46 protein-coding genes and 4 pseudogenes are annotated in these 47,466 nt (G+C 69.2%); 25 read left to right on the top strand and 25 right to left on the bottom strand.

The window, feature by feature from the left end:
- Positions 1–290: 290 nt before the first annotated feature.
- Positions 291–722: a hypothetical protein gene (locus tag IG05_RS0138715; protein WP_030348812.1), complete on the bottom strand. Its 432-nt coding sequence runs from the start codon at positions 720–722 to the stop codon at positions 291–293.
- 322 nt (positions 723–1,044) lie between these two features.
- Here IG05_RS0138715 and IG05_RS0138705 point away from each other — a divergent pair, with 322 nt between their 5' ends.
- Positions 1,045–3,603 (top strand): DEAD/DEAH box helicase, encoded by a 2,559-nt coding sequence (locus IG05_RS0138705; RefSeq protein ID WP_078894826.1) that lies wholly within the window; start codon positions 1,045–1,047, stop codon positions 3,601–3,603.
- A 1,090-nt stretch (positions 3,604–4,693) separates the two neighbouring features.
- On the opposite strand, the gene IG05_RS0138695 is transcribed toward IG05_RS0138705, so the two are convergent.
- The 4 genes from IG05_RS0138695 to IG05_RS0138680 all read right to left on the bottom strand — a co-directional run bounded on the left by IG05_RS0138695 (position 4,694) and on the right by IG05_RS0138680 (position 9,214).
- Complete coding sequence (locus IG05_RS0138695) at positions 4,694–5,554, bottom strand: hypothetical protein (RefSeq protein ID WP_234336224.1); 861 nt, start codon at positions 5,552–5,554, stop codon at positions 4,694–4,696.
- Positions 5,555–5,565: 11 nt separating this feature from the next.
- A complete protein-coding gene (locus IG05_RS0138690; RefSeq protein ID WP_030348809.1) occupies positions 5,566–6,309 on the bottom strand; it encodes an ATP-binding protein in 744 nt (247 codons plus the stop codon).
- Positions 6,306–7,922, bottom strand: a complete 1,617-nt coding sequence (locus tag IG05_RS0138685) for a Mu transposase C-terminal domain-containing protein (protein WP_078894828.1) — start codon at positions 7,920–7,922, stop codon at positions 6,306–6,308. The genes IG05_RS0138690 and IG05_RS0138685 overlap by 4 nt, the downstream gene beginning before the upstream one ends.
- 113 nt (positions 7,923–8,035) lie before the next feature.
- Positions 8,036–9,214 (bottom strand): ATP-binding protein, encoded by a 1,179-nt coding sequence (locus IG05_RS0138680; RefSeq protein ID WP_158839116.1) that lies wholly within the window; start codon positions 9,212–9,214, stop codon positions 8,036–8,038.
- Positions 9,215–9,566: 352 nt separating this feature from the next.
- Between IG05_RS0138680 and IG05_RS48125 the strand changes: the two genes are divergently transcribed.
- Positions 9,567–9,908, top strand: coding sequence for a hypothetical protein (locus tag IG05_RS48125; protein ID WP_030348806.1), 342 nt, complete (start codon positions 9,567–9,569; stop codon positions 9,906–9,908).
- A gap of 123 nt (positions 9,909–10,031) precedes the next feature.
- Here IG05_RS48125 and IG05_RS0138670 read toward each other — a convergent pair whose 3' ends face one another.
- Together IG05_RS0138670 and IG05_RS0138665 are read right to left on the bottom strand one after the other, a co-directional pair.
- Positions 10,032–11,012, bottom strand: coding sequence for a zinc-binding dehydrogenase (locus IG05_RS0138670; RefSeq protein ID WP_030348805.1), 981 nt, complete (start codon positions 11,010–11,012; stop codon positions 10,032–10,034).
- A gap of 82 nt (positions 11,013–11,094) precedes the next feature.
- Entirely contained in the window at positions 11,095–11,679 is a 585-nt protein-coding gene (locus IG05_RS0138665) for a TetR/AcrR family transcriptional regulator (protein ID WP_030348804.1), read from the bottom strand.
- A gap of 169 nt (positions 11,680–11,848) precedes the next feature.
- Here IG05_RS0138665 and IG05_RS49700 point away from each other — a divergent pair, with 169 nt between their 5' ends.
- Positions 11,849–12,166, top strand: coding sequence for a hypothetical protein (locus IG05_RS49700; protein ID WP_030348803.1), 318 nt, complete (start codon positions 11,849–11,851; stop codon positions 12,164–12,166).
- A gap of 198 nt (positions 12,167–12,364) precedes the next feature.
- Positions 12,365–13,787 (top strand): annotated as a pseudogene (locus IG05_RS42880) (M1 family metallopeptidase).
- A 609-nt stretch (positions 13,788–14,396) separates the two neighbouring features.
- Here IG05_RS42880 and IG05_RS0138645 read toward each other — a convergent pair.
- Positions 14,397–14,783 carry a GntR family transcriptional regulator gene (locus tag IG05_RS0138645; protein WP_030348802.1) on the bottom strand — a complete coding sequence of 129 codons (387 nt, stop codon included), beginning with the start codon at positions 14,781–14,783 and terminating at the stop codon, positions 14,397–14,399.
- Positions 14,780–15,559, bottom strand: coding sequence for a hypothetical protein (locus tag IG05_RS0138640; RefSeq protein ID WP_051790722.1), 780 nt, complete (start codon positions 15,557–15,559; stop codon positions 14,780–14,782). Before IG05_RS0138640 ends, IG05_RS0138645 begins: the two co-directional genes overlap by 4 nt.
- 530 nt (positions 15,560–16,089) lie before the next feature.
- On the opposite strand from IG05_RS0138640, the gene IG05_RS0138630 reads away from it, so the two are divergent.
- From IG05_RS0138630 to IG05_RS47325, 7 genes and pseudogenes are all read left to right on the top strand, one after another.
- Positions 16,090–16,590, top strand: coding sequence for a hypothetical protein (locus IG05_RS0138630; protein WP_158839113.1), 501 nt, complete (start codon positions 16,090–16,092; stop codon positions 16,588–16,590).
- 372 nt (positions 16,591–16,962) lie between these two features.
- Positions 16,963–17,928: a hypothetical protein gene (locus tag IG05_RS48655; RefSeq protein WP_199808466.1), complete on the top strand. Its 966-nt coding sequence runs from the start codon at positions 16,963–16,965 to the stop codon at positions 17,926–17,928.
- Positions 17,816–18,334 (top strand): hypothetical protein, encoded by a 519-nt coding sequence (locus IG05_RS0138625; protein WP_030348798.1) that lies wholly within the window; start codon positions 17,816–17,818, stop codon positions 18,332–18,334. The genes IG05_RS48655 and IG05_RS0138625 overlap by 113 nt, the downstream gene beginning before the upstream one ends.
- A gap of 1,308 nt (positions 18,335–19,642) precedes the next feature.
- Positions 19,643–19,726 (top strand): annotated as a pseudogene (locus tag IG05_RS50365) (AAA family ATPase); the annotation flags it as partial.
- A gap of 51 nt (positions 19,727–19,777) precedes the next feature.
- Positions 19,778–20,281: a hypothetical protein gene (locus IG05_RS48650; protein ID WP_199808468.1), complete on the top strand. Its 504-nt coding sequence runs from the start codon at positions 19,778–19,780 to the stop codon at positions 20,279–20,281.
- Between the two features lie 89 nt (positions 20,282–20,370).
- Positions 20,371–20,760 (top strand): hypothetical protein, encoded by a 390-nt coding sequence (locus IG05_RS0138610; protein ID WP_234336220.1) that lies wholly within the window; start codon positions 20,371–20,373, stop codon positions 20,758–20,760.
- 39 nt (positions 20,761–20,799) lie between these two features.
- Positions 20,800–21,620 (top strand): IS5 family transposase gene (locus tag IG05_RS47325; RefSeq protein WP_107051501.1). Its coding sequence is split into 2 segments (ribosomal slippage): positions 20,800–21,144 and positions 21,147–21,620, totalling 819 coding nucleotides; the frame shifts between segments, so codons are not numbered across the junction.
- Here the strand turns inward: IG05_RS47325 and IG05_RS0138595 are convergent.
- The 4 genes from IG05_RS0138595 to IG05_RS0138580 all read right to left on the bottom strand — a co-directional run bounded on the left by IG05_RS0138595 (position 21,610) and on the right by IG05_RS0138580 (position 26,151).
- Positions 21,610–21,966, bottom strand: a complete 357-nt coding sequence (locus IG05_RS0138595; protein ID WP_030348793.1) for a hypothetical protein — start codon at positions 21,964–21,966, stop codon at positions 21,610–21,612. The genes IG05_RS47325 and IG05_RS0138595 overlap by 11 nt on opposite strands.
- Positions 21,967–22,498: 532 nt before the next feature.
- Entirely contained in the window at positions 22,499–22,717 is a 219-nt protein-coding gene (locus tag IG05_RS0138590; RefSeq protein ID WP_030348792.1) for a hypothetical protein, read from the bottom strand.
- 247 nt (positions 22,718–22,964) lie between these two features.
- Positions 22,965–23,477 (bottom strand): Mu transposase C-terminal domain-containing protein, encoded by a 513-nt coding sequence (locus IG05_RS49695; protein ID WP_234336218.1) that lies wholly within the window; start codon positions 23,475–23,477, stop codon positions 22,965–22,967.
- An 862-nt stretch (positions 23,478–24,339) separates the two neighbouring features.
- Positions 24,340–26,151 carry a Na+/H+ antiporter NhaA gene (locus IG05_RS0138580; protein WP_234336216.1) on the bottom strand — a complete coding sequence of 604 codons (1,812 nt, stop codon included), beginning with the start codon at positions 26,149–26,151 and terminating at the stop codon, positions 24,340–24,342.
- Positions 26,152–26,632: 481 nt separating this feature from the next.
- Here IG05_RS0138580 and IG05_RS0138575 point away from each other — a divergent pair, with 481 nt between their 5' ends.
- The 5 genes and pseudogenes from IG05_RS0138575 (at position 26,633) to IG05_RS50775 (ending at position 29,031) form a co-directional block, all read left to right on the top strand.
- Positions 26,633–27,397 carry an enoyl-CoA hydratase/isomerase family protein gene (locus IG05_RS0138575; protein WP_030348790.1) on the top strand — a complete coding sequence of 255 codons (765 nt, stop codon included), beginning with the start codon at positions 26,633–26,635 and terminating at the stop codon, positions 27,395–27,397.
- 28 nt (positions 27,398–27,425) lie between these two features.
- Positions 27,426–28,217, top strand: a complete 792-nt coding sequence (locus IG05_RS0138570) for a maleylpyruvate isomerase family mycothiol-dependent enzyme (protein ID WP_030348789.1) — start codon at positions 27,426–27,428, stop codon at positions 28,215–28,217.
- 71 nt (positions 28,218–28,288) lie between these two features.
- Positions 28,289–28,687 (top strand): annotated as a pseudogene (locus IG05_RS50785) (SDR family NAD(P)-dependent oxidoreductase); the annotation flags it as partial.
- A gap of 73 nt (positions 28,688–28,760) precedes the next feature.
- Positions 28,761–28,859, top strand: coding sequence for a hypothetical protein (locus IG05_RS50780; protein ID WP_107051504.1), 99 nt, complete (start codon positions 28,761–28,763; stop codon positions 28,857–28,859).
- Positions 28,825–29,031 (top strand): SDR family oxidoreductase, encoded by a 207-nt coding sequence (locus IG05_RS50775; RefSeq protein WP_199808467.1) that lies wholly within the window; start codon positions 28,825–28,827, stop codon positions 29,029–29,031. The genes IG05_RS50780 and IG05_RS50775 overlap by 35 nt, the downstream gene beginning before the upstream one ends.
- A gap of 63 nt (positions 29,032–29,094) precedes the next feature.
- On the opposite strand, the gene IG05_RS0138560 is transcribed toward IG05_RS50775, so the two are convergent.
- Complete coding sequence (locus IG05_RS0138560) at positions 29,095–29,853, bottom strand: SDR family NAD(P)-dependent oxidoreductase (protein WP_199808465.1); 759 nt, start codon at positions 29,851–29,853, stop codon at positions 29,095–29,097.
- Between the two features lie 455 nt (positions 29,854–30,308).
- Here IG05_RS0138560 and IG05_RS0138555 point away from each other — a divergent pair, with 455 nt between their 5' ends.
- Complete coding sequence (locus IG05_RS0138555; protein ID WP_234336214.1) at positions 30,309–31,064, top strand: SDR family NAD(P)-dependent oxidoreductase; 756 nt, start codon at positions 30,309–30,311, stop codon at positions 31,062–31,064.
- A gap of 38 nt (positions 31,065–31,102) precedes the next feature.
- Here the strand turns inward: IG05_RS0138555 and IG05_RS0138550 are convergent, their stop codons facing one another.
- The gene (locus IG05_RS0138550) at positions 31,103–32,002 is read right to left on the bottom strand and encodes a LysR family transcriptional regulator (RefSeq protein WP_030348786.1); all 900 of its coding nucleotides are present in this window, start codon (positions 32,000–32,002) and stop codon (positions 31,103–31,105) included.
- Between the two features lie 243 nt (positions 32,003–32,245).
- A complete protein-coding gene (locus IG05_RS0138545) occupies positions 32,246–32,995 on the bottom strand; it encodes an SDR family NAD(P)-dependent oxidoreductase (protein WP_030348785.1) in 750 nt (249 codons plus the stop codon).
- Positions 32,996–33,582: 587 nt separating this feature from the next.
- On the opposite strand from IG05_RS0138545, the gene IG05_RS0138540 reads away from it, so the two are divergent.
- A complete protein-coding gene (locus IG05_RS0138540) occupies positions 33,583–34,131 on the top strand; it encodes a carboxymuconolactone decarboxylase family protein (RefSeq protein WP_030348784.1) in 549 nt (182 codons plus the stop codon).
- Between the two features lie 500 nt (positions 34,132–34,631).
- Here the strand turns inward: IG05_RS0138540 and IG05_RS44175 are convergent.
- The 3 genes and pseudogenes from IG05_RS44175 to IG05_RS43990 form a co-directional block, all read right to left on the bottom strand.
- Positions 34,632–35,504 (bottom strand): annotated as a pseudogene (locus tag IG05_RS44175) (DMT family transporter); the annotation flags it as partial.
- Positions 35,505–35,760: 256 nt separating this feature from the next.
- Positions 35,761–35,907 carry an HAD hydrolase-like protein gene (locus IG05_RS50770; protein WP_158839112.1) on the bottom strand — a complete coding sequence of 49 codons (147 nt, stop codon included), beginning with the start codon at positions 35,905–35,907 and terminating at the stop codon, positions 35,761–35,763.
- 245 nt (positions 35,908–36,152) lie between these two features.
- Positions 36,153–36,353 carry a hypothetical protein gene (locus IG05_RS43990; protein ID WP_051790717.1) on the bottom strand — a complete coding sequence of 67 codons (201 nt, stop codon included), beginning with the start codon at positions 36,351–36,353 and terminating at the stop codon, positions 36,153–36,155.
- Between the two features lie 205 nt (positions 36,354–36,558).
- Here IG05_RS43990 and IG05_RS0138525 point away from each other — a divergent pair, with 205 nt between their 5' ends.
- From IG05_RS0138525 to IG05_RS0138515, 3 genes are read left to right on the top strand one after another with little or no spacing between them, the layout of a single operon-like run.
- Positions 36,559–37,947 carry a mercuric reductase gene (locus tag IG05_RS0138525; protein WP_030348783.1) on the top strand — a complete coding sequence of 463 codons (1,389 nt, stop codon included), beginning with the start codon at positions 36,559–36,561 and terminating at the stop codon, positions 37,945–37,947.
- A 49-nt stretch (positions 37,948–37,996) separates the two neighbouring features.
- Positions 37,997–38,275, top strand: coding sequence for a hypothetical protein (locus IG05_RS0138520; RefSeq protein WP_030348782.1), 279 nt, complete (start codon positions 37,997–37,999; stop codon positions 38,273–38,275).
- The gene (locus IG05_RS0138515; protein WP_030348781.1) at positions 38,275–38,670 is read left to right on the top strand and encodes a hypothetical protein; all 396 of its coding nucleotides are present in this window, start codon (positions 38,275–38,277) and stop codon (positions 38,668–38,670) included. The genes IG05_RS0138520 and IG05_RS0138515 overlap by 1 nt, the downstream gene beginning before the upstream one ends.
- 37 nt (positions 38,671–38,707) lie before the next feature.
- Here IG05_RS0138515 and IG05_RS0138510 read toward each other — a convergent pair whose 3' ends face one another.
- The gene (locus tag IG05_RS0138510) at positions 38,708–40,786 is read right to left on the bottom strand and encodes a hypothetical protein (RefSeq protein ID WP_030348780.1); all 2,079 of its coding nucleotides are present in this window, start codon (positions 40,784–40,786) and stop codon (positions 38,708–38,710) included.
- 37 nt (positions 40,787–40,823) lie between these two features.
- Positions 40,824–42,182 carry a hypothetical protein gene (locus IG05_RS0138505; protein ID WP_030348779.1) on the bottom strand — a complete coding sequence of 453 codons (1,359 nt, stop codon included), beginning with the start codon at positions 42,180–42,182 and terminating at the stop codon, positions 40,824–40,826.
- Positions 42,183–42,184: 2 nt separating this feature from the next.
- On the opposite strand from IG05_RS0138505, the gene tpg reads away from it, so the two are divergent.
- The 3 genes from tpg to IG05_RS48115 all read left to right on the top strand — a co-directional run bounded on the left by tpg (position 42,185) and on the right by IG05_RS48115 (position 43,318).
- A complete protein-coding gene (gene tpg, locus IG05_RS0138500; protein ID WP_234336213.1) occupies positions 42,185–42,661 on the top strand; it encodes a telomere-protecting terminal protein Tpg in 477 nt (158 codons plus the stop codon).
- Between the two features lie 202 nt (positions 42,662–42,863).
- Positions 42,864–43,130 carry a hypothetical protein gene (locus tag IG05_RS43985; RefSeq protein WP_051790712.1) on the top strand — a complete coding sequence of 89 codons (267 nt, stop codon included), beginning with the start codon at positions 42,864–42,866 and terminating at the stop codon, positions 43,128–43,130.
- A 47-nt stretch (positions 43,131–43,177) separates the two neighbouring features.
- Positions 43,178–43,318 (top strand): hypothetical protein, encoded by a 141-nt coding sequence (locus IG05_RS48115; RefSeq protein WP_158839111.1) that lies wholly within the window; start codon positions 43,178–43,180, stop codon positions 43,316–43,318.
- 52 nt (positions 43,319–43,370) lie between these two features.
- On the opposite strand, the gene IG05_RS0138490 is transcribed toward IG05_RS48115, so the two are convergent.
- Together IG05_RS0138490 and IG05_RS0138485 are read right to left on the bottom strand one after the other, a co-directional pair.
- A complete protein-coding gene (locus IG05_RS0138490; protein ID WP_037815590.1) occupies positions 43,371–44,726 on the bottom strand; it encodes an FG-GAP and VCBS repeat-containing protein in 1,356 nt (451 codons plus the stop codon).
- A 353-nt stretch (positions 44,727–45,079) separates the two neighbouring features.
- The gene (locus tag IG05_RS0138485; protein ID WP_030348776.1) at positions 45,080–45,421 is read right to left on the bottom strand and encodes an ankyrin repeat domain-containing protein; all 342 of its coding nucleotides are present in this window, start codon (positions 45,419–45,421) and stop codon (positions 45,080–45,082) included.
- 294 nt (positions 45,422–45,715) lie between these two features.
- Here IG05_RS0138485 and IG05_RS0138480 point away from each other — a divergent pair, with 294 nt between their 5' ends.
- Entirely contained in the window at positions 45,716–46,021 is a 306-nt protein-coding gene (locus IG05_RS0138480) for a MazG-like family protein (protein ID WP_030348775.1), read from the top strand.
- 358 nt (positions 46,022–46,379) lie between these two features.
- Here the strand turns inward: IG05_RS0138480 and IG05_RS49685 are convergent, their stop codons facing one another.
- Positions 46,380–46,889, bottom strand: a complete 510-nt coding sequence (locus IG05_RS49685) for a hypothetical protein (RefSeq protein WP_078894816.1) — start codon at positions 46,887–46,889, stop codon at positions 46,380–46,382.
- Positions 46,886–47,466, bottom strand: a 581-nt coding sequence (locus IG05_RS49680) for an effector-associated constant component EACC1 (RefSeq protein ID WP_234336211.1), incomplete at its 5' end; no start/stop codon positions are given. The genes IG05_RS49680 and IG05_RS49685, both read right to left, overlap by 4 nt.

The raw sequence follows: 47,466 nt of genomic DNA, 5'->3' as shown, positions 1-47,466 counted from the left end.
GCCCGGAGCAAGCGAACACCCGCGCTGCGCGCGGGTGTTGCGCTCCCGCTCCGCGGGAGCGCTGGCGGGTGGCTACGCCACCCGCACAACCGTGGTGCTTCGCACCACGGTTGACGGTCCGTTCGCTGCGCTACCTGACAGCGGGACTCCGTCCCGCTGTCAGGCTTTCGCTTCGCTCCGCCTGGCCGGCGGGTCCGCTGCGCTCCCCCGCCTGACGGTCCTTCCGGCTGCGCCTCCAGGACCATGGGCCCGCTCGCGCGGGCCTGGCTGGCTGCGAGGGGGTGGTCGGTTCAGCTCTGCCCGCGTTGCTTTGGTGGTGTCCAGGGCTTCAGGGATGGTGGTGGCCCCTCCAAGGTGTTGCGGAATTTTTCCTTCAGGCTTTTCGGTGGTGCTTCCTTGTCTTCCTGCGAGTGCATGAGCCGGGCCGTGGTCACCCGTATATGACACTCACGGTGCCGCTGCCTCAGGAGCACCACCCACGCACCGTCTTGAGCGAGGAACGCATGCCGGGCTGGCTCATCTCCCGGCCGCGCATGCCGGGCCAGCACCCCCGGCATGTAATTCAGGGCCGCATCCTCGGCCGCCGCCACCGCGTCCGCCTCGTCCTGGCCGATGCGGTAGGTACCCACCAGCATCCACCGGTGCAGCCTGAGTTCCACACCGTCAGGGCGCTCCGTCGTCCGGGTGTCCTCCTCGATGAGGACGTACCACTCGGCAGTCACAGCCGGCACCCACCTGTCTTTCCGGGGCCCGCGGGCCAATCTTGTTCGATGCGGGCACAGACAGCAGAAGGCCCCCGCGCTGGAAACTATCATGCTGCATGCTGTCTTTCTCTTGCTGTGCTTCATTTTTAGTCCGCGATAGACTCTGGACTGGTGAGGCACCACCAGCGGAGGTGTCCGAGGCCGTGATCATCGTCAGCTATCGGGCCTGCACCCCGCGGCGGTCCGTGGCCTTGCACAACCGCATGAGGTCAATGCCCAGCTTCAGCAGGGAACTTGACGAGATCGCGTCGTGCTCCGACAGACAGCAGAAAGCCGGTCGATGGCAGTGAAAGAACTCCGCCCCCACCAGCGAGAAGCCGTAGACGCGGTACTTCGTGGCCTAGAATTGCCTGCAAGATCCACTGTGTCCGAGCGGGGGCTGCGGACGCAGGTGGTCATGGCGACCGGATCGGGTAAGACCCTCGTCGCCGTGCGCAGCGCCGAGGAGCTCCGGGCAGGACGCGTACTCATCCTCGTTCCCTCCCTCGATCTGCTCGCCCAGACCCAGGCCGCGTGGCGCGAGGGAGGCCGGACGGGCCCGATGATCGGGGTGTCCTCCCTGCGGGGTGAGGAAGCGTCCTTCCCCAACACCACGGACGTGCAGGAGCTCGTCGACTGGGTGCGGCCGCTCGACAAGGTCACCGTGTTCGCCACCTACGCCTCCCTCGGGCTCGGCACCCTGGAGCGGGCCCACAAGGCCGGCCTTCCGGGCTGGGACCTCATCGTGGTCGATGAGGCACACCGGACCTCGGGCCGGATCGGCAAGCCGTGGGCGGTCGTCCACGACAACACCCGCATCCCCGCCCTGCGCCGCCTCTACATGACGGCCACGCCCCGCCTGTGGCAGCTGGACGAGGATGCCGAGGGCGCGCCTGGCGAGCTGGTGGCGAGCATGGAAGACGCCCCGGACAGCCCGTTCGGGGCGCGCTGCTACACGCTGACGCTGTCCGAGGCCATCGACCGGGGAATCTGCGCGCCCTACCAGGTGGTGTGCGTAGACATCACCGACACTCAACTCCAAGCCGCCCAGCTCCTGGGCCAGGACGCACGATCCGAGCAGGTGCGCGGGGCCCGACTCGCCGCGCTCCAGACCGCGCTGGTGAAGGCCTCAGCCGAGGAGGGTTTCAAAAGGACGCTGGTCTTTCACCATCAGGTGAAGGAGGCCGAGGCGTTCGCGGCCGGCCTCCCCCAGGTCGCCGACCGGCTGCATGCGGCCGACGCTGAGTTGTACCCGCGCACCGTGTGGGCGAACTGGCTGTGCGGCGACCACAAGCCAGGCCACCGGCGTCGAGTGCTCGGCGAGTTCGAGGCAGGGATCGCCAGGGACGGCACGGTCGTGGAGAAGAGCTTCCTGGGCTCGGTGCGAGTGCTCGGCGAGGGCGTCGACACCAGGAACTGTGACTCCGTCTACTTCGCCGACGTCCGCGGCTCCATGCCCGACCTCGTCCAGGCCGTGGGCCGGGCACTGCGGATGCAGCCCGGTGAGGGGAAGGTCGCCTCGCTGGTGGTGCCGGTCCTGCTCGGGCCCGGGGAGACGGTCGAGAACATGCTCACCTCGCGGGCCTTCGGCGGCCTGGCCCAGCTGCTGGAAGCGCTCAGGGCACACGACGCCCGCGTCGTGGAAGCTCTGGCCCAGCCCCAGGCGCCAAGCCGTGTCAGGGGCGTACAGACCCGCAGCGGGCAGGGTGAGGAGGGAGCAGACAGCGACCGAAGCGACCGGCTCTCGGTACCGGCCCGGGAACTACTGAAGTTCTCCACCCCCCGGGACCCGGCGCAGCTGGCCGCGTTCATCAACCTGCGCGTCCTCGACCCCGAACACGCCCACTGGCGACGCGGCATCGAGGCCGCCGCCATCTACCACCGGCTGCACGGCGACCTGCGCGTGCCCTTCACCTACCGCGTCCCCACCGCGGGCAGCGACGACCAGGAGCAAGAGGCGAAGAACGGCGAGGGGTGGCCGGCCACGCTCGCCGCGTTCCCGCTGGGGCAATGGGTGGCCGACGCTCGAAGGATCTACGCCCGGGGCACCATGGGCCCCGACCGTGTGGCGCAGCTGGAACGGTTGGGCATGGTCTGGTCGCACTACGACGTCGCATGGGAGGAAGGCCTGGCCGCCGCCCGTGGGTGGGCAGCCGAAGCGGGCCACCTCCTGGCACCGACAGACGCCACCTACCAGGGCTACCGGGTAGGGCTATTTCTCAAGAACGCGCGGGCCGCCGCCCGGAAAGCTGTCTACATCGAGCAGCGGCGCGCCGAAGGCCTGCCGGTCGGCTCGGCGGCCGGCGCCCTTTCACAGGAGCGGCGCGAGCAACTGGACGACATCGACCCCGCCTGGTGCCCCACCTGGCCCGTGGAATGGCAGCGCGCCTTCCACCTCCTCCGGCAGCACCTACAGGGCGGCGGCCAGCTGCCCACGTCGCCGGGCGTGGTCGTGCACCAGGGCGAGGACCTGGGGCGGTGGGTACGAGCACAGCAGCTCGGCTGGGACAACCTCACCGGTGTGCAGCAGTGGATGCTAGAGCACGTCATCGGCATCCAACCCGCAGGCGACCATGAAAAGCCCAAGCCGCGGCGCAGCCAAGCCGACAAATGGGCGCTGAACTACGCGGCCGCCCAGCAGTTCTTCGAGCGTGAGGGGCATCTTCGCGTACCCCGCAAACACACCGAGACCATCGTCATCGGCGTCCGCGACTGCGGCGAGGGCAGCGGCACCGGCCAGGACCAGGAGGAACACCTTGTGCGACTAGGGGCATGGGTCAGCAACCAGCGGAGCAGGGCCGGGGCGCTCTCGCCAGAGCGGGTGGAACAGCTCTCCGCCATCGGCATGCGATGGACCTGACAGTCGCCAGGGGCCTGACAGTCGCCAGGGGCCGACCGCCCAAGCGCAGCTACGGTGACCGCAGAGTAGCCGATAAAGCGTACATTTAGCGTACGCAGCGCGTACGGATGCCATTCCAGGGGCGGGCCGGTGCGCGTTGGTGACTCCCGCCTGATGTCCGCCTTGGTTCGCCGAGCAGCCATCCCCGCACCCAACGCGAGCGGGGAGTCGAGGCCGTCTGCTTCGCCGACACCCGCGGCTCGCAGGTGGAGATCGGGGTGGCCAGGACATCGTGCCGGTGTTCTGGAGCCGGGTGAGGACCCGACGGACATGGTCGCCAGCGCCTCGTTCCGCCCCCTTGTAAACGGTCCGGGGTGACAGTGAGGGCCAGGAGGACGACACGCAGGCCGCTGCCGAAGCGGCGCCTGCTGCACTTCTCCACCCGAGGCCAGGATGGTGTGGCGCCAGGGACACGATGATCGACGCCCTGGCTGCCCATGAGTTCGCCGGGCGCCTTCGCCAGGTACTGCAGCACGTCGTACCCGTGCGTACGGGCGGTTGCTCCCGGTGCTGATCGCCGGGGACGTGCTCGCGGCGCCCTGGGTGAGGGCGAGGACGGACACAACGGCCTGCAATGGGAACGTGAAAAGTGCGGAACTCTGCACTGACACCGGTGCCCGGGGGTGCCGCGTGCAGCCCCAACATCCGGCGGTTGCACCACCGATGTTGCGGTTACCGGCCGGTTCTCCTGCGCGGCAGGTCAGGCATGGCGTTGTGTGGAGTACGTGATCATCGACAGCAGCCAGGAGGCCGCCTCGTCCGCGGTCCCCGGGGCCGGGTGCAGCATCCTCGAGCCGCACAGTACGGGTGATGCTGTTCGACGCGAAGAAGCTGCGGCTGTAGATGCCAGCCTGATCGATGTGCGCTTCCGGGACCCTCTGGGGTGCTCGCGTCAGGTCCCGTGGCTTGAGGCTGCGCAGGACGTCCCCGTCGAGGAGAGTCCTGCGGTACGGCCTTTCCCTGTCCGGCCCGGGCGGCGCGTTGCTCCGGGCTGGTGGTGGTCGTCGACGACCGGGCGGCTGGTGGCGTACGGGTCCGGTGTCATGCGGACTCAGCTGATGCTGCTGGACCGGGATCCGGCGGTGGTGGCGCTGGCCTGCCGGCCGGTGGAACTGGTGTGGCGTGAGAAAGCAGGGTTGTCGCGGGGGCGTGCGGTGGCGAGTTGCTGGAGGGAGGCGCCGGTGAACAGTGCGGCGGCGAGGGCTGCGGCCAGGCGGGGGTGTGCGGTCGCCGTGTGCAGCCGTTGGGCGACGCGCTGGGCGGTGGGCGCGGTGAGAGGAACGGGCGGTGGGCGGTGCCGCCAGGCGATCGGGGGCGGCGTGCACGGGTCGGTGCAGGGGCGGGGGCTGTCGTAGGAGACGATGCGGTCAAGTACCGGCAGGGTGAGCCACCGGCTGGCCGGCGCGGCGGGCTCATCTGCGGGCGGGGGTTCGGCGACAGGCGTGCCGTAGTAGTGGCGGCGGGCAGCCTCGAAGTCCGCGGTGACGATGTAGTCGGTCGTCCGCAGGGCCTGGTGCACAGCGGCGGGAAGGTGAGGGCGATGGCAGACCAGGGTCAGGTGGATACCGGTGCGGGCCTGTAGCTGCAGCAGGCGCATCGTGCGGCGGGCGGTGAGCCGGTGGGCGCGCAGGACGGTCAGCCGGGTCACGGGCAGGGCGGTCATCCAGGCCGTGGCGGCTTCCCAGGCGGGCTGACGGCCGCCGGGAAAGCGGCCCGGGAGCAGGGGCGGCTTGCCCAGGGCGACGAGAAGGTCGTGGGCGAGGCCGGCCACGCTGGTGGTGCCCGGGCCGGGGTGCAGGGTGATCCGGCCGGACAGCGGATGGTGGGCGGCCAGAGCGGTGTGCGTGTGCAGCGTGTCGTCGTGGCGGTCGAGAACCACGATGACGGACGGCAGCGGCGGGGCAGGAGGCATGGGCGGGGTGGTCAGGCGAGGCGGCTGAAGGCCCAGCGCAGCAGCTCCTGGTCGACGCGCGGGCGGCCGGTGCGTGCCAGGGCGGTACGGGCGTGGGCGGTCAGCTGGGCCCAGGCGCGGAAGTTGCCGTGCGCGGCGTGGCTGTCGGCGAACGTGAGGTCCTCGGGGTCGGCGTCAGCCCAGAGTGGGTGGAACAGCGGGATCACCTCGAGGACCTCGTCGGGTGTGAGGCGGGTGAACTGCTGCCAGATGAAGACACGGGAGGACAGCATCGGTTCACGGCGCAGCACGGTGTGACAGCCCGCGCCACCGACGAAAATGATCGCGAGCTGGGTGGAAGGCTCGTCCCACAGGTAGCGGAAGTACTCGAACGCCTCACCGTTCAGCCACTGGGCCTCGTCAACAAGGAACGTGCGAGGGCGTTCGGCCAGAGCCGTCTTCAGCAGACGGTCGAACTCGCTGGGGTGGCGCGGTGGCTCGCCGGCCAGGTCGAGCGCGGTGAACAGCTCATAGCGCACCGCGCGGGCCGTGGGCCGGGCCCGGAAAGTGATCTTTCGGACGTCCTCGCCGGGTTCCAGTGCGCGCAGGCAGGTGTTGACGGCGAGGGTCTTGCCGAAGCCGGCACCGCCGTGGATGCACATCATCGCGCGGGCAGCGACCGTGTCGCTGATGTTCTCCCGGGCGGTGAGCAGGGCGCGGGTGGTGACCACGGAGGCATCGGGCAGGTCGACGTACTGGTAGGTGGCCGCGGTCACGAGGCGTCTGCGTCTTCATCGGTGGTGGGAGGTGCGGCCCGCCCGCCCGGGCCGTCGGGGGCGCAAGCGCCGTCACGGCCGTACGGGGACCGGACGGGCGGGCCTGGCGTGGTCAGCGCGGCCAGGGAAGCCGGGGTGCGCCAGTCGGCCGGGGGCGCGGCGTGCGGGATGAGGTCTGGCATCGCGAGCTGCGCGAGGTCCAAGTCAGCCCTCTGGGTGAGTTCGGCATCAGCCTGCGCACCCGTCAGCGCGCCGAGCCGCCGAGGCGCCTCGGGCTGGTTCACGGCGGCGTAGCGCTCGCGCTGGGCAGCTTCGAGATCCTTCTTCAGGCGGCGGCTGCGAGCGGCCCGCGCCCGCCGTACCGCGCTGACCTGTTCCTCAGTGGCCTGGTCGGCCAGGTCCGCGGGACCGAGGTAGCGGCCGGTGGCAGCGTGGTAGACCTCGATGCGGTGGTCGTGGTGGGGCATGAAACGGACCCGCACCTGGATCCCAGCCTGCCCGGTCATCCAGGGCCCCACGTAGTCGCGTTTCCTGAAGCGGATGCCGCGGGTGGTCAGCGTGCGGGTACCGGCGTCCTCCAGGGTGAACGTCCACAGATCCGCGGCCGGCACGTCCCGCAGCGGGGTGGGATCGTCCTGCCACGCTTGAAGCGGCGTCCTGCCCCCAAGCGGCGCCGGGCGGTGCTCGGTGTTCCACCACAGCGTCCAGGCCAGCAGCCGGGCGGTGAAGTCTTCGAAGGTGAGCAGCACTTCGTCCTTCGGACGGGAGCAGCGTCTGCCGGGGCGCGGCTGGCGGGCGTAGCCGGGCAACGCAGCCAGGAACATGGCCTCCACCGCCCGGTTCAGGCCCTCCACGGTGCCCTTGAGGTGGGGGGTGTAGGCGGGCAGGTCCTCCACCGTCACGTCCAACAGATCGAACGCGGCGGTCACCGTCCTAGACAGGAAGTCCTTACCGCGGTCCACCCGTACCTTCTCGGGCACGCCGCCGAACGGGCCGTAGGGGTCCTCACGCAGGACCGCCGAGCGCAGCGCAGCGAGTACCGACTCCCGCGACGGATCCCCCGGCGTGACCGCGACGCCGGTGATCGCGTTCGTCGCGCAGTCGGTGAACCAGGTGATCCACGGCCTGCGGGCCTTGCCATCGACATCGACATCGACCAGCACCGGAACCTGCATGTGGTCGGTCTCCCACACCTGGTTACGCCAGGAGCGTGGCCGGGCCAGGAACACATCATGCTTACGAGCCGCCCGCTCCCCTCCCGCAAGCCCTGCCCGCTCCCCCGGCGTCAGATCACGGCGCATCGCCCGGTGCAGCGTCGGAATCGACGGAGGCGGATCCCCCTCGCCCCTGGCCGCGCGAGCGATCAGCTCACGATGCACCGCCGCGACGTTGCCCTTCCACAAGGCCAGCAGGCGGCGCACTTCGGGGGTGACGGAGAAGCGGTCTTTGCTCTGGGCCCGCGCCCCGGGCTCCGCGGCCGCGGACTCGTCACGCTCGGCAGCGGCAAGCCACCGCCACACCGTGCGCTCGGTCACTTCCAACGAATGGGCCATCAGCCGTACGTGTCGGGTCGTCAGTTTCTGTTCCTGCCGCAGGGCGAGCAGCCTGCGCACGGCAGTGCCGCGCAGCGCCGACAGGGAGGAAGAAGGCAGGCCTCCCCGCACACCTCTGTCCTCCCCGTGGATGCCGGAGCGGGAAGCGCCCTCTGTCGGCCCGGCGGCGCCGGTCACAACGGCCCCATGAGCCGTGCGCAGGCCCGCTCCAGCATCCGGCGGTCCACTACCGCCCGGCTCTTGCCATAGGTCTCGGCGGTAAGGTGCGAGGTCAGCTTCGCCCAGGTCCGGAAGTTGCCGTGTCCCACATGCTCGTCCACCCACGCGACATCGGCCTCGGTCACGTCCTCCCACAGCGGGTGGAAGGCAGTCATCACGGTGGCCACCTCCCGCTGACTGAGGCGCGGCACCAGCTCCCAGGTCAGCACCCGAGAGGCCAATGCGGGCACGCGGCGCAGCGCCCGCTCGCTGCCCGCACCAGCGAGCACGAGGGCCGTGTCCGTGTCCGGGTGGTCCCACAGCCCGCGCAGAAACTCTAGCGCCGGCCCCGGAAGACGCTGTGCCTCGTCCAGTACCAGCACACGAGGCTGCCGTAGCGCGTTCACCAGCATCAGGTCGGCCTCCCCCGCCCCGCGCGGCAGACGCCTGCCCAGCTCAAGAGCGTCCGCGAGCACCCGGCGCAACTCGGGAACCGTCGGATGCACACCAACGTGAACCCGACGGACCGGGGCAGGATGCGGCAGCTGGGACAAGGCGTACTGCAACGCGACGGTCTTGCCCTGGCCGGCGTCGCCGTACAAACACACCACCGCCCCCACCGCGGCCGCGTGCGCGACCGTCCGCAGCACCGACCGCACAGCAGGCGTGTGCACCACCTGCGCGCCCGGCACCAGGACCGGAACCTGCGCCAGGTGCTTCTGCTCCCGCAGAAACACCTGCCCACCTGCACCTTGACCGGCCACGACGTTCAAGCCCAGCTCGCTGAGCGGATCGGGCCTGCTCGGCCCGGCCACCACAGGCTCCCGCTCGACCAGCAAAGCCCGCCCCGCCCGACGGTCCCTGCGGATCACCCGGTGCAGTGTCGACGCCGACGGCACCGAGGCCCCGCCGCCAGCCGCGGCCAGCCGGCGCCTCAGCTCAGCGACATTCCCTCCCACGTCGCCCAGCAGCGCCCACACCTCGTCCGACACCGCATACCCCTGCCGGACCGGCGCCTCCACCTGCCCAGTCGTCTTGGCCTGCTCCAGCCAGCGCCACACCGTACGCTCCGAGACACCCACCGTCTCAGCGACCGCACGCACATGCCTCGTGGCCAGTTCCCCCGCCTGCTGCCGCTCCAGCAGACGACGCACCACCAACCCCCTGGGCAGCACAGCCCCACGACCGGCCCTTACCTCTTGATCCACCCCACGATCACACCGACCGGGCCAACCTCAGCGCATAAGAACTCTCGAACCTGAGACAGCTTCAGCTCCCATGCGATAAAGCCCCACGACAGCGATCCCACCCATCAATCTCTCACCTCATGACAGCGGCCCACCCACCCACAAACAGCCACTGACCAGCCCCGTAACACCCACCCCTGGACCAGCGCGACCGACTCTCACCACCACCGACACCAAAACGAGAAATCGCATCCGGCCGGACGGCGGGTGGTGGGCGGCCAGGGCTGTGTGCGTGTGGATGACGTCGTCGCCCGGGTCGATGACCACGGTGACGGACGGCGGTGGCACGGCGCGCGGCATGGCGGCGTGGTGGTCAGGCGAGGCGGCTGAAGGTCCAGCGCAGCAGCTCCTGATCCACGCGGGGGCGGCCGGTGCGGCACGACGCCAGGCGCGGCGCTTCCACACGGCACTGGCCGAACTCGTCCGCCGCCACGACCGTGCCCTCACCCAGGTGCGCATCACCGGGGAGTACGACGCCGTCACCGCCTCGCTGCGCGCGGGCGTACTCACCCTCGTGGCCGGCGTCGGCCGCAGGTCCTGTCCGTCACAAGTGATCAGATCCGGTTCCGCCCAGCCTGACACCCCACCGGGGCTCGGCTAGGTCGCCCAGGACCCGAGGCCGTGGCTGGGCTCCGCAGTCCTGTCTGCGGTTTCAAGCCGCGGGCGGGATGACCTGGTCCTGACGGCTTGCCGCCCGCTGGCTGTGGTGAAGCCGGGCGAGGTCTCAGCCCACGGTGACGGTCATTTTGCCCAGCGCACTGCCCGCTTCCATGACCCGGTGGGCTTCGACGATCTCATGGAAACGGAAGACCTGTGCCGGCCTTGCCGGGTAGGTCCCTGCCTCGACCTTGGCGTAGATCGCTTCCAGGGGAACGTCGGCGAGCGGGAACTCGGGGCTGCCGAGGACGAAAGCGCTGCCGAAGAAGCTGAGTTGCACTCCGGTGGGCAGGTCGACGATGGGATCGAAGTCGCGCACCGGCTCGAAGCCCCCGAGGAAGCCGAGTTGGCAGACTCGTCCGCGGAGGCGGACCGTGGCCAGGGAGTCGCGCAGGACGTTGTTGCCGACAAGATCGAACACCGCGTCGATCGGGGTCGTGCCCTTGTCGACCTGTGCGGCCAGGTGGCCGTCGTCGATGAGGACGTCCTCGGCGCCGAGTTCCTTCAGGAGCGGTGCGTGGGCCGGATTCCGGGTGGTCGCGAGCACCCTCGCACCGTGGTCGACGGCGAGGTTGACCGCGGCCTGGCCGAGGGAAGAGGTTGCCCCGCGCACCAGGACCCGCTCGCCGGGCCTAAGGTCCAGGTTGCCGAACAGCCCGTACCACGCCGTCGCATAGACCTCGGGAACGGCCGCCAACTCTGCCCATCCCAGTGAGGAGTTCACCACGGCCACGTTGGTGGCCGGTACCGTGACCAGTTCGGCATAGCTGCCGTTGCGGGTGCGGCCCATGCCACCGAGGATCGCCACGACCGGGGTTCCGGGGGCGAGTCGCCCGGAAGGATCAGCCTCGACCACGCCGGCGCACTCGATGCCGGGGACGGCCGCGACCTCGCCCCAGGCACCCGCGCGCATGTATGCCTCCGCATGGTTGAGGCCGAATGCCCTGACCCGGATCAACACCTCCCCCTGCGCCGGCACGGGGTCGGGCAGGTCGGTGATGTGCAGGACCTCGGGAGCGCCGTAGGTGGAGATGACGATGGCCTTCATGAGCGGATCCATTCTTGAGTAGTGGTTCAACTATTGGTCGGAAAAAAGAGCCACCGCATGCGGTGGCCCCACAGGTCGAGCGTCAGACGAGTACGGCGAAAGCGTTGTCGACGATGGCGCGCAGCACCGTCGCGTCGGGGTTCGCCTTCCCCACGACCATCAGCCCCTGGCACGTCGCGACCAGCACCTTGGCGCTACCGGCCGGGTCCACCGAGGCGCGCACCTCGTCCGCGTCGCGGGCGTTGCGCAGGGCCGTGGTCATGCACTGCTCGAGGCGGGCGAGGTGTCCGCGGACGACGGCGGCGGCCTCGTCGTCCTCGGCGGCGTTCTCGATCGCCGTGTTCACCAGCAGGCATCCCTGTCGGCCTTCCGGGCTGAGCAGGTCGTGCACGAGGCCGTCGAAGTACCCGCGGAGCGCGGCCAGTGAGGCGCCGGGCGCAGCCAGCTCACCCAGCTTCTGGGGAACGATCAGCTTGGAGTACCGCTCCAGCGACTTCAGGAACAGGGTGTGCTTGCCGCCGGGGAACGCGCTGTAGAGGCTGCCGGGCTTCACCCCTGTCGCCTTGACGAGATCGTCGACAGAGGTGGCCCGGTAACCCCGCCACCAGAAGCGAAGCATGGCCTGGTCCACCACGGCATCGGGCTCGAACTCTCGGGGTCTGGGCATGACACGAAGATACATGAGCGACCGTTCAAGAACAAGCGCGGGCGTGTCACCCTCCACCGAGCGTTCTTTCGGGCCGTGGGCCCGACTGCGACCAAGGCCTTCGAAGAGGCACCCACCCCGCCGCAGCCACCGGATTCGGGCCCTACGGCGCACACGAGGAAGCCGACAAGTGGTGAACACCCGCCCCCACCCCGCAGCGCACCAACCGCCCAACGCACCCGCCGACGCGGGCAGCGGCAACACGGCCGAAGGTTCCTGGCCCCTGACCACCTGGCAGCGTTTCGCCACCACCGACCCGCCTGCACCGCCCCAGCCCGACGACCCGCCCCGCAACCGCGAGGAACGCCGCGCCTACCACTCCGCGTTCGTCACCATCCGCACCCCCGCCATCAGCGCCCTCGCCACCCAGGTCCGCACCCTGATGATCCTCGACCACCACCAGCACACCACCGCGTCGCGGGGCGTTCGGGGGTGCCGGTGGTGGTGATGGTCAGGAACATGTGGCCAGGCCTCATGGAAGGGGATGAACTGCGGATGGGTTGAACCGGGATCCGTTACTGTGCGCCAACGTACAGCGAACATCCCCTGCGTACCCTGGCATTTTCGCCACCCAAGCGGAGCCGACCTCCCCTCTTCGCGCGGGCCTGTGTCGGCCGTGGGGAACCCTGTGACAAGATCCGCTGGCATGTCGTCTGCCATGCCTTCGTCGCCCACGGGCCCCTCAAGAACCGGTCCCCGTCTCCTGGTCGCCTTGCTCGCGCTGCTCGCGACTGCAGGCTCCACCGTGGCCGAGGCCGGCACGCCGTCCGGCCCGGCGCCCGGCGCCGCGGTGAGAGCGGCCGAAGTCGCGACGCCCGACCGCCCCAGCTACGACGTGAAGCTGCGCGCCGATGCCGACGGCTCCCACTGGGCGGGCCGGCAGACGGTGTCCTTCCGCAACGCCTCCAGCCGGCCCCTGCGTGAGGTGTACATACGCCTGTGGGGCAATGGCGAGGACGGCTGCGGGACATCCGGAAGACCGTCCCCCCTCCGCGTCTCCCACGTGAGCGGCGGCACTCCGGGCCGCCCCGGCGTGAAGTGCACGGCACTGCGCATCACTCTGCCGAGGCCGCTCGCACGCGGTGAGCGGACGGCCGTCTCCTTCGACGTGGCCCTCACCGTGCCCGCACGCAACAACCGCTTCGGCCGCGAAGGCGCGTTCCGCTTCCTGGGCAACGCGCTGCCGGTCCTCGCCGTGCGCGACGCAAGGGGGTGGCACCTCGATCCGTATGTGTCGTACGGCGAGCTTCTACACCCTGGCGAGCGACTTCCGGGTGCGCCTCGACCACCCGTCCGCCCTCAAGGTCCCGGCGACCGGCAGCACGTGGACCCGCCCCGGCGGTACCGGACGTACGGTCACCCACAGCGTCGCCAAGCGGGTGCGGGACTTCGCATGGGCGGCGGGCCCGTTCCGCACCGCGACCCAGACCTCGCCCGACGGCGTGCGCGTGAAGTCGTATTGGTCGCCGAACACGCCCGCCGCCGGTGTCCGCCTCAACCGCAAGGACGGCGTCGCCGCCATCGACCGGTTCGGCAGGGAGTTCGGCCGCTACCCGTACGGCGAGATAGACCTCGTGATGACCCCCGGGTTCGCCGGCGGCATGGAGTACCCCGGCCTGGTCATCCTCGGCACCGATGAGGAGGGCGGCGCCACCGTCCATGAGATCGCCCACCAGTGGTGGTACGGCGTCGTGGGCAACGACCAGTACAACTCACCCTGGCTGGACGAGAGTTTCGCTCAGTACGCCAACGCGCGCTACTACCGCTGGGACGGGTTCGAGTGCTCGCCGGACGACTCCTGGCCGAGCGCCACCGCCGCGCTCACCAACTCGATGGCCTACTGGTCTACACACCGTGGCGAGTACTTCCAGGTCGTGTACGGGATCGGCCCCTGCGTCCTGGCCGACCTGGAGCACGTCCTCGGGGCCGGCACCATGGCGCGCCTGATCAAGAAGTACGCCCACGACCACTGGTACGGCGTCTCCACCACCGCCGGCTTCAAGAAGGCCGCACAGTCGATGACGCACAGGGACCTCGGCCCCTTCTGGCGGAAGCACCGCATCCGCTGAAGTCACACTCCGCTCGCGGGTGACGGGCATACCCCGTCGGCGCCACGAAGACGGTGACCGACGGGGTACGCGGGCAGGGCGGCGTCGTTCCCGCGGTGCATCCGCGTTGATGGAGCCTCAGGAGCTGCGGCAGGACTGCGGGGTGGTCGGCGGGGGCTGACGCGGAGGCAGGCACGACTTTTGGTGAGCGGCCCAGGCGGGCCAATGTCTCCTCCCAGTGCTTCCCCGAGTGCGGTCGTCATCAGGGCCGTTGTGTCATGCAGCGGGACGTGAATCGAATTTCCCGCGACCGTCTTGCACTCACAGCCAGCCGGCGAGCGGCTCGGCCCTCTGCTGGTGGTCGACGAGCCCACGCCGGAGACGGACCGCCTCGTCGACCTCGTGCTCGGCGCCTGCCCGCCCGAGCGCTAGTGCACGACGAGCACGAGGGCTGATCCCTGGTCCCGCCAGTACGGCACGGACGAAGTACGTGCGAATCCTCTCGTCCACAAAGCCACCTGCCTTTGACCCCGACGTCTGCCCCGGCCGATGGTGGATAACCAATGGTTCGTCCCATCGCTTGAACGATGTGCATGTCATCGCGGGCACGAGGTGGCATCAAGGCAGCTGTCACGACTGGCGGTCTCGGAAGGCGCGTCGTACGGCTTCCAGCACGGTGTCCTCCCCGAAGTCCAGGGCCGCCGCCCACGCGACGAAGTCCCGTGTCGCCTCGGTGAGTTCGGGTGCCTCACCGCGGTGGGTGCCGGGTGGGGGCGGGGCCACCCGGGTGCCCGCGCCGCGTCGGGTGCGGATGAGGCAGGCCGTCTCCAGTTCCCGGTAGGCGCGGGCCACGGTGCCCGCCGCGAGGCCGAGGTCCGCGGCGAGTTGCCGCACCGTCGGCAGGCGCTCGCCCTCGGCCAGTCGGCCGCTGTTGATCAGGTCGGCGAGCTGTGCGCGGATCTGCTCGTAGGGCGGGACGGCGCTGGTGGTGTCGACGCGGACGGCGGCGCCGCTCACCGGCTCTCTCCCCCTTCCGCCCGGCTTCGCCCGGTCGCGCGGGGCGAGCAGACGGTCAGGAGTGTCCCTCCCGCGGTCACCAGGGAGACCAGCGCCAGCGGCAGCAGGACGGCGGTGGCGGCGGTGCCGGGCGTGCCGTCGCACGTCATGGCGGCCAGGGTGCCGCACGCCGTCACGGTCACGCCCACGAGGGAGCCGGAGACGACGAAGCCCCAGGCGGCCACGACGGCCAGTGAGCGGTCGCGGCGGGAGCGGTCGTCGCCGGGGCGGGTGGCGATGCGCCGCAGGGACCAGCCGCAGACGGCGGTGGCGGCGGTGAGCGAGCCCAGCACGGGCAGGCCGTAGAAGAAGCCCGGCCAGGGGCTGTGCCTCTCGGTCGTGCCGTGGCAGGTGAGGGTGAGGGCGCGGCCCGCCCGTCCGAGGTCGTCCGGCGTGGCCAGGGCGCCGGCGAGGACCAGCAGGAGGACCAGGGCGAGGGCGAGGACGAGCAGCAGCGCGGTCATGCGGGGCGGGACGTAGGCGCGGATGCGGCGCGGTGCGAGGCCGGCGGTGCGGACGGCGCCGCGGGAGGGCGCGGTCAGCAGGTCGGCCACCAGGACGCCGCCGACGGCGCACAGGCCGGCCGCCGGGATGGCGTAGAGCACGCCGGCGCCGTGGTCGAGCGGGGCCAGCAGGGCGGCGGCCAGGGCGCCTGCGGCCAGGCCCGTCCAGCGGGCGAAGCGGTCGACCGGGCCGCGGGAGGCGGCCGGTGCGGTGGCCGGGTCGAGATCGGTCATGGACTACCCCCGTGGAAACGATGACGATGACGTGCCCCACCACTTGTATCAAGCGGTGAGTACAAGATGTCCGACCCGGCCCCTTTGTGTCAACCACTTGATACAAGGGGGTCGGGGAATCGGCCGGGGGCAGGGGCGCATCCGTCGGTCGGGGGCAAAGGGGGCCACCCGTCGGGGTCGTCCACGCTCGCCAGTGCCTGCTCCCACGAAGGTGCGGGGTGGCGGCTTGGCGGGTGGAGGTGTCGGGGGCGAAGACCGCGGTGAGGGCGAGGGTGACGAGTACGGCGGTGAGGAAGGACAGGAGGTTCGTCAGGTGGCCGGCGTGGTGGAGGGCGAGGGTGATGAGGGTGGTGAGCAGTCCGGTGGTGAGGGTGGCGGCGGTTCTGGTTCGGGTGTTGGTTCGGTGCTCTGGAGTTCATGGTCGGGCTGGCTCCTTGGAGTGGCTCGGGTACCGGGGTGGTGTCGAAGGCCAGTGAGCCAGATGCGGTATTCCGCAGAAAATGTCACTTCCCGGGGTTGTAATGGAAGGCATGGCACGAGGAGCGCCGAGCCCGACTGACCAGCAGGTGATCCGTGAACTCAGCGGCCGCGAAGTGGTGGTGACGGCCAGCCAGTCGGAGGGCTGGCGGCGGGCCGGGCTGCTGCCGCGGCACCGGCGCCGGGGGCTCGGACGGGGCCGGGGGTCGGTGGTGGACACCGTGGACCCGGTAGCGGTCGAGAGCGCGGCGGCGCTCGCGCGGCACCTTCGGCAAGGGCGGGATAGGCGGCCGGCCGAGCTGGAGTGGTTCGCCGAGGCCGGCCTACCGGTGCGCCCCGGAGCGGCCCCGGGGCCGGAGCCCCCGATCGGGGCCGTCCGGGAGGCCCTTGTGCGGGTGCTGGAGCGGTCGGTGTCGCAGCGCCTGGTGGCGTTCGCGCGCAGCGTGGCCGGGACCGGCGAGGAGGGGCAGGACGCGCTGCACGAGGTCGCCGGCCGGCTCATGAAGCCCTACCACGGGGCGGCGAACCGGACGGAAGGGTCTTGGCGGTGCTGAAGGCGAAGACCAGCATGGCCGCCGGCCGAGGAAGCGGATGGGGAACGGATCGGCGACACCTCGGTCCTCGCGGAGCAGGTCGGCTTTCGCGCCGAGATGGGTCGGTGGCCACATTGCTGCGAACTACCTTGCGCGCAGCACTCTGAGGGAACCGGCGCGCGTCTCACTCCACGCCACGCGGCACCGTACTTCGTCGAGACGGACGCCCCCCCCGGCACAGCGCTGTGCGTCACGACGGCGACCCGGTTCCGGCAGGTGCAGCGGCAGCAGCTCTGACTTCACATCCGGAAGATCGTCCCCCAGGCGGGACTCCCCGGCGAGTGTGACATCACCCAGTACAAAGCCCCTGGCCAGTAGGGCGATGACGTAGTCGTGACCTATGGTTTCACCGCATCGGCAAACGACGAGGCGGCCATGCAGGGTACTTGCTTTGATGATGAAACCGAACTCCTCACCAGTGAAGGGTGGAAACCTTTCCCCGAGGTCCGCGGCGACGAGCAAGTCCTCACTCTCAACGGCGACACCGCCGAGTGGGGATCGATCACCAAGGTGATCCGCGCCCCCTTCGATGGGGAGTTGAACCTCCACGACGGGGATCGGGTGAACTTCTGCATCACCCATACTCATCGGCTGCTTGCTTCGCCGATGCACTACCGCAAGCCTGACCAGACCCTGTGCCGCTACTGCGACCGGTCCGTAGGTGCTAAGGGCATCGCACGCCACGAAGGAACCCACCAACGCCGCGGCGACGAGATGATCCGCCCCGAGCGGCAACCCGCCGGCGAACCGGTACGTCGTTGGCACCTAGCCCAATACCAAGCCCTCCCCCAAGAGTTCTTCATCCGCCGCACCAACACCTGGCGCGGCCACAGCCCGGACACCGTCACCTTCGACGCTCCCGCGCCCGCCCGGAATCAGAAACCCCACCACCAAGTCGCGCGTACCTTCGCCTTCAAAGACTGGGCAGCCTTCCTCGGCTGGTTCGTCGCCGAGGGGTGGACCACCGGAGACGGCCGAAACAACCGCATAGGCATCGCGCAGAACCCCGGTGATAAGTACGAGGAGATAGCCGCACTCCTGGACCGCATGGGCCTGCCCTACAGTCGGCACGCCAAGAGCCTCATCTTCTTCTCTGCGCCGATAGCCGCCTGGCTCCGCGAACACTGCGGCGTCGGTTCCGAGAACAAGCGCATTCCCCACAGCATCCGCGAAGCCACCCCCCGAGATGATCGAGGCCTTCCTCGACGCCTTCGGCAAGGGCGACGGCGCGCAGCACACTCACGCCGACAGCCGCCGCTACACCACCTCCAGCCGCCAGCTCGCCGACGACCTGCATGAAGTACTGTGCAAGCTCGGCCGCGCCCGAAAGCTGCGCATCATGCACGCAGAGGGCAGCGAAGGCACTGGCCCGCAGGGCAGGATCTTCCAGCGACGCCGTGCCACCTGGATGATCAATGAGGCCGGACGCCCCGCGGACAGCAACGTCCACAAGAAGAACGTCGTCAAACACCGGTACACCGGCACCGTCTACTGCGCGTTCACCCCGCACGAGACCATCATGGTTCGCCGCAAGGGCTGCCCCATGTGGAGCGGCAACAGCTCCAATCTGCTCCTGGCCGCCGACGAGGCTGGCGCCGATGCTGGCCATTGGCATCCCTCGCCTGCCGAACTCACTGACACATGGCCGCTGCTTAGCGCCGACGCATTCGGCGGCGAGCTCCCCCGCGCCCAGGACACTCCCTAGCACCGTTACAGCGGGCGTTCTCCCCGCATCTGCGGCAGTCGCGGCAGTCTCACGCAACCTTTAGGACCGCAGGTCAATCAGCTCGTGCGCGTCCTGACCCGTCGCAATCAACTTGCAGCGCCGCAGGTCAACGGAGTGCAGTCGCTGCAACAACGGTGAGACCTCACACCCGGAACGGATCGAGCAGCTCTCCAAGATCGGCATGCGTTGGACGTAACCCAGCTCTGCGGAGGTCCGCTCCCGGTGGCGTCGCACCGCGTCAGTCCTAGCGACGACGCGTTCTGATGCAGGCCGCCCCCGATCCTGCTGGGGCCGGCGGCCGGCTGTGTCGTGCCGTTCGCCCGATCCGCACACTCAGGGGCGGGTCCCGTACGTGATACGTACGCTTTCACGGGCGCTGTGGGTACGCGGCAGATCTCACTGCCCAAGCCATCGGCGCCATCACCCATCTGCGTACCAGGGCTCGTAGCCTGCATCATCCGGTGCTGTCCCGAGGATGCAGAAACTGGCAGGCAGGGGCGGGCGATGCGTGCCGGCTGATCGCTTGGGGAGGCGGACGTGGGACAGATCGAGCAGGGGCTGCAGCGTGCATTACGCACCCGGCCCATTCCCTCAAGCAAAAGCACCGAGGCCCGGCCCGCCTGCGGTTGCTACTGGTGGCGCACCAGGGTTCTACCAGGAGGGTGGCCACGGCGCTGGGGGTGTCGCAGCGCACTGTGCAGCTTCGTCCTGCCACGCCAAGCGGCGCCGGGCGGTGCTCGGTGTTCCACGAGAGCGTCCAGGCCAGAAGCTGGGAAGTGAAGTCCTCGAAGCTCAGCAGCACTTCGTCCTTTGGGGCCGGGAAGGGCGTTTGCCGGGGCGCGGCTGGCGGCCGTAGCCGGGCAGCGCGGCCAGGAACCTCACGCCCAGGACGGTGGCCCCACGGCCTCGAAACCGCCACCGACCAGCAACAACACCCCAGACCTCACTGTCTCTCACCCCACTGTCCCAAAACATGGCTGCGGCGAGCGTACTCTCGCTGTCGCTGTGGGGCAGGCCGATCAGTGATCCGATGGGCTGGTGCAATTCCTTGACCGCCAGCGACAGGATTTTGGGTGTTGGCAGCTGGCCTTTCGAGGGCGGGAGCTGCGCGGCGAGTACCGCGCGTGCGGTGCTGTCGCCAGTCGCGGGCTGGCGTCGCGTCGACCGGGGGCAGCGCGGTCAGGAACTTTCCCGCCCGGCGGCGCATGGTGGCCTGGGAGATGCCGTGGACTGCCAGGCTGTCGGCCAGGGTCTCTTCGGTGTCAGGGTGCCAGTAGTTGTCGATCAAACGGCACCATCATCGAGACCGGCACCGACTCCTACCGCCCCGCCAGCACCCGAGCCCGAACCGAACAAGCCGTAGCTGGCTGACCCCCTGAAACCGCTGGACTGCTGGTCAGGGCACCTGCCAGGCTCCGTCTCGTGGAAATTCTCGATGTCCTGACCAGTATGGCGAAGACAGGTCGACTGGGCCCGGTATTCAGCGGAGCCGACTGGAACGATGTGACCGCAGCACTCGGTGAGCCGTGGGACATCGGAACAATGAGCCGGAACAGAAAGTGGCCGCGGCTCTTCGCCTACGGAGACCTTGAGCTGAGTGTCTGCCGCTGCCGCAAGGTTTCCCTCATCTGCATCCAGACCTGGCGTGACGTCGTCGAACTCCCTCCGTCGGTTGGCGGTGGGCCGGGCACGCTCCCGGCACGGCTCAAGCACCCGGACGTCGTGTCCGCCTTGGACACAGCCGGCTGTTCCTGGGAGCCCTATGCACCGTTGACCTTTGGCGACCAGTGCTCGCTCGTGGCGATCGCGTCAGGAGCGAACTTCACCTTCGAGATCCCCGAGGGCGAGGAACCCGTGCTGAACGTCATGGCCCTGCCCGGCGACGGACACGACTGCTCCGCACGGACCGCAGACCAAGATCACTGACGCGAAGCGCCATCAAAACTCGTGACGACTCATCGCCCCAGAGATCGCTAACCGCCGCTCAAACTGGTCGACAAACGCTGTCACTGAAGGTGAACGAAGCCAGCGCCTTCAACTACCTCCGGGCCGTCCAGGCCGACGACGTCGGCGCCGCCCGCGAGCTCGCCGACGTCGAACCGCGGATGCCCGAGCTGCTCGTCGACGCAGCGACGCGGATCGTCGTCCCGGTCACCGCGCTGCCCGGCCCGGACGCGGGCGAGCCGTACGCGGACACCTTCGCCATGGAAGGACTCGGACGCGTCTTCGTGACCTCGCTGCAGACCTGGGCGCAGGCCGGACCGCACGCGACGGAGGGCATCGCCCGCGCGGTCATCGCGGGTGTGCGCATGATCCGTGGGCGGAAAAGCCGGTCCGGGGCAGGATGCGGACCCCATGTTGGTCCTCACCGAGGCGTGCGAGCGTCCGGGACTGATCGTTCTTAGACATCGTTTCTTATGGTGTGATCGTTCGTTGAGCCGCGCATGACGGATCTGGTTGAGCGGTTGGTGCCGGACGCCTTGTGGGTGCTGTTCAGACGGGTGGTGCCGCCGACGGAGGTGATACGTCCGCAGGGCGGTGGCCGGCGTCGGACGGGTGACCGTGAGGCTCTGGCAGCGATCATATTCGTGGCGACGTCGGGTTGCACCTGGCGGCAGCTGCCGCCGGTGTTCGGCCCTGCCTGGCCCACGGTCTACCGCCGGTTCGCCCAGTGGAGCCGGGACCGGGTCTGGGCGAAGCTCTACCGTGTGATCCTTGACGAACTCGGAGCACGGGGTGAGCTGGACTGGTCGCGGTGCGCGATCGACTCGGTCAGTCTGCGGGCGGCAAGAGGGGGCCACTGACCGGACCGAATCCGACCGACCGCGGCAAGCTGGGATCGAAGATCCACCTGATTACCGACCGGAACGGACTGTCTCTGTCCCTGGGCATCTCCGGTGCGAACATGCACGACAGTCAGGGCTTGGAGCCGCTCGTGTGCGGCATCCCACCCATCCGCTCCCGCCGCGGGCCCCGGCGCCGTAAGCCGGCGAAACTGCACGCGGACAAGGGCTACGACTACGACCACCTGCGCCGATGGCTCCGCGCGCGGGGAATTCGCCAACGCATCGCCCGCAAGGGTATCGAGTCCGCACAGCGGTTGGGCCGACATCGCTGGGCGGTCGAGAGAACCGTGTCCTGGCTGGCCGGCTGCCGTCGCCTCCATCGCCGCTACGAGCGCAAGGCCGAGCACTTCCTTGCCTTCGTCGGCATAGCCGCAAGCCTCATCGCCTACCGCCGGCTGGCGGCTCTCCTCATGGCCTGAACCGGTTCTGCTGCACGTCGAAACAGACCAGCCCCATGGACTCCGCCACGGTTGCCGCGTAGGCCGATGCCTCCTCGGCCATGCTCCACCGCATGGGGAAGTAGATCAACGGGCCACGGGCCTCGCCGATCAACGGCCCGGTTGACCAGGGCGAGGTGTCCTCCTCGTCCTCTGTGAGGTCACACCACCGCTCAAGCAGCGCGGCAACGTAGGCCGCTATGCGTTCGGAAGGACGCTCTTCCACCTCGCCGTCGATGTAGCGGGCGTACATGTCGTTGAAGACCCGGGCGGCGGTCTTGTCATCCGCCGGCCTCTCGCCCTCCCAGACAGCCAGGTCGTAACTCATGCCCGGAGATTCTCACACCGCACTGACACCCACCTGCCCGTCACCGGCACAACCCTGAGCCAAAGGAAACAAGCACTTAAGCCGCTCGATCTCCCCCGCGGGGCTGCCGTCCGGCAGACACGACTGCGGAGGGAGTCGCTGCGCATTATGGGAGGACATAGCCAGTCCTACACGACTAGGTCAGGCCTGTCGTTCTCCCTGCCCGTTCCAGTCTTCCCGTAGACCCACCACCGCTCAGTCCGTGAAGGTCACACGCGACCACCGGCCTCGACTCAAACGGGCGGTGCCACGGCTCATCTCCGAACCGCAGCACCTCGCGGCCGGTCCCGCAGAAGCGGCCGCTTGCCCACGAAGTTCCCAAAAGCCTGTAAGCAACGCCCACGCGTCCAGCGCTTCCCGCAACTGCCTCGCAGCGGCACTCGGCACATCGTGCGGGCGTTCCCAACCGCAGTGACCTGCGTCCACGCCGCTTAAGCGGCAGCGGCGCCGGCTGTATCGGCAGGAGCGGCGACCAGCAGGTCATAAGCGCCGGTCAGGCGCAGTACCTGGGCGGGCTGGTCCTGCAGGCCCACGACGACCACAGGCAGGTGTTGACAGCGAGGGTCTTGCCGAAGCCGGCGCCGCCATGGATACACATCATCGCGCGGGCAGCGACGGTGTCACCAATGTTCTCGCGGGCGGTGAGCAGGGCGCGGGCGGTGACCACGGAGGCGTCGGGCAGGTCGACGTACTGGTAGGTGGCCGCGGTCACGAGGCGTCTCCGTCTTCATCAGTGTCTGCGGCCCGTGCGGACGGGCCGTCGCGGCCGTCCGGGGCGGAGGTGCCGTCAGGGCCGTACGGGTACCGGATGGGCGGGCCTGGCGTGGTCAGCGCGGCCACGGAAGCCGGGGTGCGCCAGTCGGCCGGGGGCGCGACGGGCGGGATGAGGTCCGGCAGCGCCAGCTGCGCGAAGTCGGAGTCGGTAGTCTGGGCGAGTTCGGCCTCGGCCTGCGCACCGGTCAGCGCGCCGAGCCGCCGAGCCGCCGGGGTGCTTCGGGCTGGTTCGCAGCGGCGTAGCGCTCGCGCTGGGAAGCTTCGAGGTCCTTCTTCAGACGGCGTGCGCGGGCGGCCCGTGCCCGCCGTACCGCGCTGAGCTGCTCTTCGGTTGCTTGATCGGCCAGGTCCGCGGGGCCGAGGTAGCGGCCGGTGGCCGCGTGGTAGACCTCGATGCGATGGTCGTGGTGGGGCATGAAACGGATACGGACCTGCATCCCGGTTTGGCCGGTCATCCACGCGCCCACATAGTCGCGTCTGGGGAAGCGGACGCCGCGGGTGGTCAGTGTGCGGGTGCCGGCATCCTCCAAGGTGAACGTCCACAAATCCGCCGCGGCCACGTCCCGCAGCGGGGTGGGATCGTCCTGCCACGCCTCAAGCGGAGTCCTGCCCCCAAGCGGCGCCGGGCGGTGCTCGGTGTTCCACGAGAGCGTCCAGGCCAGAAGCTGGGAAGTGAAGTCCTCGAAGCTCAGCAGCACTTCGTCCTTTGGCCGGGAAGGGCGTTTGCCGGGGCGCGGCTGGGGTTACGCCAGCCCCGCGGCCGGGCCAGAAACACATCGTGCTTGCGCGCCGCCCGCTCCCCTCCCGCAAGCCCCGCCCGCTCCCCCGGCGTCAGATCACGGCGGATCGCCCGGTGCAGCGTCGGAATCGACGGAGGCGGCTGCCCCTCGCCCCTGGCCGCGCGAGCAGTCAGCTCACGATGCACCGCCGCGACGTTCCTCTTCCACAACCCCAGCAGAGCCCGGACCTCCCGGGATACACGGCCCGCTCCCCCGGTGCCCGGGCCGCAGCCTCGTCCCGCTCGGCGGCCGCCAGCCACCGCCACACCGCACGCTCCCGCACCCTCAGCACGTCCGCCGCCGACCTCACCTGCCCAGTGGTGAGCTTCCCCTCCCGCCGCAGAGCCAGCAGACGACGCACCGCCGGCCCCCGCAACGCAGGCCGGACGCAGCTCTCCCTGATCCACACCCCCAAGCACACCAACACCCACCGGCCAGCGGATCAGAACTCACGAAACTGAGAAAGCGTCACCCTCATGCAATAACGCCCCAGGACAGCGATGCCCCACGGTTCCCTCACGCCCAGGACGGTGGCCCCACCCCTCGCAACCGCCACCGACCAGCAACAACACCCCCAAACCCCACTTCTCTCACCCCACCGCCCCAGAACCGAGAGATCGCATCTGCGCCATCGAATTGTGGCTTTTCACGTTAATTGGCGGGTGCGGTGGGTGGTTTCTGCAGGTCGTCGTGATCCAGTTGGTGAGTCTTGTTCATGTTGGATGGCGGCTTGTGATCTGTGTCAGCCCGAGTTGCGGCGAGGTCCTTCTGCCGTGGTCCTTCAGGCGGTGACGGAGGCGCGTTCGCGGGCGGCGCGGACTGCGGCGGTGAGACTGGTGAGGTCGTAGGCGCCGTGGTGTCTGCGGCCATTGATGAAGAAGGTGGGGGTTCCGGCCACGCTGCTGAGGTCGGCTGAATCAACGTGCTCGGCGATGCGGACTGCACCGGTGTGGGCGCGCATGTCTCGTTCGAAGCGCTCGGTGTCCAGGCCGACGGCAGCCGCGTGGGCGTGCAGGTCCTCGATGCGGAGGGCTTCTTGATGGCTGAGCAGCAGGTCGTGCATGTCCCAGAAGCGGCCCTGCCGTGCTGCTGCTTCGGAGGCCTCGGCAGCGAGTTGAGCATGGATGTGCACGTCGGTGAGGGGGAGGTGGCGCCACACATAGCGCACGTCTCCGAAGTCGGCGAGGAGTTCACGAACGACGGGCTCGGCCTGCCCGCAGTAGGGACATTCGTAGTCGCCGTACTCCACGACGGTCACGGGGGCCTGGTGCGGCCCCCGGATGTGATCGCGGTCGGGGTCGACGGGCACGGCCAGGTCGACGATCGTCTCCGCCTTCCCGAACAGGACCCGGAGCCGCAGGGGAGGCGGCAGAAGGTCGATCGCCGCGGTGACGAGCCGGGCTGTCAGGAAGGAGCAGACCAGTGTGGCGAGGATGCCGAGCTTGGCCTCGGCGAGGCGTGCACCGTGGAAGGCGAGGGTCGCGATGAGCAGGGAAACGGTGAACCCGATCCCGCACAGTGCGCCGCCAGCGGTTGCCGCTCCCCAGCCGACCGGGAGGCGCAGCCGCCCGCGAGAGGCGAGCGTGGCAAGTGCACAGGCTCCGACGATGCCCAGTGGCTTGCCCACGACGTAGGCGATGAGGATGCCCAGGGTGACGGGCGAGGTGAAGGCTCGTGCCAGTTGGCCTCCGGTGATCTCGATGCCGGAGTTGGCCAGGGCGAACAGCGGGACCACCGTGTAGCTGGTCCAAGGGTGGTAGATCCGTTGCAGGCGGTCGTTGGGGGAGATAGTCGAGGCGATGCCGGCGCGGACGGACCGCTCCAGTTCCGGTGTGGGCTGCTCGCGGAACAGCCGGAACAGGCCGCTCGCGTGTTCCAGGTCGGCGCGCGAGGCAGGGTAGGCGTAGGTGAGCAGCCCCAGGGCGAGACCGATCACGACCGGGTCCACGCCCGACTCAAGCAGGGCGACCCAGGCGACGACGCCCAGCAGCGCGTACACGCTGCCGTGGCGCACGCCGAGCCGTCCGAGCAGGACGAGTGCGAGAGCGCCGATGGCGACGATGAGTGGGGGCACGGTGATGCGGCCGCTGTAGACGGAGGCGATGACGCCGAGGGCGAGAAGGTCATCGACCACGCTCAGCAAGAGGATGAAGACCCGCAGTCCGGGCGGCATGCCGCGGCCCACGACGGCCAGCACGCCCAGGGCGAACGCGGTGTCGGTGGACATGGCCGCACCCCAGCCCTGCTCGCTGCCGTGGCCGGCGTTGATGGCGAGGTAGAGCGCGATGGGCACGAGCATGCCGCTGAGCCCCGCGACGAGGGGCAGCGCGAGCCGCTTGCGCTCGCGTAGTTCCCCCATGTCGAACTCACGGCGGGCCTCGAGACCGACGACGAAGAAGAAGAGCGTCATCAGGCCGCTGACCCACGCGCGCAGGCCGAGGGAGATTCCGTACGTTCCGAAGCGGACAGACAGGCGGGTGTCCCAGACCGACGTGTATACCGAGGGTGCCGCGTTGGCCCAGACGAGTGCGGCATACGCCGCGGCGACCAGGGCGGCGGCGCCGCCGGTCTCGGTGCGCAAGAAAGCGCGCAACGGGGAACGCGATCCGCTGCCGCGCACCGTCTGGCCTGTATAAGCGTCTGACGGGCCAGATTCTCATTCCAGGCGTGGCTACGGGCCTGCGGACGAAGAGCCGGTGTGTCGGCTGGCGCGTGTAGCAGTCAGGCAGGCTCTCATCCCTGGCCGCGGCAACGGCCGGGTTCGCCGGGGCATCACCGGCTCGGCCCAGGCACTGGACGGGCGGCCCGGCGTACCCCGCGCGCAGCACTCGTCCGGTGCATTCGCCACGAGGTGCCGACTGGAACGAGGGAAGATCGCTCGCGGTGGTCACCCAGTCGACCACCGTGCAGGAGCAAGCGTCGCCTGATCGAAGTCCGGCCCGGCCAGAAAAGTCACTTATGGCCGTCCTCGGTAGAGGGTCTGACCGCCGGGTACAGATCGGGCAGGCAGGGAGGTTGTCTGGGCGCAAGGACGCGACGCCCACCGGACGCGTCCACGGACCAAGGAGTAGACCGTGACGCCCGGAACCCCTGCCTATTTCACTGCCTTCCCCGACCTGGCGATGAGCCGGACCCCCTCCGGGGTGCTCACCCTGCGGTTCCATACCGATCAGGGCCCCGCGACCTTCACCGGCCGGCTGCACACCGACTTCCCCCGCGCGCTGTACGAAATCGGTGAGGACCGGGAGAACCGGGTGCTGGTGCTCACCGGTACCGGGGACCGCTTCATGACCGACATCGACGGCGCGAGCCTGGGTGACATCACCAAGCCCGCCCAGTGGGACCGCACCCTCAGTGAGGGCCGCCGCGTCATGCAGCGGCTGGCCGACCTGGAGATGCCGATCGTCGCCGCCGTGAACGGCCCGGCCTCGGTACACAGCGAGTACGCCCTGCTCGCCGACATCGTCGTGGCCGCCGACACCACCGTCTTCAGCGATTTCCCGCACCTGACCTTCGGGATCGTTCCCGGCGACGGCATCCACATCGTCTGGGAGGAGGCGGTGGGTCTGAACCGCGCCCGCCATCTCGCCCTCACCCAGGGCTCCTTCACCGCCGAACAGGCCGAACGCTGGGGCGCGGTGGCCGAGGTGCTGCCTTTGGGTAAAGTTCTTCCCCGCGCCCAGGAGCTGGCCGAGGCCCTGGCCGCCAGGCCGCAGCTGCTGACTCGCTACCTGGCTGTCACCCTGCGTCAGCGCATCAGCCGCCGGATCGCGGAAGGCACCCAGCTCGGCATGGCCCTGGAGGGTCTGACCGCGGCCGATCTCGCCCACCAGGGCTGAGAGGCCGGCCATGACGACGGGAGCGACCATGCAGCACACGACTCCCTTGGAACACTGGCTGGCGGCACTGCACGCCAGCTCGGACCGGCTCAACACCGCTGTCGGGAACCTGTCCGACGAGGACCTGTCCCGACCGTCCTTCGCCGACGGATGGAGCATCGCCCAGGTCCTGTCCCACCTGGGCAGCGCTGCCGAGATCTGCACCACCCTGGTGGAACGCGGCCTTGAGGGCGACACGAGGGGCCCGCAGCGCGAAGACCTCCTGCCCGTGTGGGAACGCTGGGACGCCCTGCCCGGGCCGGCCCAGCGTGCCGCCTGGCAGGAAGCCGACGCGTGCCATCTGCACCTGCTGGACGGGCTCACCACCGACCAACGCGAAAGTCTTCGTGTGCCGTACTTCAGGGGACTGCTCGGCCTCGCCGACTACACCGGATACCGGCTCTCCGAACAGTCCGTGCATGCCTGGGACGTCACGGTGGCCCTGGATCCGACCTCGACGATTCCCGCACAGGAGGTGGAACTCCTGTGGCCGCGCCTCGACCTGGTGGCCACCCGCTTCCGGGACGCGGAAAGCCTGTCCCGGCTCGGCCCCCGCCAGTTCGCGGTGGAACTCACCGACCCGCAGCGCATGTTGCTGCTCGATCTGGACACTGAACTGCACATCTACCCGTGCGAGCCCGCCGAACCGGCCGGAACCGTGTCGGGCACCGCCGAGGCGGTGCTGCGGCTGGTCTACGGCCGCAACAGGCCACAAGACGGTGTCACGGTTACCGGCACCGCCACGCTCGACGATCTCCGATCGCTGTTCCCCGGCTACTGAACCCACCCGCACAGCCCCGCCAAGGCGCCGCCGGGAAGCAGATCCCCGGCGGCGCCGTCCGGCGCGAAGCCATGCGGCCCGCACACGCCTCGAGGAGACCCGAAGCCGTGATTTCCAGAGGAGTGCTGATCTCCGGCGCTTCACGAGGCATCGGCCGCGCGCTGGCTGACCGCCTGGATGCCGCCGGCCACCGCCCCGTCGGGCTGGTCCGCTCGGCCCCACCGGAGTTCCCCGGCGAGTTCTACACCGTCGACCTCGCCGACCGCGCCGCCACCGCGCACACCCTCGACGCCGTCCTGCGCGGTGGGGCCGTCGATACCGTGGTCAACAACGTCGGAATCGTCCGCCCCTCCCCACTGCCCGCCGTCGACCTGGACGACCTGCAGGCCGTCTGCGACCTGACGGTCCGCACCGCCGTACAGCTGACCCAGGCAGTGCCGCCCGGCATGACCGCGCAACGCTGGGGACGCATCGTCAACGTCACCAGCCTGGTCACCGTCGGCCTGCCCGAGCGCGCCTCGTACGGCGCCCGCCAAGGCCGCACTGGACTTCTGCCCGCGTGCCTGGGCGGGCGAGCTCGCCGATGCGGGGATCGCCGTCAATTCGGTTGCTCCCGGGCCGACCGAGCGAGCTGTTCCGTGAGAACAACCCGCCCGGATCGCCCGGTGAGGCTCGCTACCTCGCCGGTGTCCCGGCCGGTCGGCTGGCCCAGCCCTGGGAACTCGCCGCCGCCGTCTTCTTCCTGCTCTCCGAGGACGCCGGGTTCATCACCGGCCAGACCCTGCGCGTCGACGGCGGCGCGTGCGTGGGATGACTGATCCGACGGCAAAGCGCTCCGTGTCCTGGTCGTCCAGGACACGGAGCGCTTTGCCTCGGATCAGTTGACGCTCTGTCCGCCGTCCACCATGACCGACTGTCCGGTGACGAAGGAGGCCCGGTCGGACAGGAGGAAGAGAACCACCTGGGCGACCTCGTGCGCCTCGCCGACGCGGCCGAGGGGGATGTTCTCTCCGTGTGGGTGGTACTCGGAGCCGTCCTCCTTCTTCGTGATGCCGCCCTCGGTCAGCGGTGTGCGGATGACGGTCGGATTCACGGTGTTGACCCGGATCGCGTCGGGCCCGAGCTCCACCGCCGCCGCGCGGGCGAGTGCGGCGACGCCGCCCTTGCTGGCGCTGTAGATGGAGATGCCCGGGGTGCCGAGTTCGGCGAACACCGATCCGTTGACGACGATCGCCCCGCCCTCGCCCTGGCGCTTCATCTGATCGGCCTCGGCCTGCAGATAGAAGAACGTGCCCTTCAGATTGCCGTCCATCAGGTGGTCCCAAGCCTTCTCGTCCAGCTCGGTCAACGGGCCGACCGCGGCGGTGCCGGCGTTGTTGAAGGCCACGTCGAGGCGGCCGAAGTAGTCGACGACCTGCTGCACCACTGCGCGCGCGCCGCCGAAGTCCGTGGAATCAGCCTTGACGAACAGCGCCTCGCCACCGTCCCTCGTGATCTCATCGACCACGTCCCGGCCTGCATCCTCCCGGCGCCCGGTGATCGCCACCTTCGCCCCCTCCTGTGCGAACAGGCGCGCGCTGACCCGGCCGATCCCGGACGTTCCCCCGGTAATCAGAGCAACCTTGCCGTCCAACATTCCCATGGTTCTGTTCCACTCCGTCTAGGAATTCGCTACTTGCCAGATGTGGACCCGGCTTCGACACCGCTGCCGACTTTTCCGGCCAGGTGCCAGGCCCGGTATTGGGTGCCGAGCGGTTACAGCGTTCGCTTCTCCGGAGGGATTCCATGAAGGCCATAGGCTCTCGCGATAACCGGTATAAGCTCGCCGTCTGCCGTCTGGAGAATCCGTCGGCAGATATTCCATTCGGCTGACTGCACGACAGCCCCAGCGTTCCCGGCCGGTGCCCTGGCGCCCGGAGCGGTTGCGGGGCCCCGTTGCTGGTGATGCTGTGGATGTGCGGCGGCCGTACCCGCTGCGCCGTTCTGAGCGGGCGGTGCGTTCCCGAGGGCGTGGCGTGATTCCCGACGCAGCGGCCGTGATCCTGTCCGTACGCCGATCACGTATGTCGTCATCAACGGAAGGAATCGGCCATGACGTCTGCATCCATGCGGGGGAAGGTCGCGCTCGTGACCGGGGCGACCAGCGGCATCGGCGCTGCCACAGCGCAGGCGCTGGCCGAGCGCGGGGCGCACGTGCTGGTGGCCGGCCGTGATCCCGCCCGCGGCGAGAGCGTGGTCGGCGCGATCCGGGAGCACGGTGGGAAGGCGGACTTCGTGAGTGCCGATCTGCGCGACGCTCAGGCGGTGCGACGGCTGGCGCACGACGCCCTGGGGCTGGGCGCCGGCCGGGTCGACGTCCTGGTCAACAACGCGGGCATCTACCCCTTTGGCCCGACCAAGGACACGGAGGAAACCCTCTTCGACGCGGTGTACGCACTCAACGTCAAGGTCCCGTTCTACCTCGTGGCCGAACTCGCCCCGGCCATGGCAGACCGGGGCGGCGGAGCGATCGTCAACGTCAGCACCATCGCGGCCGCGCTCGGTTTCTCGGGCATGGCGTTGTACGGGTCGAGCAAGGCAGCTGTGAACCTCCTGACGAAGGCATGGGCAGCTGAGTACGGCCCACAGGGAGTGCGGGTCAACGCCGTACAGGTCGGTCCCACCCGGACCGAAACCACGGCTCAGGCCGAGGAGGACCTGCAGAGCCTGGCCGCTCAGGCGCCCGCTGGACGGCCGGCGTCCGCTGCGGAGGTCGCGGCGGCGATCGTGTACCTCGCTGACGATGGGGCGAGCAGCTTTGTACAGGGGGCGGTCCTGCCCGTCGACGGCGGGCGCACCGCCGTCTGAGCTCAACGCGTCGCTCAGCCGCCTCGCCGCTGCGGAGATCAGTCGGTGGTGGGCTGCTCGAACGCGGCGATCAGGCGTCCCAGATCCTGCCGCCTCGAATCCGCCGGCCACACCGCCCACGTCCGGCGGATGAGAGGGTGCCCGGCCAGCGGCTGCCACGCCACGCCCTCGGGAATGGGCTGCGACCAGTCCGGCGGAGCCAGCGCGAAGGCCCGCCCGGCGCTGACGGCTGCCAGTTTCACCTCGGCGATCAGCCGCTGTCCCTCCGGCGCCTGAGTACCAAGGTCGAGGCCGTGGGTGCGCAGGATCGCCGTCAGCTCGTCATACCAGGCAGGGCTGTCCGAGCGTGGAAAAGCCACCCATTCCAGCCGGGCCAGCGCGTCCAGCGCGATCCCCTCCGGCCCGGACAGCTCCGCCGCCTGGTCCGCGGCCAGCAAGACGCCCAGCCGTTCCCTGTTGACCAGCATCGCGTCGAACTCCTGCCCGGTGGGGCGCTCGCGCAGCAGTCCCAGGTCCAGTTCGCCAGCGTGCAGCGCGGCCAGCTGCCCGGACGTGGACAAATGCTGGGCCTGCACCCGGGTGTCGGGGCAGGCCTCGGCCAGCTCCGTGAGCGCGGGACTCAGCAGCCGCGACGGGAACTCCAGCGGAATGCCGATCCGCAGCACACCGCCGCCCCCACCGGTGTACCGGGCCATCATCCGCAATGCCTGATCACGCCGGGCCAGCAGCGCACGCGCCTCCCCGAGCAGGGCCACGCCCGCATCCGTGGGCCGCACACCAGTGCTGCTGCGCACCAGCAGCTTCAGCCGCAGCTCCCGCTCCAGACCACCGACCGTCTGGGACAGCGCCGGCTGGCTGACGTGCAACCGCCGGGCCGCGGCCGAGAAGCCGCCCTCCTCGACCACTGCCACAAAGGCATGCAACTCCCGCAACTCCATGCCCCCATCGCACCACGTCGAAAAGGCCGGATCCACGACCGGCCACAGCCTTGGCTTATGGCCTCCATAACGTCCGGTGCCGGAGGCTACGGCCGCTGTCATACCGATCGCGTGAAGGGCAGGCTGCCGCGACGTGCGCCGCGGTGGAGGCAGGAGCCGCGCAATGCGCCGAGAGGCGTCACAAGGCCGCAGCGGGCTTCAGATCCAACCGCCGCGCCACGGCCTCACGGGCCTTGACGTCGCTTACCGGTCGGTGGGGCCCAGGGCCATGAAGCCGCCGTCCACGGGGAGGGTGACGCCGGTGATGTAGGCGGCGCGGGGCGAGGCGAGGAAGACGACGGCTTCGGCGATCTCGCGTGCCGCGCCAAGGCGTCCCAGTGGCACCTTCGCCCCCAGCGCCTCGAAGTCCTCCTGGCCGACCATGTTGGCCACGTTGTCGGTGTTCGTGTGGCCAGGGGCTACGGCGTTGAAGCGCACTCCACGCCTGCCGAACTCGACGGCCCAGGCGCGGGTGAAGGAGTCCACGGCCGCCTTCGAGGCGCCGTAGACGGATGTGCCGGCCATGCCGGTCAGACCGGCGACCGTGGTGACGCTGACGACGCTGCCGGAACCCTTGGCCGCCATCTTCGCGGCCAGTGCCTGGGTGAGGAAGTACGTGCCGCGTACGTTGGTGTCGAGCAGGGTCTCGAAGGTGTCCAGGCCCTGTTCGAGGGTGGGGGCGAAGGGGTAGGCGCCGGCATTGTTGACCAGGATGTCCACCTCACCGGCCTCGTCGGCCAGGTGCCGGACCGAATCCAGATCGCTCAGGTCTGCGGCGATGAACCTGGCCTGGCCGCCCGCGGTCTCGATGGCCGCGACGGTCTGAGCGCCCTTGTCGGCATTGCGGCCGGAGACAATGACGAACGCGCCGTCCTCGGCCAGCAGGAGAGCCGTCTCACGACCGATGCCGGACGTGCTGCCGGTGACGAGAGCGGTCTGATTCTCGAACTGCATGAGAAGCACCTTTCCGCAGGACCGGGACGGCCCCGCAGTCACTGGGTACGAAATATTTGTTGCCAACTCTCAAGCGCCTTCCGGTTTCCGGCAAGCCGACCTCAGAGCCGTTCAGCATTCCAATGACTGACCTCATCAGGGAATTCCTGACCGCGATCGTCCCTACTTTTGGCTGTCATAAACCAAACCTTCATTCGTGTCGAAGTCTCTGCCCACTTAGCGTCCGGCGCAGTGACGGGTTGAACGGGAGCGCGGGTGGTCCGCGTTCTATAGCCCCAAGCTCGCGCCTTCTGGAGATGCGGCTCGACCACAGATGGATCCGAGGGCCCCGTTTTTCCTTCAGAGTCCGCTCGCCGTCAGAGCGCCGCATGGGCACCGGCGGCCGGGGCCGCGGTCAGAAGGTGTGCTTATGACCGCTCTTCGTGAGGCGTATGGCAGCGGGGGAGGAAATGCGCACACCTCGCGGTTACATGATCCGTACGCCACACGGATGCACTTCCGACTTGTGCGGGCGGCGAGTTGGGCCGCCCATCGGCGAACCGTTCCAGCCCGGGAAACCCCGGACGTCCCAGCCCATGGAGGGCCCCATGTCACGGCTTCCTCAGATCCAGCCCGCGGAGGCGACCGGCGCCGCCGCCGAAGCTCTCGCCCAGGTTCGCAAGACCCTCGGCTCCGTCCCGAACATGGTCAAGGCCATGGCTAACAGTCCCGCACTGGTCAAAGGCTGGCTGGCCCTGTCCAGTGCACTTAGCGAGGGCGTGATCCCTGCCCCCGTCCGTGAACGGCTGGCGATCGCCACCGCCCAGTACAACAACTGCGAGTACTGCCTGTCCGCCCACACCTACATAGGGGCGCACGTCGCTAAGGTCGACACCGAGGAGCTGGAGCGGGCCCGCGATGCCGAGTCCTCCGACCCGCACACCGCCGCACTGCTTGCCCTATCCGTCGCCGTCGCCCGCGACCGCGGCAGCATCGACGAGAGGCAGCTGAAAGTGGCTCGGGCCGCCGGTGTCACCGACGCCGAGATTGCCGAGGTTGTGGGAAATCTGGCGTTGAACATCCTCACCAACTACTTCAACCTCGTCGCCGACACCGATAACGAATGGCCGGTCGTCACCCCGCCCACTCACAACTGATCACCCACGGCCCCTGGCCTGGTCCGACTTCCAGGCCCGACGGGAGGGTGAAGAACAGGCTCGACCGACGTCCTACAGCTCGGGAGCAGCTCCAAGCGTGATGCGAGGAAACAAATGAACGAACCGCGCGAAGGCCAGGGAGCCACCACCTACGACGTGGTCGTCTGGGCGCCGATTCGGTCGGCCAGAACCTCGCGAGCAGCTTGGGATCATCGTGGCGATCGTGGCCGCATGCGTCGGAGTGACCCTGAGATCGCGCCTCGAGGCGCCGCATCGGCATCCTGAGACCGCGCCTTCACCCCTCAGGCCACCTCCGCCCTTCCTCACCGAGAATCGCCAGGATTCCTGTGTCCCCGTACTCCGACGTCATCAGCCCTCGCCGGCTCCGCCCCAGGCTCTGCCTCGTCCGGTGTCGGCAATCCGGTACCCGGCTCGGTCGTGGCAAACGAATCTCGGTCGTGGGCCTCCGTGCCGCCGCCGACGTTTGTGCCGGTGGCAGGCCGGTTCGACTGGCCCGACACCACGGACTGGGCGAGCGGTTGGCTGGTCAGCATCAAAGCGCCACAGAAGACCACTACCGCGCCCAGCACCTCCGGGATGACCCACCATCCGCTCACGCACGTGCTCCGCGTAGAGCGTGACGCCCAGGGACAGGCTCACCAGTGCATCTCCCAGGGTCAGGGCCAGCTGCGAGGCGGTGATGGGACCCGACTGCATGGCGTTCTCCAGCAGGAACAGCGAGCACACACCTGTTACGGCGAAACCGTAGGTCTGCCAGGCCAGGAAGAATCCTTCAACGCCACCGACCTGCCAGGCCTGGGTGGCATCCTTGATCAGGGCTGCCGTGAGCGCATACCGATCGCGGACGCCGCCGCGAACCCTGCGGCCCGTGGACCACCTGCCGGCCGACGCAGCGCCGCCCCGACCAGGGTGGCAATCGCGGCGGAGCAACAGATCAAGACCAGCACCCACGGGCCCAGAGACGGCTGGCCGGTGCCGGGGGTCGGCGCAGCTGCGGCGAGTGCCACGCCCAGCCCGGCGACGATGAACACCACCCCTGCCCAGCACCGGCGGGACAGTCGACGGCCCAGTACCAGGCCACCGATCAGCAGGGCAAAGGGCAGTTCGAGCACGAAGAGTGGCTGGACCACCGACAGAGCGCCCAACGACAACGCCACTGCCTGGAAGACGGCTGCGCCTACGACCCCCGCCATGCCGCCGAGCCAGGCCCGGCCGGTGCAGCAGCGCAACCGCGAGCCGCACAAGTGGTCCGAGACCGGGACGGTGCGTGCCGCACGCCGCTGCAGCACCGTCGCCAACGCGTTGCTGGCGGCCGCCAGCAAGGCGAACACGATCGAGAGTCCGCTATCCACCGAGCGCCTCCCTCTTTACCGGCGAACATCCCGGACCGCCGGTGTGCCAACCTCCACCCACTGCGGTCCGATCCGGTTGCATAAGCCTCAGATGCCTCGTACGGCAGACCCGCCCGGGTGACTGTCACAGTCTGCGGAAGTAGTCCAAGCAACCGACTTCATCTGATCCAGGAGCCACTGGAGAGAGTCGAAAAGCCGACGTATGGCGGCGTATCTCTGACAGGGGAAACCCTGTTGCGTGGCCGCACGTGCGACGTTACCTGACATCAGAGAGGCCAACACATGGCCGGCCTTCGCATCCCGCAACTCTGGTTCGGTAACGTCCGGTGGCGAGCCCGATGGCGGTCGCGTTCCCCGCGTGTGCCGCCTCGATGTCACAGGAAGTGTCCCCGACGACGTACACCTCGGCGCGTGGCAGCTCCCGTCGGTGCAGCCGGACAGGCCTGGCTATCGCCAGCCATGCGACTTCTACCCGGTCCGGGGAATCGGAGCCCTAGGCGCTGAAGACGAAGTACCGGCCAAGATTGCCAGGTTCGATGTTGATCCTGGCCGCCCCTTCGATCGTGCCGGACACCAGACCTAGCGTGACCCGGCCTCGGCCATCCGTTGCAAGGTTTCCCCGACCACCATCCAGGACGCGATATTCCTTCAAGACCCGATGTTCTCCGGCAGACACCACAGGTACGCGGTGTACAACCGGCCCATCTCGTCAAAGCGCGGCTCGCGGCCCAGCACGACGAACGTTTCCCGTCCGAGCTGCGGATCGATCGCCCCGGCGGACCAGTGTTCTCCGAGGTCAGCTGCCACTCCGTACGACTGGCCGAATGCCCAGGTCCAGCCGGTGGTCACTCTGCGCCGGGGTGTCGGTGTCCTCGGTTCGGGGGCCACCGCGCCGGACGGAACGGGCCGGGGGCGACCTTGTCAGTAGATCGGGCATTGCCCCACGCTGCCATCCCGATCTTCTCCCGCCCCTGACCGCGGCCCGACCATCTCACCGGTCGGCACACCGACAACTATATGCGCACATATAAATACACTGGGTTACGATCACACCGTGGCAGAGGCGATCTATGACGTGATTGTGATCGGGACCAGCCAGGGTGGCCGGTTCCTCCCCCTCGATCTGGCGAAGGCGGGCAAGAAGGTGGCGCTCGTCGAGCGCGACCATCTCGGCGGCGTCTGCGTGAACACCGGATGCACCCCGACCAAGACGATGGTCGCCAGCGCGCGCATCGCCCACCAGGCACGGCGCGGCGCGGAGTACGGCGTACGGACCGGTCCGGTGTCGGTCGACCTCGCCGCCGTGCGGGATCGCAAACGGGCGATGGTCGCGGGCGCACGGGAGAACTACGCGAGCCGCCTGGCGACGGAAGGGCTCGACGTGATCGAAGGCGAGGGCCGTTTCACCGGGCCGAAGACCGTCGAGGTCGCCCTGAGGGACGGCGGGACACAGGAGATCGGCGCGCCGGTGATCGTCATCGACACGGGCACCAGGCCCAAGCCCCTGACGATCAGCGGAGCACAGAACGTCCCGGTCCTGGACTCGACGTCGATCATGGAGCTGGGCACGCTCCCTGAGCATCTGATCATCCTCGGCGGAGGCTACATCGGCCTGGAGTTCGGGCAGATGTTCCGACGGTTCGGCAGCGAGGTCACCATCGTCCAGACCGGCCCGCGCCTGGTGATGCGGGAGGACGACGACATCTCCGACGAGGTCGCCGCCATCCTGCGCGATGACGGGATCACGGTCCTGACTTCGGCGACGCCGGAAAAGGTGGAGGAAGCAGACGGCGGGCGGGTGCGGCTGACCGTTCACACGCCGGACGGCAAGCGGCAGATCGAGGGCTCCCACCTACTGGCGGCCATCGGCCGCGTCCCCAACACAGAGTCGCTCACCCCGGCGGCGGCCGACATCCGGCTGAGTGACAACGGCTTCATCGAGGTCAATGAGCACCTGGAAACCTCCGTCCCCGGCGTCTACGCCATGGGGGACGTCAAGGGCGGACCTGCCTTCACCCACCTGTCCTACGACGATTACCGGATCCTGCACGCCAACCTGCTCAACGGAGAGAAGGCGAGCACTCGGGACCGGATCGTCCCGTACACCGTGTTCATCGACCCGCAGCTCGGCCGCGTCGGCATGACCGAGCGGCAAGCCAGGGAGCAGAACCGCTCGGTCCGCGTCGCCAAGCTGCCCATGAGCGCCGTCGTCAGGGCCCTTGAGACAGGGGAGACGCGCGGCTTCATGAAGGCCGTCATCGACGCGCGTACCCAGCAGATCCTCGGCGCCACCGTGCTCGGCGTGGAAGGCGGTGAGATCATGACGATCATCCAGGTCGCCATGCTAGGCAAGCTCCCGTACACCGCCATGGCGGATGCGATCTTCACACACCCGTTGCTGGCGGAGGGCCTCAACGGCCTCTTCACGACGCTCGACGCCTAGGCAGTTTCGTTTGGATGAGCAGGTCGTTGTCCGGGTGCGCCGTTGACTGATGTGCAGTGGGCGGATCGAGCCGTACCTGTGGTTCGCGTTCCAGTGCGCCACCCACACAGTGGTCGCCGCAACACCTCAGGAGGCGCTGAAGCGCGTTGTCGACCTCTTCCCGGAGCTGGAGTCCCCCATAGAAGAGGCGTTCTGGCGGGCCTACTTGCAGACCACCCCGCCAGAGCTGGACGGCCTGAAGGCTCAACAGCCCGAGGCCGAGGCGAAGGCGAAGGCCCTGTTGGAGGGCCTGGGCGGCGCCGCGCACAGCCCGCGGGCAGCCGCGTAGTGGCGGGGATCGCTGTCGTCCTGGACCACACGACCACAGGAGCGTTGTACGACCCAAAGGACCCGTTCAACGAGACGGTCGCCGCGTTCTACGTCCAGGCCTCCGGCGGACTCGGTGACCTGTACGCGCCGGTGCTCTCCTTGGCCGGCGACACCGAACGGCCCGGGCTGCTCGGCTACATCAAGGGACTGCGGTTCATCCGGATCGAGGCCTTCGACACCGACGCCGCGGTCACCGCCACCGAACTCCTGCGGTTCGGGCACTCCTTCGCCGCCGTCCACGCCATCCATGCCGCCCGCCCCTCCGCCGCCCACCCCTGCGGCCGGTACCTGCTCACCCTGACGCCCAAGGCGTACGCGGGCACCGGCGTCCAAGCCGTCCACCCCGACCAGTAACCCGCGACCTCACAGCCACGAGGACCCGGCGCTGCTCTTACTTGCGGGAGTAGGCAGAGGGCGTGGTGCGGTTGCCGGCGACGATGCCGACGACGACGGCACGGTCTGTTGTGGCCCCGCGGGGCCGGTGGGTGGTGGTCCAGGCGACCTCATTGACGCGCAGGTTGCCTTGTGTGCTGTCCTTTGGGGTGAGGTCCAGGACGAGGAGTTGTCCGAACGGGGCGTTGGTGTTGCTGTATTCGGCGGCTTGGGTGAGGTAGCGGCTCTCGAGGTACTGGGAGTCGTTGTCGGTGGCGTCCTGTTTGATCTCGGTGAGGTAGCGCAGGGAGCCGAAGTGCGCCATGACGTCGGCGCGGCCCATGCCCACGTCGACGGGTTCGACGAAGACGACGTTGTGCAGGGGTCCTTTCTGGAGCCACTGCTGGAAGTCGCGTTGCAGGTCGGCTTCGACGGGCTTGCGGTCTCCCTCAGGTTTGCGCCGGTAGTCGAAGGGGGCCGGCTCGCCCTTCTTGGTGGAGCCGACCAGGTTGGTGCGGGTGAGGTCCGCTCGACTCTTGAGGAAGAGGAGAGTCTGCTCGACCAGCACGGAGAAAGTCTGACGGACTTCCCCGGTGAACGAGGGATGGGCAGACAGCTCGGTCACGAGCCGGTCGAGTGTGGGCACGATGAGCGGGTCGGTGGCTTTGAGCCGGGCGACGTCACTGTCGTGAGCGAGGCCCTCCAGTAGGAGGAGCCGCTGGTCATCGAGTGTGCCGGCGATACTCAGGGCTTGGTCTCGAAGCTGGAGGAGCAGGGTGGGTGCCAGGCGTTGCAGGCGGCCAAGGGCTGCTCCGCCGGGGTCATCGTCATCGCTGCCATCGTCGGTGGCGTTGGAGGAGGCGGCAGGGCTCGTCTCGCGCTGGACTGCCGTTTCGATCGCGGTGAGCAGGGCGCTGGCGGTTGCGGTATCGAAGCCGCGGGCGGCGTGCTGGTCTGTTTCCTGGGCGGCGCGGCGCAGTTGTGCCAGGAAAGCTTGCTGGCGCAGGAAGCCGTCTTCGATCGCGGGCTGGACCAGCAGGGCCAGGCCCTGGCCGGTGTCGGCTCCCAGGGGGCAGACCGTGCGTGCGGCGCTGTAGGCGGCGAGGACCGTGTCCAGGGCTTGCCAGGCGTCCATCCAGGCGTCGTCTTGGAGGGCGGTGGCCGCGGCGCGTAGTTGGAGGACGAGGTGGTGCCAGGCGATTTCTGCTGAGCGGCGCGGCTGGAGCCATTCGGGGTGGTGGGAGCGGTGAAGCCAGGCCTGGCGCTGGTCCAAGGTGTCGGTGATCTGGTCGGCGGCGTGGTTGATGGCTGCTGCGTCTGCCCGGCCGAAGGCGAGGATGGCGTCGCAGACTGCTGCGTAGGTGAGGGCGTCGTGGCGTGCTTCCTCGGCCTGGGCGGCGGTCTCGAACTGCTGGCGGGCCTGGACGAGGTGGGTGGTGACGGTGCCGATGTCTGGGGAGGCCAAGGCGCGGCGCAGCAGGTCGCAGCCGAGTTCGAACATCGCGTCCACGTCGGTGGCTTCGTCGTGGGTGAGCTGCTGCAGCAGGGTGCGTACCGTATCGGCGATGGTGTCTTCGTCTGCCCAGCGGTCGAGTGTGAGGCCGAGGAGTCGGGGCAGGCGTTCGAGGAAGTCTTCGGGGCCGTCGGTCGGCACGTCCTCGAGCGTCTGCCACAGCTTGAAGGGGGTGACCGCTTCCGCAACGGCGAGGCGTACGGCGCCTTCGAGGCGCGCGGCGGCCAGGAGCGGTGCGGCCTCGATGCGGTCCGGCAGTCCGTCCAGCAGGGCTGCAGTCAGGGGCTTGCCCAGCGCCTTGGCGGCCGCGGGACTGCAGAGCAGGGCGTCCATGGATGCGGTGAGGTGCAGGACGCTGTGCTGTGCGGCGAGTCCGGTGGGGAAGACGGTGGCCGCGGGCTGCCATTGGGTGTCGCTGCGGTTGTAGGCGTCGGCGACGGCTTCGGCGAGGTAGGGGGCGAAGGGACCGGCGGCCACGTCGCCGGCCTGGCTGGCGACGGTGTCGGGGGCGAGGCCGAGGGCAGGGAAGGTGATGGGCTGGCCGTCTGCGGCCAGATCGGTCAGCCGGTCGGCGAGTTGCGGCACGGCAGCCGTCCTTTCCTGGGTGCTGTGGGGTGCGGCATCACCAGAGGGAAGCGCCGGGCTCGGCCTGCCGGATGCTGTCGGCGGGCAGGGCTGCGCGGGCCAGGTCGAAGTCCGCGGTGGTGATGACTACCTGCAGGTCGCTCTCGGCTGCGACGGTGGCCAGTTCCTTGAAGAGCTTATGGGCGTCGGCGGACTGCATCTCCTCGGACTTGGGGCTGTCGATCAGCAGCAGGCCGGGGTGGGTAGATACGCCGTTTGCCCGGCCGACCCGGAGCAGGGCGATGGCGACGGCGATGCGCAGCCGCAGGCGTGCGCCGGCGGTCTGGTCCTTGAACCATTCCTGCTTGCTGCCGACGGGGAAGATCTTCAGGCGGGCGCCGCGGTCGATGGACACCGACTTGAGGGAGGGGACGCCGAACAGGGTCGCCAGGTCGGCGGTCTCTTCGTTGACCTCTTTGAACAGCGCTTCGGCGGCCGTCTTGCTGTCCTTCTCCAGCAGGTCGGCGGCGGCCGCCAGGACCTTGATGGCCTTGGCCTCGGTTTCGTCGGGGGCCGGTTCCTCGGGCTCGCGGAAGACGCTGAGTGCGCCTTCCAGCCGCAGCACGTTCTCCTGTGCGGCAAGGCGCGCAGGGAGGTCGGCGGCGGACTGGGCACGCCGCAGCTGCTGCTGCGCGCCTTCCAGCCGGCGTGTCAGGCCATCGACGGTGGTCTCGGCCTGCTCCAGGGCCTGCTTGGCTGCCTCTTCGGCGGCCGTGCTCGTTTCCAGCCGCTGCTGTGCCTCGGCGGTGATCTCCTGCGGGTCCTCGTCGTCTCCGGTCACCTCGCGCGCGCACACCGCGCAGGTGTGGGCGTGCCGCTCCTGCTGGCGGCGCGCGTCGTCGATCTGCTGGTCGCAGCGCGGGCAGCTGGTCGGGTTCAGACCGTGGAAGAGCAGGCGGGCGGTGGCGCTTTCGGTGACGTCGTTGAGAAGCTTGGTGGCCTGCTGGCGTTCGGTGCGCGCCTGACGGAAGACACGCAAGGCCTCGTCCCACGTGTCCTGCGCGTCGGCCAGCGCCCGGGCGAGCTGGACCGCGTCGTTGGCCAGGTCGGTCAGGGAGGCGTCCGCGCCGTCCCCGGGCAGCAGAGCCGCCAGTGCGTCGCGGGCCTGGGCGAGTTCGGTTTCCAGGCGTTCGCGTTCGGATGCGCGTTCCGCTGCTTCGGCGGCCGCCACCGCGCGGCGTGCCTTGCCCTCGGCGAGGCGCACGTCGTGCACGGTCTTGACGCGGGTGAGGGCGGCGGCCGCGGGCAGGTCCAGGAAGACCTGCAGCAGACGGCCCGGCAGTCCGTTGGAGGTGACCTCGCCCAGCAGCGCCTTATCGCCGCCAGCAGGCAGGGATCCCGAAGTCCGCCGGGGCACAGATGCGTTACCTGGTCCGCCAGCACCAGCGCAGCACCCGGCGGGTGGCCGAGCTGCTCGGCATCAGCCAGCGCACCGTCGAACGGTACGTGAAGAACCAGATCAAAAAGCCCCGCCCGGAGCTTGCCGACCGGCTGGAGCGTGAAGTTCGCGTGCGCTGGCAGCCGCAGATCAGGGCCAAGGCCAAGCAGACCGCGGCCAGCACCGGCGGCATCATGATCGACGTCCAGGCCCGTTTCGGTTACACCGCCGCCCCCGGCAGCACCGACGATGCCCGTGTACGCCACCTCACCCTCGCCCTGCCCCCACAGCACGCCGCCCGCCTCTCTGAGGCCCAGGAGGGCGGCGCCACCGAGGACCAGCTCCGCCAGATCGCCGCCGAGGCCCTGGGCGAGGTCTACTTCCGCGACAGCGGCCGCCGCGCCCAGGGCCTCGAAGTGGAACTCACCGACCTGATCGACCTGGAATTCGAGCTGTAGCCGAACCGGCCTCACAACAGACAGGAAGCAGGAAACGGCGGTGGCAGCAAGGGCGTTACGGACCGTGAAACTGGCCGGATAGCTGATCCGCGTCGCTGACGCGGACGCCAACCAACCGCTGGAACACCTCGACCTGCGAGGTGGTGGCCGCGCAGCGGCGGCGGGCGGGTGTGGCGGGCGTGCCGGGGCGGAGAGCGGTGAGGTGTTCGCCCTGGCGCACGCGGCCGTGGCCCGGTGGTGGGATGAGGCCCTGCACTGGCAGGAGGAGGAGGAGGAGATCTGGCCGCACCGTCTGCACCGGCTGGCGGGCGGCAACGCGGGCAAGGATCTGGAGCGGTGGCGGATCGTGGGCCGGGATGCGGCGATCTTCCCGGAGGTGGTGACGGTGGCGCAGGCTGCTGGAGCCGATGACGGCCAAGCTGGCCTGGCAGGCAAGCGCGGGGACGCGGCCTCAGGCGCGGGGCGCTGATGTGTTGCCCGCCGCCGCGAGGCCGGGCCGCCGGGATGGGGCGGTCCGTGGCGGCTGAGGCGGGAGCAGCAGCCGCCACGATGGCCGGCCAGCTGCGCGTCATGGCGGCCGAGCAGCAGTCGGGCGGCTCGGGCACCCGGTGGCGGGCCGCGGTGGACGCCGAACACCGCTCCCGATCGAGCAGTTGATCAGCGAGGCCCGGGAGCAGCTGGTGCAGTCACACGAGTCAGCTACGCCACATCACTGCAGGAAGCTGTCGATGGGTGCCGCGTGGTATTCCGTCGCGCCCGCGGTGGTGATGCCGCCGGCTGAACCGGGCAGCCGCAGAGCGTCGGCACCGCTCACGTACAGGTCGGCCGTTCCGTCACCGTCGGTGTCGCGCAGCCGTACCAGGCCACCGAACTGGTCGTCGGCCATCAAGGCACCCGGTACGCCTGGGGTGTTGCGGGCGAACCACTGTGAGCCGGCACCGGTCAGGCCTCCCGCCCGCCCCTTGAAGATGTGCACGCCGCCCGCGTACTCGTGGTCATCGATCTCCTCACCCGGCACGCCGACCGCGAGATCCGCGTAGCCGTCGCCGTTGACGTCACCCGCCGAAATGGATGAGCCGAATTCGTCCCGATTCTCGGGAGATCCGGTGACGCCACTGGTCGACTGGGTGAGGCGGGTGCTCCGGGACGGGCCGGCGGACGAGCCGTACCAGACGCTGACTCGGCCTTTGTGCTTCGAGTACAGGGGTGTGCCGACGGCGATGTCGCCGTAGCCGTCCTTGTTGAAGTCGGCGATGACACCGTCGCCGCCGCGTTCGGAGCTGCCGCCGTTGCCGGATTCCGACTCCAGGCGGAGGCTTTTGCCTGGGGTGAGTGACCTCGCGCCTCCCTTGATGAACCAGACGTCGGACGCGATGTATTCGCGGCTGACCACGTCACCGATGATCGCGAGGTCGGTTTTCTTGTCGCCGTTGACCTTGCCGGAGATCAGCGCGGTGGCGTAGAAGGACGACGTCTTGTCGAGTTTGGTCACGGTACCGGTGGTACCGGTGCGCTTGAAGGGGCCGCGGTAGACGTAGGTCATGGACTCGTTGATGACGGCCAGGTCCTGCTTGCCGTCCCCGTTGAAGTCGCCGGTCGCCAGGTCCTTGCCCATGTAGTTGTTGCGACCTGGGTTCTTGTTCGGCAGGGCCGTACCCGTGGACAGGCCGGAGGGGGACCCCCACAGGATCGTCACGGCGCCCTGAAAATGGTTCTCGCCGGTCGCTGCCACCGCGAGGTCGCCGTAACCGTCGCCGTCGAAATCCGCGGCGGCGCGCACCTCGCCGAACATGTCGTCGGCCTCGTCGGATCCGGGCACGCCGGGGCTCGCTTGAGTGATGCGCTGCTGCTTGGGGCCGGGCCCGGTGGCAGTGCCGAAGACCACGGTGACGCCGCCGCCTCCTCTTGCGCTGAAGCTCGAGTACGCGTAGTCGCGGTACCCGTCGCCGTTGAAGTCGTCGCCGTGCCGCGCGGGCGCGGCGCTCGCTGCCGCGGTGGGCAGAGCGAGGGGGATGAGGCCCGCTACCACGAAGGTGGCGAGCGTAGCCGTTGTGCGGACGGGCATGAGTGTCGGGCTCCTTGTGATCGCGCAGGCAGGGGGCTCAATCGGCAGGCGCACGGGGTGCGTGGCCGCTGGTTCTCGGGGCCCCACGTCGTTCACTGAAAGTCTCCCGAGTGACGCGTGGGGTCCACCGACAGGAGACCACTGGTGGGGTCGGAAGGTTGCACGTTGACGCAGAAGAACCTTCGTGAATGCTCGTTCAGGAGGGCCGGTTGGCTGCGGCACGCGAGAACGGGGTTGGACTCAACTTCCGTGGCCCGTGCGCGCTCAGCGCAGCCGTCTCGGAGCACTGGCCGGCGCGCACGATCGTGTCCCGGAGAGCGCAGGACTCCCGGATCACCCATCGGCGGTGCAAGCTAGCGCGCAGAGATGAAACGCATGAGCAGTGCCTGTGCCATGACGTGACCGTAGTATTCAGCGAGCTGCAGGGGAGTCTGCCCGTCGTCAGCGGGCAGTTGAGGATCTGCGCCGTATGCCAGCAGAACGGCTGTGGCCGCCGTGTTCCACGGGTATCCCGTCTGCAGGTGACTGTCGCCCTCGACATCGAGGGCGTGGGTGAGCAAGGTGTGCCCGAAACACCTTTCGTTAGGATCCGTCCCGGACGCAAGAAGAACGGTGAGCGCCTCGTAGTCGCTGGTCTCCACGGCCTTGTGCGCAGGCGTCCACTGTGGGTCGTCAGACGTGTCAGTGTCGGTCATCTGAGGAAGACTACGAGTCGGCTTTGGCGCTTCCACCACAGGCCTTGGGCCCAACTCCGATCAGACATACGCCGAGTCGTAGCGCGGCGGGAGCACACCGCCCAGAGAGCAGGCCAAGGAGCTGGGGGATCCCGAGCCCGTGCATGCGTGATCCGGGTCAGCCCTTTACCCGCCTGGCATCCGCCCGTACACGGACGGCCTGCTCGGCTGAACTCACGTGGTTCTCCCCCCTATCATCCCGCTGCTCTCGTTAGGTTCTCCACGACAGCGGATCGCACTGCTCAGGGGACTGCCGTGGACATCGCCGAGGCCCAGAGGCTCGCGTGGGAGAACAAACTCAGCAAGGGATTCAACATCACCGATGTGCCGATGGAGTTCGGGCTCCTGACGGCGGAGGTCGGCGAAGCTTTCACAGCCTGGCGCAAGCAGCTCCCCGACCGGGGCGAAGAGCTGGCCGATGTGTTCCTCTACCTGGTGGGGCTTGCCCAGATGCAGGGCGTGGACCTGGATGAGGAAGTCACGCGCAAGATCGAGAAGAATGCGCGTCGCACCTACGCCCCGGGGGCCAACGGCACCCTCCTGCGGACCGGGGAGGAATAGGCCGGGCGGTTCCCTGTGCCGGTCGGCGTTCGCGCCGGTTCGGGTCAGGCGGTCAGCACCGCATCCCGGCCGTCAGGAACCGAGCTCTGGTCGGGTCGGCATGTCAGCGCACCAGGTGGTGAGCAGCAGCGGCGCTGGTGGCCAGGGCTCGGTGTGCGCCGCACTGCACACCTGTGCCCGCGGTGCAGGCATCTGCCCTGGCTGCGCAGGTGGGCGCCTGATCATGATGGGGCACCGGCCCGGGTGGGGGGCATGACGGTAGGCGTGGCATGAGGAGAACATGTGGGAGCAGGGGCGTTACGGATTGTGCCGCCGGCCGGGGAGCTGACCTGTCCCTGATCCATCGGGCGGCGGCGCGTTACAGCCTGCCGGCCGCGGGCGTGCTGCGGCTGTGGACGTGCCGCAACTCTCCCGTGCGGCATGAGGGCGGGGGTGTGCGCGCCGATGCGGAGGTCGTCCTCAACGATGCCGGGCGGGGTGTGCTCGCCGAGCTGTGCGGGATGGGGCCGGAAGTGCTGGCGCGGGCGCTGCCGGGGTTCACCGTGGACGATCCGAAGATCAGCACCGGCCGGGAGGCCGTCGTGGCGCAGGCGCGGTGGCGGGCGGCGGGCGCGGTGGTGGGGCCGGCTGTGTTCGGGTGCCGGTTGTGCACCGCGCGGCGCACCGGGCAGGCGGTGCGGGCGGTGCGGTGCGGATTCTCCACGACGGTCACATGCTGGGCGGGCAGTTGCAGCGACAGCGGGCCACGCAGGAGATCAGCGAATGCCCGCAGATTATTCGTCACGGCTGGCAACTGCTCCAGATGCTCATAGCGGCCCGTGCCCACCAGGACCGCCCGCGAGGCCCCCGGATCAGGCAGCACGCTCACTGACCGACACCCTCATCAGCATCGGCCGCCTCCAGCGCCCGGACCGCCCGTTCGATCTCCTCCTCGGAACAGTCGGTGAGAACGACGGTCGTATCCCCCCGGCAGACCTCCACCCGCGGCCGCTTCGGCCGAGACTGCCGCCACGCCACCAACGCCAGCACGAACGACGCCGCACTCCACCCATTGCCCGTCACCAGCTGCAGCACATCAAGGCCGGTGCCCATCTCCCCCGGCCCAGGCACACCACCCCCTACCTCGATCGCGGCCGACCGGCGCACCTTAGGATCCGCACGCAACCAACCCTGCAGCGACCGCAACTCCCCCGCAGCCGAATCAATCCGCACCTCTAACCGCACCCTCGCCCTCCCCGAACCGTGCACCCAACCCGACGACAACGCACAACCGATCAAGAAAACCACTACAGGGCACACCCCCCACTGACCAGGCATGACATCCCTGACCAGGCAAAACGCCAGATCCCTTACAGGGGCTAACACAATGAGGTGGATCGCCGCTGACTGCCGTGTCTGCAGTAGAAGTCGAGCGTTCAACCTGAGTGTGGAGAGCTCGCCGTGGG

It is taken from the genome of Streptomyces sp. NRRL S-1022, from assembly GCF_000720135.1.
Taxonomy (GTDB): Bacteria; Actinomycetota; Actinomycetes; order Streptomycetales; family Streptomycetaceae; genus Streptomyces.
This window is presented reverse-complemented; position numbering and strand designations above follow the sequence as displayed.

Coding starts and splice junctions, on each gene's coding strand:
- IG05_RS0138540 (WP_030348784.1), top strand. CDS start 33,583: ATGTCACGGCTTCCTCAGATCCAGCCCGCGGAGGCGACCGGCGCCGCC.
- IG05_RS0138485 (WP_030348776.1), bottom strand. CDS start 45,421: ATGACCGACACTGACACGTCTGACGACCCACAGTGGACGCCTGCGCAC.
- IG05_RS0138625 (WP_030348798.1), top strand. CDS start 17,816: ATGATCGAGGCCTTCCTCGACGCCTTCGGCAAGGGCGACGGCGCGCAG.
- IG05_RS0138545 (WP_030348785.1), bottom strand. CDS start 32,995: ATGCAGTTCGAGAATCAGACCGCTCTCGTCACCGGCAGCACGTCCGGC.
- IG05_RS0138695 (WP_234336224.1), bottom strand. CDS start 5,554: ATGCCTCCTGCCCCGCCGCTGCCGTCCGTCATCGTGGTTCTCGACCGC.
- IG05_RS0138640 (WP_051790722.1), bottom strand. CDS start 15,559: ATGACCGATCTCGACCCGGCCACCGCACCGGCCGCCTCCCGCGGCCCG.
- IG05_RS48125 (WP_030348806.1), top strand. CDS start 9,567: ATGACCACGGTGACGGACGGCGGTGGCACGGCGCGCGGCATGGCGGCG.
- IG05_RS0138670 (WP_030348805.1), bottom strand. CDS start 11,012: ATGAAGGCCATCGTCATCTCCACCTACGGCGCTCCCGAGGTCCTGCAC.
- IG05_RS0138570 (WP_030348789.1), top strand. CDS start 27,426: ATGCAGCACACGACTCCCTTGGAACACTGGCTGGCGGCACTGCACGCC.
- IG05_RS0138490 (WP_037815590.1), bottom strand. CDS start 44,726: ATGCCCGTCCGCACAACGGCTACGCTCGCCACCTTCGTGGTAGCGGGC.
- IG05_RS0138555 (WP_234336214.1), top strand. CDS start 30,309: ATGACGTCTGCATCCATGCGGGGGAAGGTCGCGCTCGTGACCGGGGCG.
- IG05_RS0138595 (WP_030348793.1), bottom strand. CDS start 21,966: ATGAGTTACGACCTGGCTGTCTGGGAGGGCGAGAGGCCGGCGGATGAC.
- IG05_RS0138630 (WP_158839113.1), top strand. CDS start 16,090: ATGGCACGAGGAGCGCCGAGCCCGACTGACCAGCAGGTGATCCGTGAA.
- IG05_RS0138705 (WP_078894826.1), top strand. CDS start 1,045: ATGGCAGTGAAAGAACTCCGCCCCCACCAGCGAGAAGCCGTAGACGCG.
- tpg (WP_234336213.1), top strand. CDS start 42,185: ATGCGTTACCTGGTCCGCCAGCACCAGCGCAGCACCCGGCGGGTGGCC.
- IG05_RS0138520 (WP_030348782.1), top strand. CDS start 37,997: ATGTGCAGTGGGCGGATCGAGCCGTACCTGTGGTTCGCGTTCCAGTGC.
- IG05_RS0138560 (WP_199808465.1), bottom strand. CDS start 29,853: ATGTTGGACGGCAAGGTTGCTCTGATTACCGGGGGAACGTCCGGGATC.
- IG05_RS0138665 (WP_030348804.1), bottom strand. CDS start 11,679: ATGCCCAGACCCCGAGAGTTCGAGCCCGATGCCGTGGTGGACCAGGCC.
- IG05_RS0138550 (WP_030348786.1), bottom strand. CDS start 32,002: ATGGAGTTGCGGGAGTTGCATGCCTTTGTGGCAGTGGTCGAGGAGGGC.